Source organism: Amycolatopsis sp. NPDC005961 (assembly GCF_040629235.1).
Lineage (GTDB): Bacteria > Actinomycetota > Actinomycetes > Mycobacteriales > Pseudonocardiaceae > Amycolatopsis > Amycolatopsis camponoti.
Genome location: NZ_JBEXVF010000035.1, coordinates 1 through 55998 on the forward strand (window position 1 = coordinate 1; position 55998 = coordinate 55998).

Genomic DNA, 55998 nt, shown 5'->3' on the forward strand with positions numbered 1-55998 from the left:
AGACAGCGCGTAATTGCGCGGCTTCGTCGCGTAAGAGGAATTTCTCGGCTTTGCCACACGAGGCGCCGGGCCCGCCCGGGTGCCGCCGGCGGCGCGGGCGCGGCCGGGGTCAGCACGGTGGTCATGTCGGCTCCTCAGTCCGTTTGGATGCGCCGGGTCACCAGGTACGACACGCCCGCGACGAGCATCGTGGCCACGGCGAGGATCAGCGCGATCGCCGAGCTGTAGCCGAAGTCGTACTTGGTGAAGCCCTGCTCGTAGAGGTAGAGCGCGGCCGTCTGGAACTGCCGGTCCGAACCCCCGGTGGCCGCGGCCGTGCCGGGGTTGAACAGCAGCGGCTCGGCGAGCAGCCGCATGTTCCCGGTCGTCGCGATCACCGTCGAGAAGATGATCTGCGGCCGCAGCAGCGGCACGGTGATCCGCCAGAACTGCTGCCACCCCCTGGCGCCGTCGAGCGTGGCGGCCTCGTACATGGTCGACGGGATCGCCTGCATCGACGCCAGGAAGATCAGCGCGTGGTAACCGGTCCAGCGCCACACCACCATCGCCGCGATGGCGGTGTGCGAGCTGGCCGTGCCGGCCTGCCAGTCGACGTGCCCGCCGCCGAACCAGCTCAGCGCCCAGTTCACCAGCCCGAAGTCGCGGCCGAAGAGCTGCGCGAAGATGATCGTCACCGCCGCCACCGAGGTGATGTTCGGCAGGATCATCCCCATCCGGAACAGCGTCCGCCCGCGCAGCCCGCGGTTGAGCAGGTGCGCGATGCCGAGCGCGAACAGGATCTGCGGGATGGTGGTCAACAGCCACAGGCTGACCGTGTTCCCCATCGCGTTCCAGAAGTACGGGTCGTGGAACAGCAGCTGCTCGTAGTTGCCGAACCCGATGAACGTCGCGCCCTCGGCGTCGAGCAGGTTGCGCTTCTGCAGCGACACGAAAGCCGTGTACAGCAGCGGGAACAGCCCGAAGACGCCGAAGATCAGGAAGTACGGGCTGATGAAGCCGAACGGCGACAGCTTGACGTCCCACTTGTGCCGCCGGTCGGCCCGGGAGAGCGTCATCACTTGATCTTCGCGACGTCACCGACCAGCTGCTGCCACGCCGCCGCGCCGTCCTGCTTGCCCTGCTCGACGCGCTGCATCGCGTTGCCGAACTCGGTCTGCACGTCGCCGGCCTTCGGGCCCTGGTACTGCGGGTTCAGCTTCTTCGCGGCGTCGGTGAAGAGCTTGCCGACGGGCGCGTTGTTGAAGAACGGGTTGGTGTAGCCGGTGATCTTCGGGTCGGTGTAGAGCGACGGCGTCGAGGGCAGCAGGCCCTGGCTGGTGAAGACCTTCGCCTGCTGCTCGGGCGCGGTCAGCCACGCGGCGAGGTCGGCGGCTTCCTTGGTGTGCTTGCCCTGCTTGGGGATCGTGAGGTACGAGCCGCCCCAGTTGCCACCCCCGCCGGGCACGCTCGCGACGTCCCACTTGCCCGAGGTGTCCGGCGCCTGGTCCTTGATCTTCGTCATCATCCAAGCGGGGCAGGTGACGGTCGCGAACTGGCTCTGCGTGAACCCGGTGTTCCAGGTCGGCGTGCTGTAGAGCAGGCCGGCGGAGAGGTTCGCCTTGACGGCGTCGACGACCTGGTCCCAGCCCGTGCGCAGAGCCGGGTTGCTCGCGACGACGATCTGGTCGCTCTGGTCGTAGTAGCCGACCGGGGCCTGGCCGAAGATCGCGTTGAGCACGGTCGGGCCGCCGTCCATCCACTTGACACCGTTCGGTGCCTTGGCCTGGAAGCGCTTGCCCGCGTCGAAGAACGCCTGCCAGGTGGGCCAGAGCGCGGAGACGGCGTCGCGGTCGGCGGGCAGCTGGGCGGCCTCGAACAGGTCGCGGCGGTAGCAGATGGCCAGGCCGCCGACGTCGGTGCCGTAGCCGATCTGCTGGCCGCCCTTGGCCAGCGAAGCCGACCACTTCCAGCCCAGCCAGCGGTCCTTGAGCTTGTCGCCGCCGACGGTGTTGAGGTCGACGAACTTGTCCGGCGTCGCCTTGAACTGGGCGACGTACCCGGTGTCGATCGCCTCGATGTCCGCGGCGCCGCCACCGGTGGCCAGGTGCGCGGCGAGGCTCTTGTGGTGGTCGGAGTACGACGCGGTCCGCTCGGTGATCTCGATGTCCGGGTGCGCGGCCTGGTACTCCTTGATCAGGTCGGTGTAGCCGAAGTTGCCGAAGAGGCCGAGGCTGAGCTTGACCTTCCCACCGCCGGCGTCACTGCTCCCGCAGGCGCTCAACGCGGTGACCGCGGCCAGGACAGCACCCGCCACGGCGATCAGGCGGGTCCGTCGGATTGTCGTTTTCGGGCGCATGAGATCTCCGTTGTTCTGCGGGCCGGTCGGAAAACGCGGGACCTATGAGAGCGCTCCCAGCGCTCCTTCGTCAAGTAACGAAATAGTAACGCGCTACGGCGTTTACCCAGTCAGAGATCATGTGCTAGGAATGTAACCGGTTACAAGTAGGAGGTCACCATGGTCACGGCCCGCGAGATCGCCCAGCTCTGTGGGGTTTCGGTCGCGACCGTCTCGCGGGTCTTCAACCGCCCCGCCACGGTGAGCGCGACGACGCGCGAAAACGTCGAGCGCGTCGCCCGGGAGCTCGACTTCTCGCCGAACGAGTCGGCGCGGGCGCTGTCACGGCAGCGCTCGGCGATGGTCGGGCTGGTCTGGGACACCGACCACCGGCGGCCCGGCTGGCGGCACCCGTTCCTGCAGGACCTGTTGCTGGGCCTCAAGTCCGCGCTCAGCTCGCACGGCTACCACCTGCTGATGCTCGCGACGAGCGACGACGCCCGCGACCGCAACCCCGGCGTTTCGCTGGCCGACCCGATCGGGTACGTGAGCATGACCCGGCGCCACCACCTGGCCGGGCTGGTGCTGATCGACAGCGGCACCGACGCCGAGGCGTTCACGACGTTCGCCCAGTCCGGGCTGCCGTGCGTCGCGCTCGACGTGCCCCTGTCCGGGCCGCGCGCGACCTACGTGACCTCGGACAACGCCGCGGGCGCCGCGGAAGCCGTCCGGCACCTCGCCGCGCTCGGGCACGACCGGATCGCGACGATCACCGGTCCCCGCGGCAACTCCCCCGCCGCCGCACGCACCGAGGGCTACCGCCGCGGGCTGGCCGAAGCCGGGCTGCCGGCGCGCGAGGACTTCGTGGTCACCGGGGACTTCTACCGCGAAAGCGGGTTCGTCGGGATGCGGCGGCTGCTGGCCCGCAAGGACCCGCCGACGGCGGTGTTCGCGGCCAGCGACGAGATGGCGGTCGGCGCCCTGCTCGCGGCCCGCGCGGCCGGGTTGTCGGTGCCGGCGGACCTGTCGGTGGTCGGCTTCGACGACATCGAGGTGGCGTCCCTGGTCGACCCGGCGCTGACGACGGTGGCCCAGGACAAACCGGGCTTCGGCACCGCGGCGGCGGGTGCGCTGCTGGCGATGATCGACAACGCCGGCGCCCCGGAACCGGTGCGCCTGCCGACGAAACTGGTGGTCCGCGACTCGTGCGGCCCTACGCGGTGATCTTCGCGTCCCAGTCGATGTGGTGCACGTAGACCCAGCCCGGCTTTTCGCCGACGTCCTGCCCCGCGCTCGACGCGACCAGCTTCTCGACGCGCTCGCGGCGAAGTCCTTCGTACGCCGCGAAAGCCGACGCCGGGTCCCGCAGGTCGCGCAGGCACTGCGCGAGCACGACGCTGTCTTCGATCGCCATCGACGCACCCTGCGCGTCGGCCGGGGCCGCGGCGTGCGCGGCGTCGCCGACGAGCACCATGTCCGGCGTCGACCAGATCCGCGTGCTCGGGACGTCGTAGGAGTGACCGCCGAAGACCTCGTCGCCGGTGGCGGCGATGATTTCCGTGCAGGGCAACGGTTCCCCGGCGAACGCCGCGTGCGCGAACTCGCGCCACCCCTCAGGAGTCACCGCCGCGATCGCCTCGCGGGAGCGCTCGGCGTCGGGGATGCGGGCGAACCAGAACGTCGCGCCGTCCGGGGCGGTCGTGAACCCGAAGGCCGCCTTGCTCCCGCGGACCATGCGGTAGATCCCGGCCGCCGACGGCAGCCCGCGCGCCCGCGCGTAACCCCAGACGACGGTCTGGCCGGTGTAGCGCGGGGCGTCGGCGTCCGGGTCGATCAGCTTCCGGACCACCGAGCGCAACCCGTCCGCGCCGACCAACACGTCACCCGTTTCGGTGGTGCCGTCGGCGAACTCGACGGTAACGCCGGTGCCGTCCGGCTTCGCGCCGACCAAGCGCTTGCCGCGTTCGACCGGGACGGCCCGGCGCGCGGCTTCGTCCTGCAGGACGCGGTAGAGCGTCGCGCGGGTCAGCGTGCGCGGTCCGTCGAGGCCTTCGGTGCCGAACTCGCGCCGCCCGACCGTTTCCCCGTTCGGGGCGACGAGCTCGACGCCGTGGGCGGCGAACGAACTGTCGATCACCGGCCGGTCGGCACCGATCGCGCGCAGGGCGTCCATGCCGTTGTGCATGATCGTGAGGAACGCGCCGGCGTCGTCCCCGCCGGCCGGGTAGGCCTCGAAGACCACCGGATCGTGTCCCGCGAGCTTCGCCGCCATCGCCGTGACCGTGCCGGCGATCCCGCCCCCCGCGACCAGTACCCGCACTTCGCATCCCCCCGTGAACTCCGCGTGCCGCCGATCACGACGTTACCGTGACGGCGGCACGCGGCGCTCACTCCTTGGCGCCACTGGTGGCGATGTCGCCGTTGAGGCCGCGCGGGTAGAAACCGCCCGAGGACACCTTGTCCGGGTTGAGGTAGGCGATGTTGAGCACGCGGTCGGCCGAGCGCCCGAACGCGATGCCGTTCGCGTCCGCGGGGACGAGGTTCGCCTTGCCGTCCTTGAGCACGCCTTCGTCGTCGTCGGCCTTGCCGTCCAGGCTGTCGCGGGCGTCGGAGATCTTGTTCGTGATGTCGCCGAGGCCGCGTTCGAACAGCTGCCCGCGCACGATGCCCGCGTGGTAGGCCTCGACCGCGAGGATGCCCGCCGCCGCGTCGAGGAACGTCTTGTTGTTCACCAGCGGCGCCGCGCCCTTGTAGGCGGACACGCCGACGTCCTCGAAGAGGAACGCGGCGAGCAGGAAGTTGTTCTCGCTCGCGAACGGGTCGAAGGTCTGGCCTTCCTTGATGACCCCGGCGGCCTGCATGGCGGCGGTGAAGCTGTTCTGGAAGTCGATCTCCGGCTGCGCGACGGCGGCCTTGTCGAGCGCCTTGCGCAGGAACGTCACGTGGGCGACCTCGTCGCCGGCGATCTCCTGGACGATCTGCTTGGTGTGCTCGCTCTTGAACTTGACCGCGTGCCCACCGGAGACCTTGCCCAGGTTGCCGATGCCGTTGACGTACTTCTCGTTCAGCCCGTAGCCGTAGACGGCGAACGAGTACAGGTTCGCCTCGAGGTACTCCAGGTTGAGCGCGAAGTTCAGCACCGCGGCGTCACTGGCGGCGGCGTCCTGCGCGTTCTTCTCCGGGTACTGCGAAGTCGCGCCCGCCGAGCCGAGGCCCAGCGACAGCGCGGTTCCGAGCGCACCGGCTCCCGCGACGCCGAGCCCCGCTGCTCCCGCAGCCTTGAGGAAGCGGCGGCGGTCGGTCGCGTTCTCCGCGCTGCGCTCGACGAGCTGCTGTGTGTAGCGTTTTCCGAACACCGGGGGACGTCCTCTCGTGACGAGTTCGTCCACCTCACCCAACGGTGATACGTACCTGGACGGCCCCCGGCTCGGTCAAATCGGGAAAAAGTTCTTCCCGATTTCGTTTGCCCAGGTCAGGCGCGTTCGGCCGCGGCGAGCCGGACGCACACGGCGAGGGCGCGGACGGCCTCTTCGACGTCGGCGAGCACCGGGAACGTCGGCGCGATGCGGATGACCGCGTCGGCCGGGTCGTCGCCGTGCGGGTGGGTCGCCCCGGCGGGGGTCAGCGCGACACCGGCTTCCTTCGCCAGCCGCACGACCTCCTTCGCGGTGCCTTCGGGCACGGTCAGCGACACGAAGTACCCGCCGGTCGGCTTGGTCCACGTCGCCAGGCCCGAGTCGCCCAGTTCCTCGGTGAGGATGCGGTCGACGGCCTCGAACTTCGGGCCGATGATCTCGGCGTGCTTGCGCATGTGGGCGCGGACGCCGGCCTCGTCCTTGAGGAAGAGGGCGTGGCGCAGCTGGTTGACCTTGTCCGGGCCGATGGTGCGCTTGCCGATGTTGCCGACCCACCAGGCCAGGTTGGCCTCGGAGGCGCCGAAGAAGCCGACGCCGGCACCGGCGTGGGTGATCTTCGAGGTCGAGCCGAAGACGAACACGCGGTCGGCGTTCCCCGCCTCGGTGGCCAGCGCGAGCAGGTCGGCCAGGGCCGGCTCGGCGTCGGTCAGGTGGTGCACGGCGTAGGCGTTGTCCCAGAAGATCCGGAAGTCGGGCGCCGCGGTGGTCATGGTGGCGAACCGCTTGACGACGTCGTCACTGAACGTGACGCCGGTCGGGTTGCTGTACTTCGGCACGCACCAGATGCCCTTGACGGCGGAGTCCTCGGCGACGAGGCGCTCGACGACGTCCATGTCGGGGCCCTGGTCGGTCATCGGCACCGGGACGAGCTCGATGCCGAAGCGCTCGGTGAGCGCGAAGTGGCGGTCGTAGCCCGGGACGGGGGCGAGGAACTTGAGGATGGGCTCGTCGGCCCAGCGGCGCTCGGCGCCGGGGAGCTTGGAGAGGAGGGCCTGGACGACGGCGTCGTGCATCAGCTCGAGGCTCGAGTTGCCGGCGGCGAGCAGCTGCCCGGCCGGGACCTGCAGCGCGCCCGCGAAGATGCGGCGCAGCTCCGGCAGGCCCTTGAGGCCGCCGTAGTTGCGGACGTCGGTGCCGTCCTCGGCCTTGAAGGTGCCGTCGCCGGGGAGGGTCAGCAGGCCGTTCGCGAGGTCGAGCTGCGCCGGGGACGGCTTGCCGCGGGTGATGTCGAGGGAGAGGCCGCGGTCGACCAGGGCCGCGTAGTCGCGGCGGGCCGTGTCGACGTCGACGGAAGCAGTGGTCATGGCGTCAACGCTAAACCCGGCGTCGGTACCATTTCGGGGCGGGTCCTGGCTAGGGTGGTTGGTGTGCACTTGGTAGTCCACGCCGACCAGCGGCAGTTCTCGTTGCGCGACTCCGGTTCCCGGCTGGACGGCAGCGGCTGGACGGCGCTCGCCGTGGAGTTCCACCGGATAGCGTCCGAGCCGGCCGGCCTGGCGATCTCGACGGCGCGCTCGGACCTGGTGGAGTCGTCGATCACGCTGGTTCCTTCGCCACCCCCGCTGGCGGCGGACGCGGAGCACGTCGTGGAAGCGGATCTTCCGGTTCCGAGCGGGAAAGTCGTGATTTCCGGACCCGCGGACTACCCGTCGCAGGAAAAGTTCTTTTCGGTGTTGCCGGGGTTGTACCGGGCGCGGGTGTCGTACGTGCCGGCCGGGCCACCGGTGGCGGAGTGGAACGACCACGAGTTCGGCGAGCATTACCGGTATGTGGTGGAGATGTGGCCGGTGGTGTCGGAGTCGGGCGTCGAGGTGTTGAGGCAGGGCGCCGCGGTCTGGGACGGCTAAAGGGCCGTCAGAGAAGCCAACTTCCAGCGACCGTCGATCCGCTTCGCCGTCACCGCCAGCTGGGCCACGGACGACGACGGCGCTCCCCCGCCCTGCGTCACCGTCTGCTGGTCGAGAAACAAAAGCAGCGAAGCATCATCACCCACCAGAGTCCGCACCCCCACCGCCCGGACCGTCGTCGTCCGCACCAGCTTCTCCGCCGAAGCCCGCGTACGCGCCGAAGCGAACTGATCGCGGTACTGCCCGACGGCAGCCCCCGTCAAGACCTCCGAAGCCGCCCGCTCGGTGCGCGCGAGGTTCGCGTAGTCGTACGAGAACACCGACTTGACCGCGTCACTCACCTCGGACGAAACCGACGCGGTCGCCGCCTGATCCACCAAAGCCGCATTGTCGCCCGGGGACAGCGAAGCCGTCTCGATGCCGAACCACACCGCGCAGCCCAGCGCCACCACCACGACCGCGGCCAGCACTCTCCTCATGAGCCCGCCGCCTGGACGCCCGAGATCTTCCACCCGTCCGGGGAACGCGTGACGTCCACCGTCAACCGGTTCAGGCGGGGAGAAGCCGCCGAACCGCCCGTCGAGACCCGGACGTCCAGGACCGCCAGCAGACGAGCCGACCCGTCGGAAACCTCCGTCACCGCCGCCTGGACCAGCGAAGCGGACGAAACCGTCCTGGCCGTCGTCGCCCGGTCGATCTGGACCTGGCGATCCCCGCTCAGGTCCTTTTCGTACTGACCCGTCGTCGCCGCGATCCAGCGGTCCACGTCCGCGCCCGCCGAGCGGTAGTCGATCGTGTTCAGCGTGACCAGTTCCGGGCCCGCCGCCGCCAGCACGGCGTCGCGATCGCGGCCCCGGGCGAAAGAGTCGTCGGACGCGGCCCGCCACCACGTATAACCGGTCGCCGAAGCGGCCAGCACCGCGAGCACCGCCGCGACGATCAAAACCCTCACGGCGCGCCCAGCAGCTTGCCCAGCCCGCCCGCCGACGGCCCGGTCAGCAGGCTCAGCATCCCGGGCAGCTGCTGCGGAGCGGGCGCCGCCTTCTGCTGGGGCGCGGCCGGGATCGCCGGTGGCTTTCCCGCGTACGGCGCGTTCTGCGACCCGCGCACCCCCGTCGGGCTGCCCGGCGGCTCCGCGCAGTACGCGTTCATGTTCACCGGTGCCTCGGTCTCGTCGTTCGCCGGACGCTGCTTCGTGCCTTCGTAGCCCTTCGTGCACGAAGCCGGGTCGAAGAAGTTCAGCACCACGCCCAGGTGCCCGGTGCCGTCCGGGGACGTCGACGGCGAGAACGCCGAGATGATCGGGTAGGCCACCAGCAGTTCCTCGATGGCGTCCTTGCGCGACGTCGTGATCTGCGCGGTGGTCAGCAGGTTGGCGAGCAGCACGCCCAGGTCGGTCCCGGACGCCGCGAGCACGTCGCTGATCTGGCGGCTCAGCCGCGGCGCCTCCGCGATGACGCGCCGCAGGTCCGGATCGGACGCCTTCAGCTGCCCGGCGATCGTCTTCAGCCCGGAGGCGAAGTCGGTGATGTTCGCCGCCTGCCGCTCCTGCGTGTCCAGCACGATCCGCGAATTCGCCAGCAGGCCTTGCGTTTCCGGCACGTACCGCGTGGCCACCGCGGTCACCGAGCCGGTGCTGTCGAGCAGCTGCTGCAGTTCCGGGCCCGCGCCGGCGAACGCGTTGTACGTCTCGTCGACGACCGTCCGCAGCGACTCCGGGTGCACGCTCGCGACCAGGTCGTCGAGGTGCGTCAGCACGGTGTCCGGCGACGGCGGCAGCGACGTCCGGTCCACCGTGATCACCGACCCGTCCGCCAGGAACGGCCCGCCGTCGTGCTGCGGGAGCAGGTCGACGAACTGCTCCCCCACCGCCGAGCGGTTCGCCACCTGCGCGTGCGCGTCGGCCGGGATGTCCGGGGCGCCGGCGTCGATGTCGAGCGCGACGTCGACGCCGTGCTCGGTCAGCGTCATCCCGGTCACCCGCCCGACCGTGACCCCGCGGTAGGCGACCTCGGAGTTGACGAAGATGCCGCCGGAGTCGGTCAGCTGCGCGGTGACGACGTAGCCGCGGTTGCCGAAGAGCCGGTCCAGCCCGGCGTAGCGGCCGCCCGCGTAGACGACCGAAACGACCGCGATGACGACGAACGCGACCAGCTGGACGCGGACCTTGCGCGTGGTCACCGGCCACCCCCGATCAGGCCGAGCAGCCCGCCCAGCAGGTCGGGACCCGCGCTCTGCGGACCCGGTCCGAGGTCCGGCAGGGGCAGCGGCGGAGCCACGGCCGACGGCTGACCGCCGATCCCCGAAGGCAGCGCGATCGGCGGCTGCGACGAGTTGGTGAAGTTCTGGATCAGCGTGTCCAGGTCGAGGTTCACGTTCGCCTCGACGTTCGCGTAGTCGCCCTTGATCACGTTGCCCGCGTAGTCCGGGAACGGGTACGTGAGCAGGATCTGCAGCGCGTTCGGCAGGTTCGACCCGGCCTCGCCGAGCTTCGTCAGCGTCGGCTGCAGCGCCTTGAGGTTCGCGACCAGCTGGTCACGGCTCTTCGTGACCGTGTCGGTGGCGACGCCGGAGAGCGTGTTCAGCGCGTTCAGCATGCCGACGAGCTGGTCACGCTGGTCGGTGACGATCTTCAGGCCCGGCGCGAGGTTGTCGAGCGCGTTCGACAGGTTCTGCGTCTGGCCCGCCAAGGTGTGCGACAGCTTCCCGAGCCCGTCGATCGCACGCAGGATCTCGGTCCGGTGCCCGTCGAGCTGGGTCGCCAGTTCGTCCACACGCGACAGCAGCGCGCGGATCTCCGGCTCGTTGCCCGACAGCGCGTCGTTCAGCTCGTGGCTGATCTTCTGGATCTGCTCGACGCCGCCGCCGTTGAGCAGCAGCGAGAGCGCGCCGAGCACCTCCTCGACCTCGGGGTTGCGGTTGGTGCGCCCGAGCGGGATCTGCGCGCCGTCGCTCAGTTTCCCGGTCGCCGGTTCGGCCGTGGGCACGCTCAGCTCGACGAACTTTTCGCCCAGCAGCGAAGACTGCTTCAGCTCGGCGTGGGCGTTGGCGGGCAGCGCGATGTCGCCGTTGACGGTCATCGCGACCAGCGCGGACCGCGTATCCGGCGTCAGGCTGATCTTGTCGACCCGCCCGACCGCGACGTCGTTGACCTTGACGCTGGACTGCGGCACCAGGTCGAGCACGTCGGTGAACAACGCCGTGACGTGGTACGGGTGGTCGCCGACGTCGGCGCCGCCCGGCAGCGGGGTGCCGTAGAGGCCGTTGAACCCGCCGTCGCTGCAGGCCGCCAGCACGAGCACACCGGCGAGCACTCCCGCGAGCCGCTTCACTTCGCACCGCCCGCGAGCTGTTCCATGACGTCGACGAGCGGGAGCGGCAACGGCGGGAGGGTGCCGTTCTGCAGCGAGTTGAGCACCTGCGGGATCGTCGGCAGCTTCAGCACGCCGTCGAGCACCGGCGCGAGCTGCTTGCAGATGTTCCCCAGCGTGTCGGGGACTTCCTTCGGCGTGCCCGCGCTGATCAGCCGGCACACGGTGAGGATCGGCGGGTTGGTCAGCTCGTTCAGGTTGTCGCGGACGGCGATGGTGCCCGACGCGGCGTCGTAGGAGTTGATGAAGTTGGTGGCGCCGGTCGGCGCGATGTCGAGCACCTCGGCGAGCGACGCGCGCTGGTCGACCAGCACCTTCGACAGCGACGCCAGCTTGTCCACATTGGACTCCAGGGCGCCTTTGTTGTCGTTGACGAACTGCTGGACGTCGCCGAGCGCCCCGCCGAGCGACTGCAGCGCGGCCCCGACGTCGGACGAATCCGCGGCGAGGAACTGGCTGACGTCGGCGACGCGGCCGTAGAACTCGTTGAGCTGCTGGTCGCTCTGGGCCAGCGCGCCCGTGAACGAGTTGAGGTTCTGCACGGTCGAGAACAGGTCGTCCTTCGAACCATCAAGGGTCTTGGCGAGGTCGGCGAGCCGCCCGACCGTCGAGTTCAGCGAAGCACCATTGCCCTGCAACGTGTTCGCCGCGGTGTCCAGGACACCGGACAGCGCGCCGTCCTTGTTGGCGCCGTTCGGACCCAGCGCCGTCGACAGCTTGTCCAGGCTGGAGTACAGGTCGTCCAGCTCCACCGGCGTCGCCGTGCGGTCCTTCGCGAGCACCGTGCCGGTGGCCAGGACCGGGCCGCTGTCGTAGGCCGGGGTCAGCTGGACGTAGCGGTCGCTGACCAGGCTCGGCGCGACGACGACCGCGCCGACATCGGCCGGCAGCTGCACGTCGTCGACCCGCATGTCCACGCGCACGGCGTCGCCCTGCGGCGTGACGTCGGTGACCCGCCCGACCGGCACGCCGAGCACGCGCACCGACGAACCCGCGTAGAGCCCGACGGTCTTGCCGAAGTACGCCGAGAGCGTCGTGCCGGTGGAAGCGCGAAACACCAGGAAGAGGCCGGCGGTGAGGAGCAGCGCGAGGACGCAGGCGAAGGCCAGCCACGTCACCAGGCTGCGGCCGCGGTAGGTCCGGATGGTCATCGGCCGCCCACCCCCTGGTTCGGCGCCGCGATCGGCGGGGTGCAGCCCTCGGGGTTGATGCGCAGGCCGGCCGCGGTGATCGTCGGCGGCAGCAGCCCGCACAGGTAGCCCTCGAACCAGCGGCCGTTGCCGGTCGCGTTCGCGCCGACGCGGGCGAACGGCGCCATCAGCTGCAGGCTCTTGTCGAGGTTGCCCTGGTTGCGCTGCAGGATGTCGGTCACCTTGCCCAGTTTGTCCAGCGTCGGCTTGAGCTGCGCGCGGTTGTCCGCGACGAGCCCGGACAGCTGCTGCGAAAGCTGCTGGGTGCCGGTGAGCAGCGCGTGGATCGCCGTCTTGCGGTTCTGCAGCTCGGTGAGCAGCAGGTTGCCGTCGCTGATCACGCGTTGCAGCTGGGTGTTGCGGTCCGACAGCGTCTTGGACACCTGGCTCGTGTTCGCCAGCAGCGTGTGCAGGTCGTTGTCGCGGGACGACACCGTCTTGGCCAGCGAAGACAGCCCGTTGAGGGTGTCCTTGAGGTACTGCGGGCTGTCCTTGAGGCTGTCGGAAAGCGCGTTGAAGCTGTCCGCGAGCTGCTTCGTGTCGATGTCGCCGACCGTCGTCGACAGCTGCTCGAAGGCGTCCTGCAGCTGGAACGGCGTGCGTGTGCGGGCCTGCGGGATCGTCGCGTCCGGCTCCTGCGCGCCGCCGCCCTTCGGGTCGAGCGCGAGGTACTTCTCCCCCAGCAGCGTCTTGATCTCGATGGACGCCGTCGTCGCGTCGCCGACCCGGATGTCCTTGACGCGGAAGCGCACGAGCACCTGCTTGCCGGCCAGGGCCACCGACGACACCGTGCCGACCTTGACGCCGGCGACCTCGACCTCGTTGTCCGGCGCCAGCCCGGCGGACTCGCCGAAGTACGCCGAGTACGTCGTGCCGTTGCCGAAGAACGGGAGCTGGTCGGAGAAGTACGTCGTGGCCGTGACGAGCACGATCAGCACGAGCGCGACCGCGCCGACTCCCGCCTGGTTGCGATCCTTCAGCCGCTTCACGGACCACACCTCTCCGCGCGTTGCGTGCCGGGAATGGGAATGATCGGCAGGGTGATGTCGAGCGAGGAAATGCCGATGGTGCCGGTGATCCCGCACAGGTAGTAGTTGAACCAGCTGCCGTAGCTCAGGGTCCGGGTGAACTTCTCCAGGTTGCCCGGCAGCACTTCGAGCAGGTGGTTGAGCAGCACGCCGGAGTCGCCGAGGTTCTGCGACAGCACGCCGAGCTGCGCGACGTCGTCCTTCAGCGCCGGGCGCGCGTCGGCGAGCAGGCCCGTCGTGGACACCGCGAGGTCGCCGAGCGCGCTGACCGCGTCCCCGATCGGCTTGCGCTGCTCGGCCAGGCCGCTGACGAGCTTCTGCGTCTGCTCGATGAGGTCGCCGAGCTGCGGGCCGTGCGCGTTGACCGTGCCGAGCACGGTGTTGAGGTTCGCGATGACCTGCCCGATCACCTGGTCCTTGCTCGCGATCGCCGTGGTGAGCGACGCGGTGTGCTGCAGCAGGCTGGTGATCGTGCCGCCTTCGCCCTGGAAGACGCTGATGATCTCGGCCGAAAGCTGGTTGACGTCCTTGGGGCTCAGGGCCTTGAACAGCGGCTTGAACCCGTTGAACAGCACGGTGAGGTTCAACGCGGGCTTGGTGCGCTCGGGCGGGATCGTGCCGCCGTCGGCCAGCGCGCGATCGCCCGGGACGTCGGTGCCGAGCGCGAGGTAGCGCTGGCCGACGAGGTTGCGGTACTTGATCGTCGCGGTCACCGTCTCGGGCAGCCGGTAGGCGTGCTCGACGTCGAACCGCACCTCGGCGAGGTTCTGCTCGCCTTCGACCACCCCGATCGTGTCGACCTGGCCGACCTTGACCCCGGCGATGCGGACGTCGTCGCCTTCCTTGAGGCCGGACGCGTCGGTGAACTTCGCCAGGTAACCGGACGTCTCGCCGAAGTTGGTGTTCGCGATGGTGGCCGCGAGGACGCCGGTGAACAGCACCGTGACGACGGCGAACACCACGAGCTTGATCAGGGACGGAACGAAGCTCCTCACTTCAGCTCCACCTCCGCCCCGCGGTACAGCGGCCCCACGAGCAGGCCCGCCCAGCCGGGCACGTCGCCGGGCGACGTCCCGAGCGCGGGCGACGCGAGCAGGGCGATCAGCTCGCTTTCGTAGGCCGAGCCGACGATCGAGCCGTCGCCGCCGACGGCACCGCCCCCGGCGGGCAGCTCCCCGGACGGCGACTTCGGCGGCGCGGGCTTGCTGGAACCGTCCTTGATCGCGCCGTCCGGCGGGTACTGCGGCCAGACGCCCGGCTTCGGGACCTGGGGGTAGCAGCGCGGTCCGCGCTTGTCCTCGTACTTCGGCTCGTCGACGCCGGGCAGGTACTTGCCCCGGCTGGCGGCGAACTCGATGGTGACCCGGCTGACCTCGGGGTGCGCGGTGCCCTTGCCGAACGCCAGCTCGGCCGGCCCGACCTCCCCGGCGAGCTGTTCGAGCAGGCACGGGTACTCCGGCGCGTACTTGGCGAGCACGTCCAGCGTCGGCTGGACCGCCGTGGTGAGCCGGATGAGATTGTCCTTGTTGACCTGCAGGAAGCTCGTCAGGTCGACCGAAGCGGCGGTGACGGTGGCGTAGAGGTCGCTCAGCTGCGCGCGCTGGTCGACGATCGTCCGGCTCGTCGTCGTCAGGTCGGACAGCGCCTGCAGCAGGTCCGGGGCGGCCTTGTCGTAGGTGTTCGCGACGTTCGCGAGCCCGGTGATGTCGGCCTTGACGTCCGGCAGCGACGGGTTGAGCTTGCCGAGGTAGTCGCTCAGCTGCACGAGGGTCTGGCCGAGCTGCTTGCCGCGGCCTTCGAGCGCGGTCGACACCGCGGTCAGCGTGCTCGACAGCTTCTCCGGCTGGACCGCCTGCAGCAGCGGCATGACGTCGTCGAGCACCTTCTGCAGCTCGATCGCGGTGCTGCTGCGGTCCTGCGGGATGACGTCGCCCGCCTTGATCGGGCCCTGTGAGCTCTCGGGCAGCTGCAGCGAGACGTACCGCTCGCCGAAGAGCGTCTTGGGCAGCAGGCGAGCCGAGACGTTCCGCGGGATGACGTGCGTCTTGTCCGGGTCGAGCGCCAGCTCCAGCTCTGCGTGGTCGCCCTTCGCCAGCACCGACCGCACCTCGCCGACGAGCATGCCGCGGACCTTGACGTCGCCGCCGGTGCGCAGCTGGCTGCCGACGTGGTCGGTCTCGAGCTTCACCAGCGTCACCGGCGTGAAGGCCTTGTTGTAGACGGCGAGCGTGAACGCGATGAACAGGGCGGCCACGAGCAGGAAGGCCAGCCCCAGCACCTGGTACCGGAGCCGCTGCCCGAGCTCGCGCCTCATCCGGAGATCCTCACCGTGGTGTTCGCGCCCCAGATGGCGAGGGACAAGAAGAAGTCCAGCACCGAGATCAGCACGATCGACGTCCGCACCGCGCGGCCCACCGCCACGCCGACGCCGGCCGGGCCGCCGCTCGCGGTGAAGCCGTAGTAGCAATGGGAAAGGATCACGAGCACGCTGAACACGATCACCTTCCCGAACGACCACAGGACGTCGCCGGGCGGCAAGAAGAGCGTGAAGTAGTGGTCGTAGGTGCCCGCGGACTGGCCGTAGAGCCAGATGGTGATCTGCCGGGACGCGAGGTAGCTCGAGAGCAGGCCGACCGCGTACAGCGGGATCACCGCGGCGACGCCGGCGAGCACCCGGGTCGTCACCAGGTACGGCATGCTCGGCACGCCCATGACTTCCAGCGCGTCGATCTCCTCGGAGATCCGCATCGCGCCGAGCTGCGCGGTGAAGCCGCAGCCGACGGTCGCGGACAGCGCGAGCCCGGCCGAGAGCGGCGCGACCTCGCGCGTGTTGAAGTAGGCGGAGATGAACCCGGTCAGAGCGGCGGTGCCCAGCTGGTTCAGCGCGGAATAGCCCTGCAAGCCGACGATGAGGCCGGTGAACAGCGTCATCCCGATCATCACGCCGAGCGTGCCGCCGATGACGGCGAGGCCGCCGGTGCCGAAGCAGACTTCGGTGAGCAGCCGCAGCGTTTCCCGGCTGTAGCGGCGGATCGTGCGCGGCGACCAGGCGAGCGCCTTCGCGGCGAAGGCGAGCTGCTTGCCGAGGCCTTCCAGGCTCTGGCCCGGGCGCGCGATGTACTCGAGCGTCCGGTCGGTGGTGTCGAGGGGTTCCGCCGTCATCACATGGCCTTCGGCGGGACGATCCGCAGGTAGATCGCGGTCAGCACGACGTTGATGAGGAACAGCAGCAGGAACGTGATGACGACGGCCTGGTTGACGGCGTCGCCGACGCCCTTGGGCCCGGGCGGCGGGTTCAGCCCGCGGAACGCCGCGACGACCCCGGCGACGAAGCCGTACAGCAGCGCCTTGATCTCGCTGACCCAGAGGTCCGGCACCTGGGCCAGCGCGTTGAAGCTGGCCAGGTACGCGCCGGGCGTACCGCCTTGGAGGACCACGTTGAAGAAGTAGCCGCCGAGCACGCCGACGACGCTGACCAAGCCGTTGAGCAGCACCGAAACGACCATCGCGGCGAGCACGCGCGGCACGATGAGGCGCTGGATCGGGTTGACGCCGAGGACCTCCATGGCGTCGATCTCTTCGCGGATCTTGCGCGCGCCGATGTCCGCGCAGACCGCGCTGCCGCCGGCGCCCGCGACCAGCAACGCCGTGATCAGCGGGCTGGCCTGCTGGACGATGGCGAGCGCGCTGGCCGCGCCGGTGAACGACTGCGCGCCGATCTGCGCGGTCAGCGAGCCGAGCTGCAGCGCGATCACCGCGCCGAACGGGATGGCGACGAGCGCGGTCGGCAGGATCGTGACGCTGGCGAAGAACCAGCACTGCTGGATCCACTCGCGGGTCTGGAAGGGGCGCTTGAAGATCGCGCGCAGGACCTCCCACGAGAGCGTCGCGAGGCGCCCGACCTGGGTCAGGGCCGCGGTGCCCGGGAGCGTGCCCGTGCTCTCGCTCACCACACCTCCCAGTAGGTCGTCGCTGACCTCCGAGTGTTCTCCATACCCGGTGCCCGATTTTCGTTAGCGGTGTTAACTGATCACGTCAGAAACTCAGGTTGAGCGCGTGCGACGCCGTGGCGCCGCCGTCCGCGATGAACTCCGCTCCCGTGCAGTACGCGCTTTCGTCGCTGGCCAGGAACAGCACCAGCTTCGCGACGTCCTCGGGCTGCCCGACGCGGCCGAGCGCGACCTTCTTCCCGACGTACGACATGTCGACTTTCTGCCCGCCCGCGGCGGTCTCGACCATCTGCGTGTCGATCGCGCCGGGGTGGACCGAGTTGACGCGGATGTGCTTCTTCCCGAGCTCCATCGCGGCGACCTTGGTCATCCCGCGGATGGCGAACTTGCTCGCGGTGTACGCGACGAGGTAGGGCATCCCGGCCAGACCCTCCACAGAGGACACGTTGACGATGGAGCCACCGCCGGCGGCGGTCATCGGTTCAACGACCGAGCGCATCCCGAGAAACGCCCCGATCTGGTTCACCCGGATGACGCGTTCGTAATCGGCCAGCTTCGTCTTGCCCAGTTCCGAGAAATGGAGGATGCCCGCGTTGTTGACCAGCACGTTCGGCGCGCCGAACTCCGTGGTCACGCGGTCGAGGGCGGTGACCCAGCCGTCTTCGTCGCCGACGTCGAGGTGCTGGTAGGCGGCCTGCTCCCCCAGTTCGGCGGCGAGCTGCTTGCCCTCGTCGTCCAGGATGTCGGCGATCAGCACCTTCGCGCCCTCGGCGACGAACGCGCGCGCGGCGGCCGCGCCCTGGCCGCGCGCGGCGCCGGTGATCAGGGCGATCTTCCCGTCCAGCCTCATGACTCTCCCAGGATCTCGGTGGCGGCGAACATCCGGCCGGGGTCACGGTCGGCGAAGAAGGAGCTGACCGACGTCTCCAGCTCGTCGAGGGACCAGCGCTGCTCGATCCGCGGCGCCCCGACCAGCGACACCGCGCCGCCGTGGACGATGAACACCTGGCCGTTGACGTGCTCGGCCGCGGGCGAAGCGAGATAGGCGACGAAAGGGGCGACGTGCTCGACCGAGAGCGGGTCGGCGCCCTCGGCGGGAGCCGCGCCGAACACGCCCTCGGTCATCGCCGTCCGGGCACGCGGGCAGATCGCGTTGGCGCGGACGCCGTACTTGGCCAGGCCGCGGGCGGCCGACATGGTGAGCGCGGTGATGCCTGCCTTAGCAGCGGCGTAGTTGGGCTGACCGGGCGAGCCGATGAGGAACGCCTCGGACGCGGTGTTGACCAACCGGCCGTACACCGGCTGTCCGTCCGCTTTGGACTTGTCGCGCCAGTACTTCGTGGCGTTGCGGGACAACAGGAAGTGGCCGCGCAGGTGGACGCGGAGCACGGTGTCCCACTCGTCGTCGGACATCGAGAAGAGCATCTTGTCGCGCAGCACGCCCGCGTTGTTCACGACGATGTCGAGCCCGCCGAAGTCGAGCGCGGCGGCCACGAGCGCGTCCGCGGTGGCCCGCTCCCCCACGTCGCCGGCGACCGCCACGGCCCGGCCACCAGCGGCTTCGATCTCTTCGACGACGTCCTTCGCTTCGGTGACGTCGTTGACGACGACCGTGGCGCCCCGGGCCGCCAGGGCGAGCGCTTCGGCCCGTCCCAGTCCCGCGGCGGCGCCGGTGACGATCGCTGTCCTGCCGGTCAGGCTCACGCGCGGCCTCCTCGTCGAGTCCTGTGACCGGGCCTACACTAGAATCTGTTCTCGCTCTTCGCAAGGGGTTCAGTGAACAGTGCTAACTAGCGATGAACAGGGCGTTCTTTGGGCACCCTTTGACCGCATCTGTAACTCGTTCTACTCGATCGGCAGGCACCGGGCCCGGCTGGATGACGAGTTCTTCGTCGTCGTCGAGGTCGAAGACGTCCGGCGCGAACCCCAAGCACACCGCGTTCGCCTCGCAGAGCGAACGATCGACGCCGATCTCCATGCTTCCTCCGCCGCGTGAGTCCTGGTACAACTAGAACAGGTTCTACTATAACGCCGGATCGAGGTGACGGGTGCGGATCGACTACACACCGGAGCAGCGGGCACTGGCCGCGGAGCTCCGGGAGTACTTCGCCGAGCTGATGACACCGGAGCGTCGGGCCGGCCTCCGCGGCGCCGAGTACGGCGACGGCGTGGCGTACAAGGAGATCGTCCGCCAGCTGGGCAAGGACGGCTGGCTGGCGCTCGGCTGGCCGGAGGAGTACGGCGGGCAGGGCCGGCCGATGCTCGACCAGCTCATCTTCACCGACGAGGCGGCCGTCGCCGGGGTGCCGGTCCCGTTCCTCACGGTGAACACCGTCGGGCCGACCATCATGCGCTACGGCACCGACGAGCAGAAGGCGTTCTACCTGCCGAAGATCGCCGCCGGCGAGCTGCACTTCTCGATCGGCTACTCCGAACCGGAGGCCGGCACCGACCTGGCGTCGCTGCGGACGCGCGCGGTGCGCGACGGCGACGAGTACGTCGTCACCGGGCAGAAGATGTGGACCAGCCTGATCGAGCACGCCGACTACGTGTGGCTCGCGGTCCGGACCGATCCCGAGGCGAAGAAGCACCGCGGGCTGTCGATCCTGATCGTGCCGACGTCGGCTCCCGGGTTTTCGTGGACCAAGGTGCACACCGTCGCGGGCGCGGGCACCAGCGCGACGTACTACGACAACGTGCGCGTGCCCGTGTCCGCGCGCGTCGCCGAGGAGAACGCGGGCTGGCCGCTGATCACCAACCAGCTCAACCACGAGCGCGTCGCGCTGACGTCGTCGGCGCCCGTCCGCAAGGCTCTCGCCGACGTGCTGGCGTGGGCGAAGGAGACCGGCGCCATCGACCAGGAATGGGTGCGGCTGCACCTCGCGCGGGTGCACGCCGGCGCGGAGTACCTGAAGTTGCGGAACTGGCGGATCGCCTGGGCGGCCGCGGCGAGCGAGCTCGGACCGGCCGAGGCGTCGGCGACGAAGGTGTACGGCACGGAGTTCGCGATCGAGGCCTACCGCCTGCTGATGGAGGTGCTGGGCGCGGCCGCCGTCGTCCGCGACGGCTCGCCGGGCGCGCTGCTGGCCGGGCGGATCGAGCGGCTGCACCGGTCGGCGCTGATCCTCACCTTCGGCGGCGGCACCAACGAGATCCAGCGGGACATGATCGCCGCGACCGCCCTCGGCCTGCCCGTCACGCGCTAGGAGCGTCTCATGGACTTCACCCCCTCCGAGGCGTCGGCCGACCTGGCCGCGCTGACCCGGCGGATCGTCACCGACAAGGCCACGCACGACCCGCACGGCACCGGCGGCTTCGACGCTCCACTGTGGACAGCCCTGGGCCAGGCGGGCGTCCTCGACGCGGCGCTGCCGTCGTCGCTCGGCGGCGGCGGGTTCGGCCTGCTGGAGCAGTGCGCGGTGCTCACCGAGATCGGCCGCGCGGTGGCCCCGGTCCCCTACCTGCCGTCGATCACGATGGCGGCGTCGGCGCTGGCGGAGTTCGGTACGCCGGAGCTGGTGGACCGCTGGGTGCTGCCGGTGTTGCGGGGAGAACGCGTTCTAGCGGTGGCGCTGTCCGGTTTCACCGCTTCGGACGGCGTGCTGTCGGGCTCGCAGACCGCGGTGCACTTCGGCGCGTTCGCCCACGGCTTCCTCGTGGCGGCGTCCGGCGAGGTCTTCCTGGTCGACGCGGCGGCGCCGGGCGTCTCGGTCCGGCCCCAGCAGACGGTCGACCACGCGGACGCTTGCCTGCTCGAACTGTCCGATGTTCCGGGGGTTTCGCTGGGCGACATCGGCGAATGGCTGCGCCTGCGCGGGACGGCCGGGGTGTGCGCGCAGCAGCTCGGCGTGGTCGAGCGGGCCCTGGAGCTGACGGCGGCGTACGCGGCGGAGCGGAAGCAGTTCGACCACGTGATCGGCGGGTTCCAGGCGGTCCGCCAGCGCCTCGCGGACGCGTACGTCGACGTCGAGGCGGTCCGGCTGACGTCCCTGCAGGCGGCCTGGCGGCTGGCGTCGGACCTCCCGTCGGCGGAAGCGGTGGCGACGGCCAAGTTCTGGGCGGCGGAGGCGGGCCACCGCGTGGCCCACACGACGGTCCACGTCCACGGCGGCGTCGGCATCGACGTGGACCACGAGGTCCACCGCTACTTCACGGCGGCGAAGCGCCTGGAGTTCCTGCTGGGCCCGGCCACCCCGCAGCTCCAGGCCCTGGGCACCGAACTGGCAGCCGACGCCTGACCGCCAACCCGCGTACCCGGACAGTCGGCCGACCCCTGCCGCGAGCTAGCTCGAAGCCGCGTAGGTCCAGAACTCGCGCATCAGCCGGGTCGGTTCCGGGCTCGTCATCTCGACCTGCGTCAGCAGGATCGTGACCGTGCCCGTCGCCGGGAGCAGGTGCCAGGCCGTTCCCGCGCCGCCGACCCAGCCGTAGCGGCCCGGGACCTCCCACGGCTGCGTCGCCTCGACGTCGACCGAGCCGCCGTACCCCCAGCCTTGGCCGTGCAGGAACACCCGCCCGGCCTCGCGCTGGGCCGGCGTCAGGTGGTCGGCCGTCATCCGGTGCACCGACTCCGCCGTGAGCAGCCGGTGGTCGCCGGCCGTACCCCCGTCCAGCAGGAAACGCGCGAACGCGAGCAGGTCGTCGGCCGTGGACACCAGGCCCCCCGCGCCGGACGGGAACGGCGGCGCCGCGCTCCAGCGCCCCTCCGGCGAGTCGATCAGCCGCAGCCCCGCCCCGCTCGGCCGGTACGCGCTGGTGAACCGGCCCAGCGCCGCGGTCGGCACGGCGAACCCGGTGTCGGCCATGCCCAGCGGCTCGAACAGCCGCTCCGCCAGGAACTCCGGCAGCGGCCGGCCCGACACCCGCGCGATCAGCACGCCCTGCAGGTCCGAACCGGTGTCGTAGAGCCACGCCTCCCCCGGCTGGTGCAGCAGCGGGACCTGCGCCAGCGCGGCCGTCCACTCGTCCGGCGCCAGGGCCCGCGGTGCCGCCGCCGGATAGCCGAGCACCTGCAGCAGCAGGTCGACCGCGGGGAGCGTCATGTCCGCCGCGAGGCCGTACCCGCAGCGGAACGTCAGCAGGTCGGCCACCGTGATCGGGCGGACGGCGGGCACGACGTCGTCGATCGGCCCGGCCGGCGTCCGCACGACCACCGGCGACGCCAGCTCCGGCAGCCACCGCGCGATCGGGTCGTCGAGGGCGAGCTCGCCGTCGTCGACGAGCAGCAGCACCGCCGCGGCGACGATCGGCTTGGTCAGCGACGCGATGCGGAACAGCGAGTCGCGCGCCATCGGCACGGTGCCCTCGGCGTCAGCCGAGCCCACGGCCGCCACTTCGACCAGGTCGCCCTGCGCGACCAGGGCCACCGCGCCGGGCAGGTCCGTGGCGTACTGCTTCAGCAGTTGGGTCAGCAAGGTTCAGTCCAGGGGGTTGATGGCACGCAGGCGCCGCGGGCCGGTGTCGGGCCGCGACGGCGGTGGCCCCAGCACGAGACGGGCGTTGGCGACGAAGGCGCCGTCGGGCGACGCGAGGATCGGGTCCAGCACCAGGGACCGCACCTCCGGGTTGTCCTCGGCGAGCGCGGCGACGCGCAGCACCATGTCCTGCAGGGCGGCGAGGTCGGCGGGCTCGTCACCGCGGTAGCCGGTGAGCAGCGGCGCCGTCCGCGGCTCGCGCAGCAGCGTGGCCGCGTCGACGTCGGTGAGCGGCACCGCCCGGTAGGCGCGGTCGCCCAGCAACGTGCTGACCAGCCCGGACAGCCCGAACGACACGAGCGTGCCGAACGACGGGTCGTCCTGCAGCCCGATCACGCACGACAGGCCCTTCGGCGCCATCCGCTGGACGTACACGTCGTCGTCATCGGAGATCTCGCGCAGCGTTTCGTAGGCGGTGCGCACCGAGTCCGCCGATGCCAGGTCGAGCCGCACCCCGGCCAGGTCGGGCCGGCCGCGCAGCCGCTCGTCGACGGCCTTCAACGTCACCGGGTAGCCCAGCTCGGCCGCCGCCGCGACGGCTTCGTCCACTGTGGACGCGACGCGGAACGGGACGACGTCGATGCCGTAGCAGCCCAGCAACCGCACGACGTCGGTGTCCGACAGCAGCGTCGTCCGGCCGTCCTCGCCTTCGAGGAGTTCGCGGACGATCACCTGCGCCTGTTCGGTGTGGATCCCCGGCGGCGTCACGAGCGTGCCCTGCGGGCGCTGCCGCCAGGCCGCGTACCGGACGATCCGGGCGAGCGCGTTCACCGCGCGTTCCGGGCTCGGGTACGACGGGATCGACCCGCGCGTCGGCACGCCGTCGTCCGTCGACACAGCCAGTTCGCGCGGCACGCCTTCGGCGGCGAGGAACGTCGAGACGATCGGCTTGTGCTGGCCCAGTTCGACCACGGTTTCGCGCAGGGTGCGCGCGTACGCCGTGCCGGGGATGGCCACCGGCGGCGCGAACACCACGACCAGCGCGTCGGCGTCCGGCGAGGTGAGGGCCTCGCCGACCGCCTTGGCGAAGTCGTCCGGCCCGGCTTGCGGGCCGACGTCCACCGGGTCGAACGCCAGCCGCAGGCCCTGCATCCGCGCGGTGTCGGCGGCCAGCAGCCCGATCGCGCTGGAGTTGCCGACGATCCCGATCCGCGGCCCGGCGGGCAGCGGCTGGTGGGCGAACACGAGCGCGGTGTCGAACAGCTGCGCCAGCGAGTCGACCCGGACGACGCCGGCCTGCTCGAACAGGGCCTGGACGCTGGCTTCGTCGATCTCCGTCGACGTCGCGGCCAGCTGCGGGCGCACCGCGTGCCGCCCCGACTTCACCGCGACGATCGGCTTCGTCCGCGCCAGTCGCCTGGCCAGCCGCGCGAACTTGCGCGGGTTGCCGAAGGACTCGAGGTACAGCAGGACGAGGTCGGTGTCCGGGTCGGTTTCCCAGTACTGCAGCAGGTCGTTGCCCGAGACGTCGGCGCGGTTGCCCGCGGAGACGAACGTCGACAGCCCGAGGCCGCGCGACTCGGCGTCGGCGAGGATCGCGGTCCCCAGCGCGCCGGACTGGCAGAAGAATCCGGTGCGCCCGCGGACGGGCAGGCGCGGGGCGAGGGTGGCGTTGAGCCGGACGCCGGGTGCGGTGTTCAGCACGCCGAGCGCGTTCGGGCCGACGACGCGCATGCCGTGCGCCCGCGCCTCGCCGACCAGCCGCAGCTCGGCGTGCAGGCCGTGCGGCCCGGCTTCGGCGAAGCCGCTGGACAGGATCAGCAGCGTCTTGACGCCCTTCGCGAGGCAAGCGTCCAAAACGGACTCGACGGACTCGGCGGGCACCGCGACGACGGCCAGGTCGACCGAGTCCGGGATGTCCAGCACCGACGGGTAGGCGCGGACACCGCGGACCGAGCGGTGCTCCGGGTTGACCGGGTAGACGGTGCCGGTGAACGCGGCGGCGAGGAGGGTCGCGAAGGCGACGTGGCCGACCTTGCCCGGCTCGGCGGACGCGCCGATCACCGCGACCGACGTGGGGTGCAGCAGGTTGTGCACGCTGCGCGCCTCGGCGGCCTGTTCCCGGGAGCGCGCGACCGCGAGGGACTCCTCGGTCGGGTCGATGTCGAACTCCAGGTGCAGCACGCCTTCCTCGAACTCGCGGCTGACCTGGTAGCCGGCGTCACGGAAGACCCGCACCATCGCGGCGTTCTCGGCGAGGACCTCGGCGACGAACCGCCGCAGCCCGCACTCCGCCGCGGCCGCGGCGAGGTGTTCCAGCAGGATCGAACCGAGGCCACGGCCCTGGTGCGCGTCGCTGACGACGAAGGCCACCTCGGCCGACGGCCCGTGGTCGAGCCGTTCGTACCGGCCGACCGCGACGATGTCGTCGCCCAGGAAAGCGGCGAACGCGACCCGGTCGTGGTGGTCGACGGTGGAGAACCGCTTCAGGTCCTTCTCGGGGATCCGCGGGTAGGCGCCGAAGTAGCGGAAGTAGCGGGTGCGCTCGGACAGCTTGCCGTGGAAGGCGACGAGGCCGTCGGCATCGGTGGGGACGACCGGGCGCAGGTGGACGGTGCCGCCGTCGGACAGCACGACGTCGGCTTCCCAGTCGCGGGGGTAGTCGAAGGGGTCCCGGCCGGCCATCGTCAGTCCCTGGGGTCGTCCGGGTCGAGCCCGTGCAAGGGGAAGACGGCCCGGCGGGTGTCCCGGACGGCGACGTCGACCGGGTCGTCCTCGCCGTCGCCCCACGGCTTGAACTCGGTTTCGCGGTCGTCGGTCATCGCTCGCGGCAGCTCGGCGTTCGGAGCGGCCTTGGTGACCGTTTCGACCCAGCCCGGTGGCAGCGGCGTCGCCGGGGCGACATCCCGGTCCAGGACGGTGGCGATCAGGTGCGTCCACGACCGCGGGACGACCCGGATCAGCTGGTACCCGCCCCCGCCGACGGCGATCCACTTGCCGCCCGCGTACGTCTCGGCGAGGTCGCGGAGGGTGGCGTAGATGGTGCGGTGCCCGTCGACGGACAGCGAGAGGTCGGCCAGCGGATCTTCCTCGTGCGAGTCGACACCGCACTGGGTGAACAGCAGCTGCGGCTCGAAGTCGGCGAGCAGGGAGGGGACGACGGCGTTGAAGGCACGCAGCCAGCCGGGATCCCGGGTCCGCGGCGGCAGCGGCACGTTGACCGAGGTCCCGTCGGCCTTCCCGCGGCCGGTTTCGGCGGAGTAGCCGGTGCCCGGCCAGAGCGTGAAGGGGTGCTGGTGCATGGAGATGGTGAGGACGCGGGGGTCGTCGTAGAAGGCGGCCTGGACGCCGTCGCCGTGGTGGACGTCGGTGTCGATGTAGGCGATGCGCTCGAAGCCGTGGTCGAGCAGCCACGAGATGGCGACGGCGCAGTCGTTGTAGACGCAGAACCCGGACGCCTGGTCGCGCATGGCGTGGTGCAGGCCACCGGCGATGTTGACGGCCCGGGTGGCCTCGCCTTCGGCGATCTTCCGGGCGGCGAGCAGCGTCGAGCCGACGACGAGGGCGGAGGCGTCGTGCATGTCGGAGAAGACGGGGTTGTCGGAGGTCCCGAGCCCATGCCCCACATCCCACCCGACGAGCGGCGCCTCCCGCACGGCGGCGATGTATTCGGGGGCGTGGATCCGGAGCAGCTCCTCGTCCCCGGCCCCGGAGGGGATGAGGAGCGGAACGTCGTCGAGCACGCCGAGCTCGGTGGCCAGCCGGACGGTCAGCTCCAGCCGGACGGGGTTGAACGGATGGTCCCCGCCCAGGTCATAACCGAGAAGGGCGGAGTCCCAAACAACAGCCGGCGACATGCGGTCGACTGTAGTGCCGATCGCGCCGGTCCGTGGACTCGGAAGTGCCGTGGCCCGGTTCGCGCGCTTCGCCAGACCCGCCGGGCGCGAACAGGCGATGCCGGAGTCGCGGTCGCGGGTGACACCCCGCCGCGCCCTGGCCGCTCTCACCCCTGTGTGGGTCGCGCACAGTGCCCCCGCCAGCGCCGGCGGGGGCTCGTCGCAGCAGAGTGCCTGTCGCCGTCGGCCAGGTCAGCCCGGGAGGGGGCCCGTCGCGGCGGGGCGTTCGGGGTCTCGGGACCAGTGGGACCACGAGCCCGCGTAGAGCCCCGCGCCCGGGTGGCCGGCCAGCTCCAGTGCCAGCACCACCGAACTCGCCGTCACGCCCGAGCCGCAGTACGCGCCGACCGGCTCGCCCGGGCGCAGGCCCAGGTCCGCGAACCGGGCGGCCAGCTGGTCGGGCGCGCGCCAGTGGCCGGCGTCGTCCGTGTGGGCCGCGAACGGTGCGTTCACCGCTCCCGGGATGTGGCCGGCGCGCGGGTCGACCGGCTCGGTCTCGCCCGTGTAGCGGGGCGTGGCGCGGGCGTCGAGCAGCAGGCCGTCCCGGGCCAGCGCCGCCGCTTCGTCCGCGTCGAGCACCGGCATGCCGCCCGGACGGACCGTGAGGTCGCCCGGCTCCGGCCGCGGCTCCTCCGTGCTCACCGGGTGGCCGCCGGCGGTCCACGCAGCGTAACCACCGTCGAGCACCGCCACCTCGTCGTGGCCGGCCCAGCGCAGCAGCCACCACGCCCGCGCGGCGACCGAGCCGTCGGCGTCGTCGTAGACCACCACCGGCGCGCCCGTCCGCACCCCGGCCGCGCGCAGGTCGCGCTGCAGGGCGGCCGGGTCGGGCAGCGGGTGCCGGCCGCCCTCGCCCGGCTCGCCCGCGAGCACGTTGTCGAGGTCGGTGAACACCGCGCCCGGCACGTGGCCTTCGCGGTGGGAATCGGCGCCGGGCGGGCCGGCGAGCCGCCAGCGGACGTCGAGGACGACGGGCCGGTCCCCGGCCGGGCCGGCCAGCGCGGCGGCGAGGTCGGTGGTGCTGATCAGCGGACGCATGCCTCCCATCTTCCAGCGGCCGCCCACCCGGCCGCGCCGGGGTGCGGACATATCCGTCACGGGCGAGTCGTTATCTCCAAGGCCCGCCGCTGCTGTCGGGGTCAACGACTACGATGAGCAACGCGGACGAAGGGGACAGCGTGAACGATCTCATCGACACCACCGAGATGTACTTGCGTACGATCTACGAACTCGAAGAAGAAGGTGTCGTCCCGCTGCGCGCCCGCATCGCCGAGCGCCTGCAGCAGAGCGGCCCGACCGTGAGCCAGACCGTCGCCCGCATGGAGCGCGACGGGCTGGTCGTGGTGGCCGACGACCGGCACCTCCAGCTGACCGACCACGGCCGCGAACTGGCCATCGCCGTCATGCGCAAGCACCGCCTGGCCGAGCGCCTCCTCGTCGACGTCATCGGGCTCGAGTGGGAACACGTGCACAACGAGGCGTGCCGGTGGGAGCACGTGATGAGCGAGGCCGTCGAGCGCAAGCTGGTCAAGCTGCTCGACCACCCGACCACCTCCCCCTACGGCAACCCGATCCCCGGTCTGGACAAGCTGGGCGACGGCGACCCGGCCCCGCCCGCCGAGGCCGACCTCGTCCGGCTCGACGAGTTCGCCCGCACCGGCGGCGGCCGCGTCGAGATCCGGCGCATCGCCGAGCACGTCCAGCTGGACGAGTCGCTGATGACCGAGCTCAAGTCCGTCGGCATCGTGCCGGGCGGCACGGTCACCATCGGCCGGGCCAACGGCGGCACCGTCGAGGTCACCGGCGGGGACACCACCGCCCAGGTCGCCAGCTCCGCGCTGCACGCCGTCCTGGCGCTGGCCAGGTGAGCCCGGCCTCGGAGGCCGCGGCGGCGTTCCGCACGGTGCACGGCGGCGAGCCCGCCGGCGTGTGGTCCGCGCCGGGGCGCGTCAACCTGATCGGCGAGCACACCGACTACAACGACGGCTTCGTCCTGCCGTTCGCCCTGCCGCACCGCCTGGCCGCGGCGGCGTCCCCCCGCGAGGACGGCGTCCTGTCCGTGGCCACCCTGGGCGACGACGGCCAGCTCCAGCGCTCCGGCGACCTCAAGATCACCGACCTGGCGCCGGGCACCGTCGACGGGTGGGCCGCGTACCCGGCGGGGGTCGCCTGGGTACTGCGCGACCAGGGCTTTTCGGCCGGCGCGGACGTCGTCATCGCCGGGGACGTGCCTTCGGGGGCGGGGCTGTCCTCCTCCCACGCGCTCGAGTGCGCGGTGTCCCTGGCGTTGCTGGGCCTGGCCGGGCTGGAGCTGGGCGCGCCCGGCGACCGCGTCCCGACGCGGCCCGAGGTCGCGCGGTGGGTCCAGCGTTCGGAGAACGACTTCGTCGGCGCGCCCACCGGCCTGCTCGACCAGACGGCCTCCCTCTGCTGCACCGAGTCCCACGTGCTGTTCCTCGACGTCCGGTCGGGTGAGCAGGAGCAGGTGCCGTTCGGCCTGGCCGACGCCGGGCTGCAGGTGCTGATCATGGACACCCGCACGAAGCACTCGCACGCCGAGGGCGGGTACGGCGAGCGCCGCCGCGGCACCGAGCGGGCCGCCGAGCTGCTCGGCGTCAAGGCGCTGCGCGACATCACCGTCGAGGGGCTCTCCGCGGCCCTCGACCGGCTGCCCGAAGACCTGGTGCCGCTCGTCCGGCACGTCGTCACCGAGAACCAGCGGGTCCTCGAAGTGGTCGAGCTGCTGCGCGCGGGCCGGCTGGCCGACATCGGCCCGTACCTGGACGCCTCGCACGTCAGCATGCGCGACGACTACCGGATCTCCACGGCCGAGCTGGACCTCGCGGTCGACTCGGCGCGGGCGGCCGGCGCCCTCGGATCGCGGATGACCGGCGGCGGTTTCGGCGGCTCGGCGATCGCGCTGGTCCGCGACGCCGACCTGGACGGGGTCAAGGCGGCCGTCGAAGCGGCGTACGAGAAGGCCGGCTACCGGCGGCCGCGGATGTTCACCGCGGTGCCCTCCCGCGGCGCCGGGCGCGACGAGCTCTGAGGCCGCGCGGGTCCGTGCGGGGCAACCCCCGCGCGGACCCGCGCGTCGCCATGGGGGAAGACTGAGGCTTGTTCGGGCCGGCCCGTCGCGCCCCGCGTGCGGAGCGCCGGTCGGCACGAATGGCAGGCGACGGGCGACGGCTGGACAAGCCTCACCGTGGCGGACAGTCACCCTCGGCAGGAAGGCCTGGAAGTGTCGGAGCAGAGCAACGCCCTGAAGCTGGTCGTCACGGGCGGAGCCGGGTATGTCGGCAGTGTCTGCGCCGCCCGGCTGATCGAGGCCGGGCACCAGGTCACGGTCGTCGACGACCTGTCCACCGGGCACGCCGACGCCGTCCACCCGGACGCGCGGTTCGTCGAGGGCGACGCGGCGGAGGTGGCGGGCAGCCTGCTGCGCGAGGGCTTCGACGGCGTGCTGCACTTCGCGGCCAAGTCGCTGGTCGGCGAGTCGATGACAGAGCCGGCGAAGTACTGGGAAGGCAACGTCGTCACGTCGCTGCGGCTGCTCGAGGCCATGCGCGAGCACGGCACGCCGCGCCTGGTGTTCTCCTCGACCGCGGCGACCTACGGCGAGCCGGAGCAGTCGCCGATCCCGGAGTCCGCGCCGGCCCGGCCGACCAACACCTACGGCGCGACGAAGCTGGCCATCGACCACGCGATCACCAGCTTCGCCGTCGCGCACGGGCTGGCGGCGGTGAGCCTGCGGTACTTCAACGTCGCGGGCGCGTACGGCGCGTACGGGGAGCGCCACACCACGGAAACCCATCTGATTCCCCTCGTCCTCCAGGTCGCCACGGGCGACCGCGAACAGATCAAGATCTTCGGCGACGACTACCCGACGCCGGACCACACAGCGATCCGCGACTACATCCACGTCGCCGACCTCGCCGACGCGCACCTGCTGGCGCTGAAGCACGCCACGGCGGGTGCGCACCGCATCTACAACCTGGGCAGTGGCACGGGGTTCTCCGTTCTCGAGGTGATCGAGGCGTGCCGCGAGGTGACGGGCCACCCGATCCCGGCCGAGGTGGCACCGCGGCGGGCGGGCGATCCGTCGGTCCTCGTGGCGGCCAGTGACCGGGCACGGGAAGAGCTGGGCTGGAAGCCGGAGCGGACCGAGCTGACCGGGATCGTGCGGGACGCCTGGGAGTTCACTCAGGCTCGGTAGGGCTGAGGTTGGCGGGGCTTGGTCGGCTGCGCGCTTGTGCAGTGGCCGGCAAGCCCTGAGCGATCCCGCGGGCGAGCCCGGGCAATGCCGGACCGGAAGCCTTCGCGCCGACCGGGATCGTGCGCGACGCTTGAAAGCTCACCCAAGCCCGGCACAGCTAAGGCGGCCTGGGCACTTGGCGACCGCCGCCCCACGCAGCGGCCAGCGAACCCGACCGATCCCCCGGGCCAGCACCGGCATCGCCCGACAGGAAACCGCAATCCGCCCAAGCTGACCGGAAGTGCGCCCAACACCTGGAGTTCACCCGGTCCAAAGGGCTGAGGCGACCGGGACGCTTGGAAGGCCGCCCCCACCACGCAGCGGTCGACAAGCTTGAGCAATCCCGCGCGCGAACGCGGGACCGGAAGCCTTCGCCCGCCCGAACCGACCAGGATCGAGCGCGATGCCCAGCACGTCACCCTGGCCCGGCACCCAAGCGGAACCCACGCCGACCTTCACCCCGGCTCCGGCGCCGCTCAAGGCATTGCTCGTGAGTCCTCCGGACCTCCGCACGCGGCCCCCAGTGGCAGACACACGCCGGGCTCGGTGAAGTCCGTGGGATCCAAGCCAAAGCCGGACAACCCGGTCGGGTCCGCCGCCAGTGCCAGGCCCAGCAGCTGTTGCGGCGACATGCCGTGGTTCAGCACCGTCCACAACAGCCTGGCCAGTACGTGGTTCGGTCTCGCCTCCAGCGCGTTCTCCAAGGCCATGCCCGCGAACGTGCCGTCGCCGCGCATGAAGGCCGTGTAGCCCAGCAGGGCCGCCGCTTCCGCGCGTTCCGGCGCTGGGAGCTCCTGGACGAGCGTCAGCCACAGGCGTTCCGCCTCGCGCGCGGCCGGGGCGTGGGGTGGGACCGCCATCGCCAGGCACACGTCCCGGATTTCCGAGACCTTCAGTGCGTTCGCCAGCAGGACCGCTTCCTCGTCCGTCGGCGGCTCCGAGCCGCGCCGCTGACGCTCGAACGCCGCTCGGATCACCGAGGCCGCGTCGGACACGCACGTCGCGTCGGGCCAGGGCAAGGACGGCGTCATCGCCCTGGCCCGACGCGCGAGGGCTTCCGGGGAACGCGGAGCCAGCAACGCCTCCAGCTCGTGGCGGCTGTCGAACGCCACCGAGCCGCTTTCCGTCGCCATCGCCGCCATCACGGTCGCTCGGGGGTCCGGCAGCTTGCCGCCGCAGTCCGGGTCCGTGTAGCAGCCCCACGGCGCGCCTTCGGCGATGTCCGCCACCCACATCGCGTGCAGCACCGGGAGGCCGACCTCGCCGAGGGCGTCCGCCAGCAGCTCGACGAAGCCTGCGTGGGGTGGTGGGCTGCCGGGTCTTCGGCGGCCGCCGAGCACCACCACTGTCACGCCCGTGTGCTGGACGAGGGCGAACCGGGGGGCGAGGGCCCGGGCCTGCCGGGCGTCGTCCTCCGGGTGGGGGAGGTCGCCGCGCAGCACCAGGCCGAGGCGGTCGCCCCGGTGCCCGAGCAGGACGACGGAGTTCGCGGGCCGGAAACCGACCAGGTAAGGGAGCGCGGCCAGCAGCTGCGCGGAGCTTCGGAGGTCGACCGGCGGGCGGCCGGTCGGGGTGGCAGTGGTCATGCCTCCACTTTGGGGCCGGCCGGGGCCGGTGGGGGCGGTGGCGGCAAATCTGTGGATGGGCGGGGCCGATGTGGACGGAACCGGCCGGGAGCCGGCCGGGCGGCGGGTTCTTGTCGGTGGGGCGGGCTATGCTGCCCGGCCCCACCGACCGGTCCGGCTCAGCCGCAGTGCTCGAACCCGCTTTCGTAGGTGTTGCTGCCGACCGAGCCGCCCCACTTCACGCAGGTGGCTCCGGCCGCCTTCTTCACCGGCCCGGCGTAGTAGGTGAAGCTGCCGGAGTCGGTCACCCGCGCCGAACCCTGGACCTCGAGGAACGCCGAGACCGGGCTCGCCGTGCCGAGCGACGTCGCCTTCAGCGTCGTCACGCAGTTCGCCGCGGTCGAGGCGTTGTACAGCAGGTACGTCGTGCCGGACGAACCCGCCAGCGCCTGCTGGTCGACGACGGAGAAGCCCGAACCGCAGACCTCTTCGGCCGAGTACGGGTTGCCGCCGCAGTTGTTCTTGCTCGTGAAGTCCGTGTGCCCGTAGTACGGCACGGCGACGCCGTTCAGCTTCGCCTTCTGCACGACACCGTTCAGCCGCTCTTCGAAGTGCAGGTGCGGTCCGGTGACCCCGCCGGTCGCGCCCGCCTTGCCCAGCTCCTTGCCGCCGGCGACCGACTGCCCGACCGAGACCTCCTGGGCCGACAGGTGCGCGTACCGGGTGCGCCAGCCGCTGCCGTGGTCGACCTCGACCCACTTGCCGTAGCTCGTGCTGCCCTCGTCGGCCACCCGCGTCACCGTGCCGGACGCCGCGGCGAGCACCGGCATGCCCGTGATGCCCGACTTCTGGAAGTCGACCGAGTACTCCGGGCTGTGGCCGCTGAACGTCGCCGCGGTCACCGTGACCCCGCACTTGAAGGGCACCTGGAAGTTCGGCGCGGCGGACGCGGTCGCCTGCCCGGCGAGGGTGAGGCCGAGCGCGGGCAGCGCCGCGGCGGCGGCGAACACGGCGAGCCGTCGCAACCTGGACATGGGGGAACCTCCTGACGAACGGGACATCTCGACACCACACAGCGAAGCTCCTGTCGGTACATTTTCCGTACAAGCACCCGCGGAGGACACCCGGATGACGCCCCGACGAGCCAAGTTCCCCTCAGCACAGGGCTGGCTGCGCTGGGCGCTCATCGCGGTGCCGATGGTCACCGCGATGCCTCGCGCGCACGCGCTCGCCTGGGTGCTGATCGTGGTCACCCTCGCCCTGTCGATCCCGATGCCGTGGATCCAGGACCTCGGCGCCCGGACACCGTCGGCGGTCTTGGCGCTCGCCGTGATCGCGTCCGCGGGTGCGCTGTGGGTGGTCCTGCCCGGCAGCTGGGCGTCGGTGGCGATGTTCAGCACGACGTTCTTCGTGGTGCTGCGGCAGTCCCCGGTGCCGATCGTGCTGGCGGTCGCGCTGAACGCCGCGCTGATCACCGCGGTCTGGGTGATCCGCCAGGATCCCTGGGAAAGTGCCTTGTCGACGTACGCGGTCCTCGCCGTGATCACGCTGATGGGGCTGAACCGGCGGACCCGGCTGGCCCGGATCGAGCAGACCGAGCTGGCACTGGCCCGCGCGCAGACGGCGACCGAGGAGCACGCCCGCGCGGCGGCGCTGGCCGAACGCGCCCGCATCGCCCGCGAGCTGCACGACGTCCTCGCGCACTCGCTGGCCGGCCTGTCCCTCAACCTGCAGGGCGCGCGGCTCATGCTGGTGCGCGACGGGGCGAGCCCGGACGCCGTCGCCCAGGTCGAACGGGCCCAGAAGCTGGCGTCGGAAGGCCTCGCCGAGGCACGCAAGGCCGTCGCGGCCCTGCGGGAGGACGCCGTCCCGGTCGAACGCACGATCGCGGACCTGCTCGCCGCCTACCGGCTCGACAGCGGGGCCCGCGCGGACCTGACGGTCGAGGGCGAGCCGCGCGAGCTCGACCCGGCGGTCGGTACCGCCCTGGTCCGCGCGGTGCAGGAAGCGCTGGTCAACACCCGCAAGCACGCGACGAAGGCCGAGGTCGACGTCACCCTGGACTACAGCGCGGGCAGCGTCGCGCTGACCGTCGCCGACCGGCAGGGCAGGCGTCCGCCGGACGCACCGGCGGCAGGCTACGGTTTGCGCGGGATGAGCGAACGGGTCGCGCTGCTCGACGGGCGGCTCGAGAGCGGGCCGGGGGAGGACGGATGGCGGATTCACCTGACGGTGCCGGCGTGACGCTGCGCGTCGTGCTGGCCGACGACCAGGCGGTCGTCCGGGAAGGCCTGGTCACGCTGCTCGGGCTGCTCCCGGGCGTCGAGGTGGTCGGCGCCGCCGCCGACGGCCTGGCCGCCCTCGAGCTGGTGGCCGAGCACCACCCCGACGTCGTGCTCGTGGACCTGCGGATGCCGCGCTGCGACGGCGTCGAGACCACCGAGCGGATCCGCGCCGAGCACCCGGGCACCGAGGTCGTCGTGCTGACCACGTACGCCGACGACGAGTCGCTGCTGGCCGCGTTGCGCGCCGGCGCCCGCGGTTTCCTCACGAAGGACGCCGACGCCGAGGCGATCGCCAGGGCGCTGCGCTCGGCGGCCGCCGGACAGTCCACAGTGGATGGCGAGCTGCAGCGGCGGCTCGTCGAGGCCGCCACCCGCAGCACACCCACGCGGGTCAAGGAGATCGAAGGCCTGACCGCCCGCGAGATCGAGGTGCTGCGGCTGATCGCGGCGGGCCTGTCGAACACGGAGATCGCGCGCACGCTCGTGGTGAGCGAAGCGACCGTGAAGACCCACGTGAACCACCTGTTCACCAAGGCGCGGCTGCGGGACCGCGCGCAGGCCGTCGCCTTCGCCTACCGGACGGGCATCGCGGACTGACTCACCTCGCGGGCGGGATGTTCGCGTTGTGGTGGAACACGTTCCGCGGGTCGTAGTCCGCCTTGATCCGGGCGAGCCGTTCGTACTCCCCAGAACTCGCGCACCCACGCGCGGTCCGCGGCGAACGGCTCCGGTTCGGTCGCGAGCGAGTCGATGTTGATCAGGATGCTCTCCCGCCGCGGGCCGCCGAACGCCGTCGCGTCGTCGTCGACCTCCGTGAAGGCGCCGCGCATCGAGAAGGTCGGCATGATCGACATCGGTGAGGTCTTGCGCGGCAGGGCGTAGCCGGGCCGGAAGTGGTGACGCTCGGGGACGAACGGCGCCGGCGGCGCGTTGAGCCCGGCGACGAGCGCGCCCATCTCGCCGGGCAACGTCGCGAGGGTGCAGCCGGAACTCGAACTCGGTGACGACCCCGAAGTTGCCCCCACCTCCGCACAGCGCCCAGAACAGGTCGGGGTGCTCCTCGGCGGACGCGCGCAGGACGTCGCCGCCGGCCGTGACGACCTCGGCCGAGAGCAGGTTGTCGCAGGACAGGCCGTGCTTCCCGGTGAGCCGGCCGAAGCCGCCGCCGAGGGTCAGGCCGTCGACGCCGGTGTGGCTGATCGTGCCGCCCGGCACCGCGAGCGCGTGCTCCTGCGTGGCGGCGTCGAGCTGGGCCCACGTCGCGCCGCCGCCGCAGCGCGCGGTGCGGCCGGCGGGGTCGACGCTGATCGCGTCGAGGGAGCTCAGGTCGAGCACGAGGCCGCCGTCCACGACGGCCGGACCGCCGTGGTTGTGCCCGGCGGTCGAGGTCATGGCGAGTCCTCTCACAGCGGATCGAACGCACACAAGTCGCCTGACCTGCGAAGATCGTTACCGTCAGCGATCGTCACCACGGTCGGTGAGCAGCAGTCGCTGGGTGAATCCCGCCGCCGCGAGCCGGCCGAATGCCCGCTCGACCACGGGCGGGACGACCTGCGGGACCACGAAGCCGCGCGCGGCGTACTCGGTGATCCGCTGCGTCTCGCCGACGAGCATGCTGATCACGCGGTCGGCGTCCTCCTCGCCGCTGAGGTGGTCTTCGAACGACGCCGCTTTCGACGCGCACACGATGTCGATGCCGGGCCAGAGCCGCTTCGCCGTGGCGTAGGCCCGTCGCTGCTGGTACGGCCGCGTCACCAGCGTCACCGACCGGATCTCCCGCTCGGCGAGCAGCTTGCGGGTGAACACGATGTTCTCCCCCGTGTTGCGCGCCGCGGGTTCGACCAGGATCGCCTCGTCGGGCACGCCGAGCTCCAGCGCGATCTCGCGGTAGTGGACCGCTTCGCCGCGCGGGAAGCGCTCCACCGTCGTCGGCGCGTTGGCCCCGGTGAACACCACGAGCGGGAACCGTCCGGCGTGGAACAGCTCCGCCGCGTGGACGGCGACGCCGGGATCGCGGCTGCCCAGCCCGATCCCGGCGTCGGACCGCCGGGGCTCGTGCCGCAGGTCGTGGTAGTCCCACAACGTGCGGACGTCGGCGTCCAGGTACTCCGGCAGCATCAGCCGAACGCGGCTCGCAGGGCCGGCTTCCCGCCCGTGACCGGGAGCGTCACCGACGTCTTGGTCAGGTCGAGCGCCAGTCCCGCGCCCGGCTTCGGCCGCAGCGTGTAGTCGTGGTCGCTGGACGCCAGCAGGAACTCCAGCCGGTGGCCCGCCGCGAGGATGTAGTCCTTCGGCATCAGCTCGACGCCGATCCGGTAGGTCTGCCCGGGCGTGATCGGCTCGGTCCGGGCCGGCGACGTGCGGTTCTGCGGGTCGGTCCAGCCGCGGCTGATGATGTGGGATGTGCCGTCGGCGGCGCGGTCGAGCAGGATCACCGAAACGTTCGCCGCGGGCCGGTCGAACGCCAGCGCCAGGTCGGCCCGGACGGTGCCCGAGAGACGTACGGACTGCTTCGCCGCCGAAGTGGCGTACAGCAGCCGGTTGCCCGACGACGCCAGGCCAGCCAGCTGCTCGACCGTCTTCGACGAGTCGTCGGCGAGCGTTTCGACGGCCGCCGTGCCCGGCACCGGGTTGCGCGTGTCGATGGCGCCCTTCGACCGGCCGCCCGGCCACGGGTACACGCGGACGTCGGCGGTGCCCGGCGCCGGCCAGTCGGCCTCGTCGGTCCACGACAGGTCTTCGCGCTGGATCGTCGCCTTCGGCTCGTTCTGGATGCCGTTGTCGATCCCGTAGAGGTAGTGCGACATCCACTTGTTCAGCGTCGTGAGCCAGACGTCGCGCCGCAGCGAGTACGGGTCGGCGTGGCCGGACTGGTGCAGCCAGATCTTGTGCTCGACCCCGTGCGCCTTCAGCGCTTCGTACCACTCGGCGACCTGGTCGGTCTTGACGTTCCAGTCGTTGAGGCCGTGCACCGCGAGGACCGACGCGTGGACCTTCGCGACGTCGTTGCGGTAGTTGCGGACGTCCCAGAACGGCGTGTAGTCGCCGGTGACGCGGTCCTGGTCGCGGGTGAGCCCGTCGATCACCGCGCGGCAGACCTGCCGGTCCGCGCGGGTGTAGACGTACTCGGCGAGCACGTCGGCGTCCTCGCCCTGGTAGCCGCCGGCGGCCACGACGGCGCCGTCGTTGCGGTAGTACTGGTACCAGCTGGAGATGGCGGCGATCGGCACGATCGTCTCGAGGCCTTCGACGCCGGTGCTCGCGACGGCGTTGGGCAGCGTCCCGTTGTAGGACACGCCCATCATGCCGGTCTTGCCGGTGCTCCAGTCCGCCTTCGCCGCGGCGCCGGCGGCGTCACGGGCGGGTGTGCGGCCGTTGAGCCAGTCGACGACCGAGCGGGCGCCGATCGTCTCGTTGACGTCACCCGTGGTCGGGCAGCCGGTCGAGAGGCCGCTGCCGAGCGATTCGCCGTACACGACGGCGAAGCCGCGCGCGGTGAAGTAGTCCTGGTAGCGCCAGGTGATCGGGGCGGCCGGGCCGACCCCGTGCGCGGCGACGCGCGGGCCTTCGGCTTCGCGGGCGTACCCGGGCGCGGACAGTTCGACGTCGACGTCGTGGTTGGCGACGTCGTTGCCGCCGGCGTAGTACGGGCTCGCCTGGTAGACGACGGGGACCTTCAGGCCCTGCTGCGTCGCGCGCGGGCGCACGACCTGGGCGTGGACGAGGTCGTCCGTCCCGTCGTGGTCGCTGTCGACGGGCGCGGTGACCCAGACGTCCTCGCGGACGACGTCGGCCGGGTCGAACACGGGCTGCGCCTGGCCGCCGGTGAAGACCGGGCCGGGTGGATCGGCGGCTTCGGCGGTGACCGCCGTGAGCGGCAGGGTGGCCAGTGCGAGGAGCAGGACTGCGGTTCGTGCGGCTTTCACTCAAACCCCCAAGCCGGGCGAAGCGGACGACTGTCGAGACTTCCGCCCCGGCCTCGGGAGTGTCAAGAGACTAACGTCGGGGGCATGCCGACCGTGGAAGCGCCGATCGCCGCCGTGACCGTCTACCCGCAGCAGGCCCGGATCACCCGCCGGGGCAAGGCACCGCTCGACGGCGGGCCGCGCCTGACCTTCGCCGGGCTGCCGCCGGGCCTCGACCCGGCGTCCGTGCGCGTCACCGGCACCGGTCCCGCGCTGATCACCGGCGTCGACGTGCGCACCGAACAGCACGCGACGCCGGCCGACGCCGCGTTGCGCGCTTTGGTGGAGCAGCGGCGCGCGGACCAGGCGACGCTCGACGGCGTCGTGGACGACGAAGCGGCCGAAACCATGAAGGTGGATTTGCTGACTTCGCTCGCGAAGCGCAGCGGCGGCAGCTTCGCGAAGGCGCTGGCGGCCGGAACCGCCGAGCCGTCGCGCGTCGCCGAGGTGACCGACGCGCTGAGTGCGCGGCTGGCGTCGGCGTTGAAGGCCCGGCGGGTGTTGAGCGAGCGGATCACCCGGCTGCGGGAAGACCTCGCCGCCTTGGATCGGCGGATCGAGTCCCACCGCGCCCAGTCCTATCAGGACAGTACGACGGTCGTCGTGGAGCTGGAGATCGCGGATCCGTCGGGGTCGGCCGAGCTGGAACTGTCCTATGTGGTCCACGGTGCGAGCTGGCAGCCGGGCTACGACGTCCGCGTCCGCGACACTTCCGTCACCGTGGTGTCGTACGGCTTGGTCAGCCAGTACACGGGCGAGGACTGGCCGGAGTGCGAACTGGCCCTGTCGACGGCGCGGCCGGCGATTTCGGTGGTCGTGCCGGAACTTTCGCCGTGGTACCTGGACCGCGTCCACCCGGTCCCGGCGACCCCCGCGGCGGCGTACGGCGGTTCGGGCGGCGGGATCCCGGAGGGTTCGCGAATGCGGTTCGCGGCGGCTTCCGCTGCTCCGATGGCGCCGAAGTTCGCCGCGGTCGAGCAGGGGACGACGGCGGTGACGTACCGGCCGTCGCGTCCGGTGGCGGTGCCTTCCGGGGCCGAGGGGCATCGGACGACGTTGGCCGAGCTTTCGCTGACGGCGGTTTTGGGTTACGTGACGGCACCGCTGTTGGCCGAAGAGGCTTATCTGCGGGCAACGGTCGTCAATACGTCTTCGTTCGCGTTGCGGCCCGGGCGCGCTTCGGTTTTCCACGACACCGAGTTCGTCGGGACGACGACGTTGGACGCGTGGGCGCCCGGGGAGGAACTGGAGCTGGCGTTGGGGGTGGACGACCGGATCCGGGTCGAGCGGGAGCTGGTTCGGCGAACGGCGTCGAAGGCGACTTTGTCGGGGCAGAAGCGGCGTGAGGCGGAGTACCGGATTTCCGTCACGAACCACGGGCCGCGCTCGGCCGAGGTCACGGTGCTTGATCAGGCACCGGTTTCCCGGGACGACACGATCACGGTGCGGGATGTGAAGACTTCGCCGGAGCCGGTGGAGACGTCGGCGCTGGGTGAGCTCACGTGGAAGCTGACGCTGGGGGCGGGCGAGAGCAAGACGGTGACGTTGTCCTACCGGGTGGATGTCGCGAAGGGCGTGGAACTCTCCGGCTGGCGCGAGTAGCCCGGACCGATCCCGATTCCCGGAAAGCCGAAACAACGGGCCGGAAAACGCTACGATGCGCGACGCCGGGAGAGCGGCGGAATCGACGATCGGAGTCAGGGTGAAAACGGGGGCGGACGCCGCGCGAGCGGAGATCGTCGAGTTCTGGCGCACCGTGGAAATGTTCAGCCCGCAGACGGTGGACAAAGTCAACCGGGAGAAGGCGGTGTTCGGCCTCCGTCCGGGCCAGCCGTTGCCGTGGGACCCCGAGCACGACCTCGCACGCCGGAAACTGCTCCCGCACCAGGCCTGGCGACACGTCGTCTATCTGGGTGTCTACCGCCTCGACGAGGTGTTCGAGGCATTGGCGCGCGTCTTCGAACCGGACAAGGACAGCTACGACGAGCGCCCCACGGGGGACAGCGCGCTCGCCGCCTTCGTCGTGAACGAAGACGGATGTGCCCTGCTCGACTCCGAAGTCCTGTCCTGCTGCGCGTGGGCGACCGGTCAGGTCGTACGCGATCACCGCTGCGAGCCGGACTGGCCGGCGCTCTTCCAGGACGACCTGCTCCGCTTCTCCGGCGCGTGGCGGGATCTGGTGACCGACGAGCTGCACGTGGAGGGCGAAGCCCTGCAGTACGTCCCGCAGGTGCTCGACCACGAAGCGCTCACCGAATGCCTGGCCGCCGCGGTCGCCGCCGCCGGAACGGCCGGGACGCTGTCCAGCCCGGAGATCCGGATCAGCAGCCAGATCGTCGCCCGGCGCAAGGCGGACGACGTGGCCGGTCACGACTTCCTCAACAGCTTCATCTTGGACGACCTCGACCACGTCTCCCGCCGCGTGGCCGAAGGCCACTTCGGCGCCGCGCTGCACGATTACCTGCTGCCGCACGCCGCATTGCGCACGGCCGAGCGCGTCGACGTGCGCACCAATCCCGACGTCGTGCTGGCCGCGACGGCCCCCGACGCCGTGCCGGACGGCCGCTGGCCGAGCAAACCGGAGCACGCGCTCGCGCTCAACCAGCAGCTGGCGGTGAGCACGGCGCTGCGGACGGCGGACGAGGGTGGCGTGATGGGCGTCAACGGCCCACCCGGCACCGGCAAGACCACGATGCTGCGCGACCTCATCGCGGGTCTGGTGGTGCGACGCGCCCACGAGCTGGCCGCGCTGCCCGAGCCCGGCGACGCCTTCACCGGCCGGAAATCGACGTGGCGCACCGGGGACCGCAAACGGGCGCTGTCCCACTGGCGTCCGGAACTCACCGGCTTCGAGATCGTCGTCGCCTCGGCGAACAACGGCGCCGTGCAGAACGTCACCGACGAGATCCCGGCCGCGTCCGCCATCGACGAGAACTGGGCGGACCGGGCGGCCGCCGTCGACTACTTCCCCGCCATCGCCACCGCGTTGCTCGCACCGGACCCCGAGGCCGACCCGCGGAAGCCGCACGACGCGCCGTCCGACCACCCGGCTTGGGCGCTGATGGCGGCTCGGCTGGGGAACAAGGGCAACCGCGGCCGGTTCGTCAGCACGTTCTGGTACCACACTCCGGACGACCCCGAAGCGGACGACGCGTGGTACGGCCTGCTGTCCGTGCTCAAGGGTTACGAGCAGGAAATACCCGAGCAGTCCTGGTCCGCGGCCGTCCGCGAGTTCCGGGCCGTCGAAGCCCGCGTCGCCGCCGGCCGGGCCGAACGCGCGGAGTTCCACCAAGCCGGGCAACGCCTTCCGCGGTTGCGGAAGAGCGTGGTCCGCCGGCAGGAAGACGTGTCGGCCGCGGACACGCGAGTGGCGAAAGCGGAAGCCCGGCGCACAGCAGCCATCGGCGAGGAGAAAACCCGGGCCACCGAGGCACTCGGCATTGCTCGAACCCGCCAAGCCGAGCTCGAGGAACTGGCCCGTGACCGCGTCGTCCACGCGGAACGGTTCGTCGAGGCGCGCCGATCGGACCTCGAGCGCATCGGCACGGCCGGTCTCGCCGAAGCCGAACGGACCGTGCGGACACGACGAGCCGAGCTGGACGGCCGGGAGCGGGCCCTCGTCGCCCACCGGTCGGCCCTGCCCGGGACCTGGGACCAGCTGCGGACACTGGGGCGTGCGCGCAAGCGATGGTCCTGGCACCACGACCGGCTGGTCAACCAGGAAGACGCGGCCAGGCAGGAGCTGGCGGCGGCGCAGCGGAGTCGCGAGGCCGTCCAGTGGGAGGTCACCACCGCTCAGCGCGCGTTCGACGACGCGGTTCGCGAGCTGAGCGAGGCGCGCGCCACGCTGACCGCCGGCATCCCCCTGCCGGACGTCGACCACCGACCGCTGGTCGCGGCCCGCCGGGAGGTGGCGCTCGCCGATCAGGAGCTGTCCGCCGGGCTCCAGGCCCGGGCTGAGGCACAGCAGCGCCTGCAGGCCGACGAGCGCGAGCTTTCCGCGAGCACCGATCTGATCGAGAAAGCGAAGATCGCGCTCGGTCCGCACTTCCCCGATGACACCTGGTGGGAGGATCGCGAACGCCGGGAGTCGAGCGCACTGTGGACCGACGCCGGCTGGAACACCACGCGAAGCGAGCTGCTGTTCGCCGCTTTGGCACTGCACAAGGCATTCATGCGGCACGCGGCCACCAAGGTGCGGCAAAACCTCCAGGCCGCCATGGACGTTCTCAGCGGCGACGCACCTCGTGACGCGCCGGCCGAGGCGATCCGGGTCGCGTGGCAGAGTCTGTTCTTCGTGGTCCCGGTCGTTTCGACGACCTTCGCGTCCTACGCGCGCCTGTTCGGCCGTCTCGGCAAGGAGGCCTTGGGCTGGCTCCTCATCGACGAAGCCGGACAGGCGACGCCGCAGAACGCGGTCGGCGCCCTGTGGCGGACGCGCCGCGCACTCGTCGTCGGCGACCCCCTCCAGCTGGAGCCGATCACCACGTTGCCCTTCCGCGCCGAGCAGGCGATCCGCACCGAACTGGGCGTCGACGAGCAGTGGCTGACCAGCCAGACGTCGGTCCAGCGCCTGGCCGACCGGCTCACCAGGCTGGGCACCCCGCTGCGTGACGACGAGGGCGAGACGTGGGTCGGGGTCCCGTTGACCGTGCACCGGCGGTGCGACCAGCCGATGTTCCACATCGTCAACACGGTCGCCTACGACGGTCTCATGATCGACGGTACCTCGCCGGCCTTGGGCCGGAAGTTCGCCGAATCCTATCCGGATCTCCCGGCGTCGAAGTGGATCGACGTGACCGGCGACAGTGCGCGGGGACACTGGATCCCCGACGAGGGCCGTCAGCTCGATCGCATCCTCGAAACGTTGACGCGGCTGGACTTCGACATGTCCGAGGTCATGGTGATCGGCCCGTTCCGGGACATCGCCCGCCAGGTCGCCATGCGCGCCGGCCGTCACCGGGGGCTGGTGGCCGGAACGGTGCACACCGCCCAGGGCAAGCAGGCCGACATCGTGATCCTGGTTCTCGGCAGTGCGCCCGACCGGCCGGGCGCCCGCAACTGGGCTTCGAGCAAACCCAACCTGCTCAACGTCGCCGTGAGCCGCGCCAAGCGACGGCTCTACGTGATCGGCGATCACCGGGAATGGGCGCGGTGGCGGTATTTCAAGACGCTGGCCGCGCACTTGCCCCATTCCGCACCGGTCGGGCGGTAACGTCCGGTCCGCGACGCACCGCGGGCGCTCACCCGGCATCGGGTGAGCGCCCGCGTTCGTCCGTCGTGACCGGACGTCAGCCCTGGGAGATGTAGGCCTCCAGTTGTTCCTGGCTCTGCTCCAGCTGCTCCATCCGGTTCTTCACCACGTCCCCGATGGAAATGATCCCCGCGAGGCGGCCGTCGGCCAGTACCGGGACGTGGCGGATGCGGCGCTGGGTCATCAGGACCGACAGCTGGTCCACCGAATCATCCGGCGAACAACTCGCCACCAGCTTCGTCATGATCTCCGACACCGGCCCGTCCAGCAGGCCCGGACCATGCTCGTTCAGGCGCCGGACCACGTCTCGTTCCGACACGATCCCCGCTATCGATCCGTCCGGGGCGACGACCACCATCGCGCCCACGTTGTTTTCGGCCAGGCCGGCCAGCAGCGCGGTCACCGTGGTCTCCGGGGTGACCGTTGCGACCGCCGACCCCTTCTTGCGCAGCAGATCCGCAATCCGCATGGCGATCCTTCCCGTCGGTGAGCTGGATCACCACAGGGTAAGGGCACCGGGACGTGCGCGAAAGTCCGGCAAACGGGGCGAATTCGTGGTATGAAAAAGTTTCAGCCGAGACGTTCGGCCAGGCCGTCCAAGGCCAGGCGGATGCCGGCCGCGTAGTCGTCGTCGCACAGGGCGTCCAGCCGGCGCCGGGCCAGTTCCAGCTGCTCGCGCGCCGCCGCGAGATCACCCAGTTTGCGGTAGTCCTCGCCCAGGTTGAGGTGCAGCGACGGGTAGAACCCGCGCACGGCCAGCGACGAGTGGTATTCCTGGGCCCGCGAGTCGGTCAGCGAGTCCGCCGCCGCCAGCGCGCGCAGGTCCCACTCCAGCTCCTCCGCCGGGTCGTCGCAGACGTCGGCCAGGTGGTGTGCCAGCGCGACGCGGTGCAGCGGGTCGCCGTCCGGCCCGATCGACGCCCACAGCTCCGTGAAGGTCGCGTACGCGCCCGCGCGGTCGCCGCCGATGTGCTGCCGCAGGCCGGCGTCGATCGCCACCATCACGTCGTCGGTCATGCCGCTCCCTCGTCCGCCAGCGCCCGCAGCCGGGCCAGCCCCGGGCCGATCCGCTCGGCCGCGACCGCACCGTAGCCGAACACGAGCCCGTGCCGCCGCTCCCCCACGGCGAAGTCCCCCAGCGAATACAGCCGGACGCCGTCGCGGCGCGCGCGACGGACCAAAGGCGACAGATCCACCGGAGCGGACGCACTCAGGTGCAAACCCGCGGAAGACGGCAGCGGCGTCAGGAAATCGAAGTCCCGGAGGAACGACGACAGCAGCTCGTGCCGTTCGCGGTAGACCTTCCGCATCCGCCGGACGTGCCGCGCGAAGCCGCCCTCGGCCATGAACGCCGCCAGCGCCGCCTGCTCGACGTTCGGCGCGTGCCAGTCGGTCAGGTACCGGGCCTTCACCAGCGACGGCACGAGCGACGGCGGCGCGACCAGGAAGCCCAGCCGCAGCGCCGGGGAAAGCACCTTCGAAAACGAACCGACGTACACGACCCGGCCACGGGAATCCAAGCTGTGCAACGGTTCCAGCGGCCGGCCGGTGTAGCGGAACTCGGTGTCGTAGTCGTCCTCGACGAGCACGGCGTCGTTCCGCTCGGCCCAGTCCAGCAGCTCGAGCCGCCGCTCCAGCGACATCGACAACCCCAGCGGGTACTGGTGCGACGGCGTCACGTACACCAGCCGCGTCCCGGCCGGGATGGCGCGGACGACGATCCCGGACGCGTCCACCGGCACCGGCGCGACCCGCACGCCGCGCGCGGCCAGCACCAGCCGCGGCGGCGGGTAACCGGGATCCTCGACGGCGGCCACGTCCCCGGCGCGCAGCAGCACGCGCCCGACCAGGTCGGTCGTCTGCTGGGCCCCGGCGGTGACGACGACCTGGGCCGCGCTCGCGCGCACGTCGCGCGACACCCCGATGTGCCGCGCGATCTCGGCGCGCAACGCGAGGAGACCCTGCGGGTCGCCGTAGGTCATCAGGTCGGCCTGGCCCGCGCGCAGCCGCTGCGTGACGAGCCGCCGCCACGTGTCGAACGGGAACCGCGTCAGGTCCGGGACGCCGGGCCGGAAGTCGAACTCCGGCGCCGGGGCGAACGGCGCGGGCGGCGACGGCACCGCGTCCCACTCCGGCAGCGGCCGCACCCCCGAAACCGAGGACGGCGCGGGCCGGGTCAGCGACGAGGCCGTGACGAACGTGCCCGCGCCGACGCGCCCGGCGAGGAACCCCTCGGCGGTGAGCCGGTCGTACGCCGCGCTGACCGTCGTCCGGGAGACCGCCAGCCGCTGCGCCAGCTCCCGCGTCGGCGGCAGCGCCTCGCCGGACCGGATCCGGCCGTCCAGGATCGCCGCGCGCAGCTGCCGGTAGATCGCGTCGCGGTGCCCGCGCGTCCCGGACAGGTCGATGTGGACGTCCATCGCTCCAGATTGGCACACCGGAAGTGGCCGGGCTTTGGCACTGTTCGTGGTCCGCTCCCCCCGCCTAGCGTGCGAAGCATGGATCTCCGCGAACTCGACCGCCGCAGCCTGCTCGTGCTCGACAAGCTCGTCGCCACCGTCACGCCCGCCGACCTCGCGCGCCCGACCCCGTGCGCCGGCTGGACCCTGGCCGACCTCCTCCGCCACCAGGTCAGCGAGAACCACGCGTTCGCGACCGCGGCCCGCGATGGCTCGGCCCCGGACTGGGACGCCGGCGACCTGGGCGACGACGCCCCCGCCGCGTACCGGGCTTCCGTCGACGACTTCCTCGCCGCCATGGCCGACGACGCCGTGCTCGACCGGCAGCTCACGATCAACCACTTCGGCACGTTCCCCGGGACGGTCGCCGCGCACATGCACCTCGTCGACACCGTCGCGCACGGCTGGGACCTGGCCCGCGCGCTCGGCCTGCCCTACGAGCCGGACGCCGAAGCCGTGCACGTCGCGCTGAAACTGGCCGAGCGCATCCCCGACGAAGGCCGCGAGAAGAACGGCTCGTTCGCGCACCGCGTCGAGCCCGAAGCGGACGCGAGCGAACTCGACCGGTTCCTCGCCCTCCTCGGTCGCGACCCGGCGTGGACGGTCAGCTGACGTCGCCGGGCCCGGCGCTCCACGTGTCGCACGCCTTCGTCGTCTTGACGTCGTAGCCGGCCTTCGCCCAGGACAGCTGGTGGGCACGCGAGCCGTGGGTGTCGCTGTCGTTGGCGCGGCCGTAGTCGGCGACGGCGGCGTTCGCCAGCGAGCGGCTCACCGAGCCCGAGCCGGCGACCGCGGCCAGGAACAGCGCGCCGAAGCAGTTCGCCTGCAGCTCGATCCGGCGGACGACCTCCTTGTCGGCCGCGCTGTCCTCGTTCGGCGAGGTCATCTTGTCCGCCGCCGCGGACAGGATGCCGCTCTCGCGCTGCACGTGGTGGCCGTACTCGTGGGCGATCGTCGCGATGTGCCGCGCCTTGTTGAGCCCGGCGTCCGACAGCATCCAGTCGGTCGGGGCGTAGATCGTGGTGTCGCCGCCGCAGTAGTAGGCGACGGCTTCGTTCTTCGTCGGCGCTTCGCCGCACGCGCTGTGCTCGGGCAAGGTCACCGAGACGGTCGCGGTCAGCGTCGGCTCGTTCGCCTTCCGCAGGGCCGGGCGCCACGACTGCTCCAGGCAGTCGACGAGCGCCCCGTAGTAGGCCTTGAGCTGGTCGGCGGCCCGGCCGAGATCGGGCAGCGAGCACGTGGCGGGCCCGGGCGTGATGCCGTCGGAGAGCAGCGGGTTGCGGGCCAGCTCGGGCACGGCCTTCGCGGGCTTCCCGTCCGAGCCGCCGCTGTACGCGCGGCCGGTGTCGACGCCCTGCGCCACGAACGCATGCCCGTCGACCCGGTGCGGGATGGTGGCCGCGATCAGCGAGATCGCCAGCACGACGATCATGACGCCGGCGACCGCGCCCCAGAGCCGGTTGCGCGGCGGGGCGATCGGGACCGGGGGTGCGGCGGCCCAGTTCGGTGCCCAGGGGTTCGGTTCGGGCACCCACGCGGGCTCGGGAGACCGGGCCACCATCGGCGGCGGTGGTGGCGGCCCGGACTCGCCCGGACGTCCCGAGCCGTCGGTGTCGGTCACGTTCTCCCCCTGCTCGATGGCACCAGCATACGGACACCCGAAGAGGGGAGGATCACGAAACGAAAACACCGCCCGGTGGCCAGTGGGACCGCCAGCAGGCGAAACTGAACCTTGTTCTGGTCAGAACGGCGCTACGGGCCGAAACTTCGCTCACCTGCGTGACCGTTGCGCCGGGCGACGGCTGAATAAGGTTCACTGTCGGCATGAGTGTCGAGGATCCCCACCTGTGGCTGGAAGACGTGACCGGCGAGGAAGCGCTGGACTGGGTGCGCGCCCGCAACGGCGAGACGCTGGCCGAGCTCACCGAAAGCCCCCGGTTCGCCGAGCTGCGTGACGAGCTGCGCGAGGTGCTCGACGCCGACGACCGGATCCCGTACGTGCGCCGCCGCGGGGAGCTCCTCTACAACTTCTGGCAGGACGCGAGCCACCCGCGCGGCCTGTGGCGGCGCACGACGCTCGAGTCCTACCGGCGGCCCGAGCCCGAGTGGGAGCTGCTGCTCGACGTCGACGCGCTGGCCGAGGCCGAGGGCGAGAACTGGGTCTGGCAGGGCGCGACCGTGCTGCGGCCGGACTACCGCCGCGGCCTGGTCGAGCTGTCCCGCGGCGGCGCGGACGCCACGGTCGTGCGCGAGTTCGACCTGGACGCGCACGAGTTCGTCGAGGGCGGCTTCACCGTGCCGGAGGCGAAGACGCGGATCGGCTGGATCGACGAGGACCGCGTCTACATCGGCACCGACTTCGGTGAAGGCACGCTGACCAGCTCCGGCTACCCGCGGCTGGCCAAGGAGTGGCGCCGCGGCACGCCGCTCGAGGCGGCGACGACGGTCTACGAGGGCAAGCCCGAAGACGTCTCGATCGGCGCGTCCCACGACCCGACCGAAAGCTTCGAACGCGACTTCGTCAGCCGCTCCGTCGACTTCTACCGTTCCGAGCTGTACCTGCGGACGCCCGAAGCGCTGGTCAAGATCGACGTGCCGGACGACGCGAGCGCGTCCGTCCACCGCGAGTGGCTGCTGGTCCGGCCGCGCACGGCGTGGACGACCGGCGGCACCGAGTACCCGGCGGGGTCGCTGATCGGCATCCGGTTCGACGACTTCATGGCCGGCGACCGCGCCTTCACGACGCTCTTCACCCCCGACGACCACACCTCGCTCGACTACTGGGCCTGGACGCGCCACCACCTGCTGCTCGGCACGCTGCGCGACGTCCGCACCGAGCTGCGCACGCTGACGCCGGGCCCGGACGGCTGGGCCGAGGAACCGCTGTCCGGCGGGCCGGAGTTCGGCAGCGCGGACATCTTCGACACCGACCCCGACGTCAGCGACGAGTACCTGATCAACTCCAGCGGCTTCCTCCAGCCGTCGACGTTGAGCTACGGCCATGTCGGCGAAGAGGTCGAAGTGCTGAAGCAGGCTCCGGCGTTCTTCGACGCTTCGGGCATGGAGGTCGCGCAGTACTTCGCGACGTCGGAAGACGGCACGAAGATCCCGTACTTCGTCGTCCGGCCGTCCGGCGCGGAAGGCGGGCCGACGCTGCTGACCGGCTACGGCGGCTTCGAGGTCTCGCTGACGCCGTCCTACAGCGGGATGATCGGCCGCGGCTGGCTCGCGCGCGGCGGCACGTACGTCGTCGCGAACATCCGCGGCGGCGGCGAGTACGGGCCGAGCTGGCACACCCAGGGGATCAAGGCGCACCGCCACCGCGTCTACGAGGACTTCGCCGCGGTGGCCACGGATCTCGCCGAGCGCGGCATCACGACGCCGGAGCAGCTCGGTATCCAGGGCGGCAGCAACGGCGGCCTGCTGATGGGCGTCATGCTGACGCGCTACCCGGAGCGGTTCGGCGCGATCGTCAGCCAGGTGCCGCTGCTGGACATGCGCCGCTACCACTTGCTGCTGGCCGGCGCGTCGTGGATGGCCGAGTACGGCGACCCCGACGAAGCGGCCGAGTGGGAGTTCATCGCGAAGTACTCGCCGTACCAGAACGTCCACAGTGGACGCGCGTACCCGCCTTCGCTGTTCGTGACGTCCACGCGCGACGACCGCGTGCACCCCGCCCACGCCCGCAAGATGGTGGCGCGCATGCGTGAGCAGGGGCACGACGTCCGCTATCACGAGAACATCGAAGGCGGCCACGGCGCCGCGGCCGACAACGAGCAGCTGGCGTTCAAGTGGGCGCTGGTGTTCGAGTTCCTGTGGGAGCAGCTCACGAAGTACTGAGCCGTTGGTTACTAATCCGGCCACAGTCACGGCCGGATGGCTTTCGCGGCAACGGTTGCCTGCCGCTCAGGGGCCGGCCTACTTTTGGTCGGATCAGTAACGTGCGCGAGCACGACGCCACCGACGATCAGGGCCAGCGCGGCCACCCGGCCGACGCTGAGCGGGTCCTTGGTCACGACGACGCCGAGCACGATCGCGCCGACGGCGCCGATCCCGGTGAACACCGCGTAGGCGGTGCCCACCGGGACGGTGTCCATCGCGCGCGAGAGCAGGTACACCGCGGCGGCGCCGAGCACGAAGCACAGCAGCGTCGGCCACGGCTTCGTGAAGCTCTCCGTCGGCTTGATGCTCTGCGACCAGGCGATCTCGACGAGCCCGGCGCAGACGAGCGTCACCCAGCCCATGAGACGCCTTCGAGAGCCTGACGACGGGAAGCCACGCGGTCGGCTTCGCGCGCGGCGAGGTGCGGGTCGACGAGGGCGTTGGTCAGCTCGGCGTGCACGAACCGGACGTCGTCGACGTCGTAGTGCCCGGCGAAGAAGTCGCGCAGGTAGCGCTCGTGGTGGTCGAACGGGGCTCTCGGCGTCCCGGGCGCATACGTCCCGCCGCGGGCGCCGGCGACGACGAACGCCTTGCCCCGCAAGGACATCCGCGGGAACGTCACCTGGTCGATCCACGTCTTGAGCGCGGCCGGGATCGAGAAGTTGTACATCGGCGCGCCGATGAGGACGACGTCGGCTTCGAGCAGCTCGGCCAGCAGCGGTTCGACGATCGCCCAAGCCTGCTTCTGTGACGGCGTCTCGACGACGTCGGCGTAGCGCTCCGGGTCGGTGATGCCCGCGGTCAGGAGTGCGTCGCAGATCTCGGTCCACGCCTCGCCGATCACGGGGACCGGGTCGGCGGCGAGGTCGCGGTAGGTGCGGGTGCCCGCCCAAGTGGCGGCGTAGCGCGCGGACAGCTCGCGCGAGAACGACGCGCGGCGGGCGCTGGAGTCGAGGTGCAGCAGGTGGCTCACGATTTCCTCCTCAAGTGGACACGGCGTCCAGTTGAGGCCAACTGGACGTCCCGTCCGCTTATTCCCTAGGCTCGCGCCATGCCCGAACGCGCCGACGCGGCCCGCAACCGCGCGAAGATCCTCGCGGCGGCCGACGAGCTGTTCACCGCCCACGGCGCGGCCGACGTGACGATGGAGGACATCGCCCGCGCGGCCGGCGTCGGCCGCGGAACGCTCTACCGCCGCTACCCGGACCGCGCGTCGATCGCCGTCGCCCTCCTGGACGAGCACGAACGCCGGTTGCAGGAGTCGCTGCTGCGCGGTGACCCGCCACTCGGCCCGGGCGCACCGCCGGCCGAGCGACTGGCGGCGTTCTACGCGGCGATGGTGGACCTGCTGGAGCGGCACGCGCACCTGGTGCTGGGCACGGAGGTGGGCCACTCCCGCTTCACGACGGGCGCGTACGGCTTCTGGCGCACGCACGTCCGGGTCCTGGCGGCGGGAGCCCCCGACCCCGACGTCCTGGCCGACATCCTGCTGGCGCCGCTCGCGCCGGAGCTGTACCTGCACCAGCGCGCGCGGGGCGTGTCGCCGGAGCGGATCACGGCGTCGCTTTCGGAATTGGCCCGTCTACTTTAGATGAGGCCCCGTGGCCGGGCGCGCTTCGGGATGTACCGCGGCTTCGGTTTCGACTCCTCACCCCGGATTCGCGCGAGGGCGACTTCGAAGGCGGTGAGCACATCGGCGACGAAGACGAGCCGTCCGACGCCGAGCCGGTGCAGCGCCGGGCCGTGATCGATCGCGACGGTGACCGCGACGCCGAGCAGCAGCACCCGCCAGGCCCCGAACACCGCGGCACGCACCGGTTTCGCCACGCCCGCGAACCCGATCCGCAGCCGGTGGCAGTGGAAGGGCACGTGCCGTTCTTCGTCGGCGAGGATCCGGGCGGCGACCTGCGTGACGAGCGGGTCGCCGGCGCCGTCGCGCAGGGCGCGGTAGTACCGCAGCGCGACGACCTCGGCGATGAGCAGCACCATCAGCTCCAGCCGCAGCCCGAGTGCCTGTCGCAACCACACGAACACGGTGTCGGACCAGTGCGTCGAGATGGTGGGCACCCCGGCGGCGCCGAGGAGCGCGGCGAGCATCCGCGCGTGGTTCTGCTCTTCGGCGACGAAGAGCCGAACGGCGGCGAGGTAGTCGCCGTCGCCGGCCTTGGCGATGAGGTTGGCGCCGTCCCCGGCTTCGCCAACTTGGAACCGTTGGATGCTGCGCGCGACGTCGGGGTGCAGCCGGGCCCCGCGCGCCCAGGGCGGATCCTCGCGACGGCGTCGGCGCTCGGCTTCCGCTTCGAATTCCCGCAACCAGTTCATCGAGCCCGATGATGCCGCCCGGCCGTGGATTTTCCGAGCGGCTCCGGTGGAGATCCCGTGAAGGTCGACGGCTACCAAGTTAGAATGCTAGCATCCTGTCATGACGGACAAGGACGTCAAGCAGTTCAACGTGTACCTCCCCGTCGACCTGATCCGGGAGGTCAAGCACTACGCCGTCGACACCGGGCAGTCACTGTCGGCGCTCGTCACCGAGGCGCTTCGCCAGTACCTCGCCACCGAAGGAGAACAGCGATGACCACCACCGGGATCACGGCCGTGTACCTCGAGACGCACAACTGGGGGAAGGCGGCGAAGTTCTTCCAGGCCCTCGGCTACGAAATCGACTTCGCGACCGACCACAACTCGGGGTTGCTGCGCAACGGCGACGGGCCCTACCTGTTCATCGCCGAAGTACCCGAAAGCCGGCCGATCGGGACGCAGCTCGTCCTGAAGACCGACAGCGACGTGCCACCCGACGTCGAGGTCGTGTCACCGTTCGAGGACACCCACTTCGGGACGCGCGAGATGACCGTCCGCGACCCCGACGGGCGCGAGTGGATCCTCCAGGCCGGGAACTGAAGCAAGAACCGGGCTGCCGTCCACAGCCGCCGTTGTCCGGCGGCCGTCCCGGGAGGATGGGACGCCGGAACGGCCCGGCTGCTCGCCGGCCTCGGCTTCGAAGCGCTGGCCACGACGAGCCTCGGCGTGGCCAACGTGGTGGGCCGGACCCGGGCGCGCCGATCTACGACTTCGGCCTGGCCGTCGACCGCGTCGGCGCGGCCGTGGAGACGGCGCGCGCCCGATCGGTGGTGCTCACGGCTCGCACCGAGAACCAGCCCTGGGGCGCGAACGACTTCGCCGACACGATCAAGCGCCTGCAGGCGTTCGAGGAAAGCGGGCGCCGACGTCCTGTACGCGCCGGGCCGATCTCCGAGCTGTGGCAGGCGTTCGACTGAGTCGGACGCCTGCCACAGCTCGACGGTCAGCTACAACCCGAAGTCGCGCCGCAGCCTTCGCAGGCGTAGCACGAGCCTGCCGGGCGCATCTTCGTTCCGCACGTCATGCACAGCGGGGCGTCCGCCGCCTTGCCGAGGCGCAGCTCCATCAGCTCCGTCGTCGTCTGGGCCTCGCGGTGGGGGTGCTCCGGCTCCGCCACGTGCGGCTCCGGCGTGGAGTCCACTGTGGACTGAAGGGATTCGAGGTCGACCTTCGGGGCGCCGTAGGTGGCCTCCACCTCCGCCGATCGCTCGTCCGCCGACAGGATGCCCAGCTGCGCACGCTTCTCCTGCGGCAGGTAGTCCAGCGCCAGGCGGCGGAACAGGTAGTCCATCACGCTCGTCGCGATGCGGATGTCCGGGTCGTCGGTCATGCCCGCCGGCTCGAAGCGCAGGTTCGAGAACTTCGAGACGTAGAACTCGAGCGGGATGCCGTGCTGCAGGCCCACCGAGATCGACATCGAGAACGCGTCCATCACGCCGGCCAGGGTCGACCCCTGCTTGCCCAGCTTGACGAAGATCTCGCCGAGGCCGTCGTCCGGGTACGAACCCGCCGTCAGGTAGCCCTCCGCGCCGCCGACGGTGAACGACACCGTCTGGCTCGGGCGCTTCTTCGGCAGGCGCTTGCGCACCGGCCGGTACTCGACGACCTTCTCCGGCTCCGCGGCCGCCTTCTCCTTCTTGGCCGTCGACAGCGGCTGGCCGACCTTGCAGTTGTCGCGGTAGATCGCGAGGGCCTTGAGACCGAGCTTCCAGCCCTGGAAGTAGATCTCCTCGACCTCTTCGACCGTCGCCGACTCCGGCATGTTGACCGTCTTCGAGATGGCGCCCGAGAGGAACGGCTGCACCGCGGCCATCATCCGGACGTGGCCCATCGGCGCAATCGAGCGCTCGCCGACCGCGCAGTCGAACACCTCGTAGTGCTCGGGACGCAGCCCCGGCGCGTCGACGACGTGGCCGTTCTGCGCCACGAACTCGACGATCGCCTCGACCTGCTCGTCCTGGTAGCCGAGCGCGGTGAGCGCGCGCGGCACCGTCTGGTTGACGATCTGCATCGAGCCGCCGCCGACGAGCTTCTTGAACTTCACCAGCGAGAAGTCCGGCTCGATCCCGGTGGTGTCGCAGTCCATCATGAAGCCGATGGTGCCGGTGGGCGCGAGCACCGATGCCTGCGCGTTGCGCCAGCCGTGCTTCGTGCCAATGTCGAGACCCTTCTTCCACTCCTCCGTCGCCAGCGCGCGGACCGCGGCGTCGTTGGCGTGGTAGGTGCGGACGAGCTCGTTCGCCGCCGCGTGCTTGCGCATCACGCGCTGGTGCGACTCGGCGTTGCGCGCATAGCCCTCGTACGCGCCGACCGCCTGGGCCATCTCGGCCGAGCGCCGGTACGACACGCCGGTCATCAGCGACGTGATCGCCGCCGCCAGCGCGCGGCCGCCGTCGGAGTCGTACGCGTGGCCCAGCGCCATGAGCAACGCGCCCAGGTTCGCGTAGCCGATGCCGAGCTGGCGGAACTTCCGCGTGGTGTCGGCGATCGGCTCGGTCGGGAAGTCCGCGAAGCAGATCGAGACGTCCATCGCCGTGATGACGAACTCGACGGCGCGCGCGAACAGCGGCGCGTCGAACGTGCCCTCGGGCGTGACGAACTTGAGCAGGTTCAGCGAGGCGAGGTTGCAGCTCGAGTTGTCGAGGTGCATGTACTCGCTGCACGGGTTGGACGCGGTGATCCGGCCCGACTCCGGGCAGGTGTGCCAGTCGTTGATCGTGCCGTCGTACTGGATGCCGGGATCGGCGCACTCCCAGGCCGCCTGCGCGACGTCGCGGAACAGCTTCTTCGCGTCGGTCCGTTCGATGACCTCGCCGGTGAGCCGGGCACGCAGGCCGAAGTCGGTGCCGTTCTCGACCGCCTGCATGAACTCGTCGGACACGCGGACCGAGTTGTTCGCGTTCTGGTACTGCACCGAGGAGATGTCCGCGCCGGAGAGGTCCATGTCGAACCCGGCGTCGCGCAGGACCTTGATCTTCTCCTCTTCGCGCGCCTTCGTCCGCACGAACTCCTCGATGTCCGGGTGGTCGATGTCGAGCACGACCATCTTCGCCGCGCGCCGGGTGGCGCCGCCGGACTTGATGGTGCCCGCGGACGCGTCGGCGCCGCGCATGAACGAGACCGGGCCGGACGCGGTGCCGCCGGAGGTCAGCAGCTCCTTCGAGGAGCGGATGCGGGAGAGGTTCAGGCCGGCGCCGGAGCCGCCCTTGAAGATCAGGCCCTCCTCGCGGTACCAGTTGAGGATCGACTCCATCGTGTCGTCGACGGCGAGGATGAAGCACGCGCTGACCTGCTGCTTCGACGACGTGCCGACGTTGAACCAGACCGGGGAGTTGAAGCTGAAGACCTGGTGCAGCAGCATCCAGGTAAGCTCGTGCTCGAAGATTTCGAGGTCCTGCGGCGCGGCGAAGTAGCCGTGGTCGCGCGCCGCCTTGACGTACGTCTTCACGACGCGGTCGATGAGCTGTTTGAGGCTGCGCTCGCGCTGCGGGCTGCCGACCGCGCCGCGGAAGTACTTGCTGGTGACGATGTTGGTGGCGTTGACCG

Annotated in this window: 52 protein-coding genes and 1 pseudogene (1 of these 53 only partly in view); 17 read left to right on the forward strand and 36 right to left on the reverse strand. The window is 71.2% G+C overall.

All coding sequences use genetic code 11. From position 1 onward, the window contains the following. Positions 1 to 134 precede the first annotated feature (134 nt). Positions 135 to 1055, reverse strand: a complete 921-nt coding sequence (locus tag ABZ342_RS27700; protein ID WP_360478727.1) for a sugar ABC transporter permease — start codon at positions 1053 to 1055, stop codon at positions 135 to 137. Then, entirely contained in the window at positions 1055 to 2293 is a 1239-nt protein-coding gene (locus tag ABZ342_RS27705) for an extracellular solute-binding protein (protein ID WP_360478730.1), read from the reverse strand. The genes ABZ342_RS27700 and ABZ342_RS27705 overlap by 1 nt, the downstream gene beginning before the upstream one ends. 201 nt (positions 2294 to 2494) lie before the next feature. Between ABZ342_RS27705 and ABZ342_RS27710 the strand changes: the two genes are divergently transcribed. Then, entirely contained in the window at positions 2495 to 3538 is a 1044-nt protein-coding gene (locus tag ABZ342_RS27710) for a LacI family DNA-binding transcriptional regulator (RefSeq protein WP_155542124.1), read from the forward strand. On the opposite strand, the gene ABZ342_RS27715 is transcribed toward ABZ342_RS27710, so the two are convergent. The 3 genes from ABZ342_RS27715 to ABZ342_RS27725 all read right to left on the reverse strand — a co-directional run bounded on the left by ABZ342_RS27715 (position 3528) and on the right by ABZ342_RS27725 (position 7034). After that, positions 3528 to 4634: an FAD-dependent monooxygenase gene (locus ABZ342_RS27715; protein WP_360478733.1), complete on the reverse strand. Its 1107-nt coding sequence runs from the start codon at positions 4632 to 4634 to the stop codon at positions 3528 to 3530. The two genes, ABZ342_RS27710 and ABZ342_RS27715, sit on opposite strands and share 11 nt — an antisense overlap. Positions 4635 to 4701: 67 nt before the next feature. Then, positions 4702 to 5670: a ferritin-like domain-containing protein gene (locus ABZ342_RS27720; RefSeq protein WP_360478922.1), complete on the reverse strand. Its 969-nt coding sequence runs from the start codon at positions 5668 to 5670 to the stop codon at positions 4702 to 4704. Between the two features lie 116 nt (positions 5671 to 5786). Beyond that, entirely contained in the window at positions 5787 to 7034 is a 1248-nt protein-coding gene (locus ABZ342_RS27725; protein WP_360478736.1) for an aminotransferase class I/II-fold pyridoxal phosphate-dependent enzyme, read from the reverse strand. Between the two features lie 63 nt (positions 7035 to 7097). Here ABZ342_RS27725 and ABZ342_RS27730 point away from each other — a divergent pair, with 63 nt between their 5' ends. Beyond that, on the forward strand, positions 7098 to 7577 hold the full coding sequence (locus ABZ342_RS27730; RefSeq protein WP_360478739.1) for a hypothetical protein: 480 nt from the start codon (positions 7098 to 7100) through the stop codon (positions 7575 to 7577). On the opposite strand, the gene ABZ342_RS27735 is transcribed toward ABZ342_RS27730, so the two are convergent. The 13 genes from ABZ342_RS27735 to ABZ342_RS27795 form a co-directional block, all read right to left on the reverse strand. Then, entirely contained in the window at positions 7574 to 8056 is a 483-nt protein-coding gene (locus ABZ342_RS27735; RefSeq protein WP_360478742.1) for a hypothetical protein, read from the reverse strand. The genes ABZ342_RS27730 and ABZ342_RS27735 overlap by 4 nt on opposite strands. Next, positions 8053 to 8529, reverse strand: a complete 477-nt coding sequence (locus tag ABZ342_RS27740; RefSeq protein WP_360478745.1) for a hypothetical protein — start codon at positions 8527 to 8529, stop codon at positions 8053 to 8055. The genes ABZ342_RS27735 and ABZ342_RS27740 overlap by 4 nt, the downstream gene beginning before the upstream one ends. Continuing rightward, entirely contained in the window at positions 8526 to 9758 is a 1233-nt protein-coding gene (locus ABZ342_RS27745) for an MCE family protein (protein WP_360478748.1), read from the reverse strand. Before ABZ342_RS27745 ends, ABZ342_RS27740 begins: the two co-directional genes overlap by 4 nt. Beyond that, positions 9755 to 10909, reverse strand: a complete 1155-nt coding sequence (locus tag ABZ342_RS27750; RefSeq protein WP_360478751.1) for an MCE family protein — start codon at positions 10907 to 10909, stop codon at positions 9755 to 9757. Before ABZ342_RS27750 ends, ABZ342_RS27745 begins: the two co-directional genes overlap by 4 nt. After that, the gene (locus tag ABZ342_RS27755; protein ID WP_360478754.1) at positions 10906 to 12099 is read right to left on the reverse strand and encodes an MCE family protein; all 1194 of its coding nucleotides are present in this window, start codon (positions 12097 to 12099) and stop codon (positions 10906 to 10908) included. Before ABZ342_RS27755 ends, ABZ342_RS27750 begins: the two co-directional genes overlap by 4 nt. Next, positions 12096 to 13127 (reverse strand): MCE family protein, encoded by a 1032-nt coding sequence (locus tag ABZ342_RS27760; RefSeq protein WP_360478757.1) that lies wholly within the window; start codon positions 13125 to 13127, stop codon positions 12096 to 12098. Before ABZ342_RS27760 ends, ABZ342_RS27755 begins: the two co-directional genes overlap by 4 nt. Further along, positions 13124 to 14161: an MlaD family protein gene (locus tag ABZ342_RS27765; RefSeq protein WP_360478760.1), complete on the reverse strand. Its 1038-nt coding sequence runs from the start codon at positions 14159 to 14161 to the stop codon at positions 13124 to 13126. The genes ABZ342_RS27760 and ABZ342_RS27765 overlap by 4 nt, the downstream gene beginning before the upstream one ends. Further along, positions 14158 to 15480 (reverse strand): MCE family protein, encoded by a 1323-nt coding sequence (locus ABZ342_RS27770; protein WP_360478763.1) that lies wholly within the window; start codon positions 15478 to 15480, stop codon positions 14158 to 14160. The genes ABZ342_RS27765 and ABZ342_RS27770 overlap by 4 nt, the downstream gene beginning before the upstream one ends. Further along, complete coding sequence (locus ABZ342_RS27775; RefSeq protein ID WP_003090754.1) at positions 15477 to 16328, reverse strand: ABC transporter permease; 852 nt, start codon at positions 16326 to 16328, stop codon at positions 15477 to 15479. The genes ABZ342_RS27770 and ABZ342_RS27775 overlap by 4 nt, the downstream gene beginning before the upstream one ends. Beyond that, complete coding sequence (locus ABZ342_RS27780; protein ID WP_155542112.1) at positions 16328 to 17116, reverse strand: ABC transporter permease; 789 nt, start codon at positions 17114 to 17116, stop codon at positions 16328 to 16330. The genes ABZ342_RS27775 and ABZ342_RS27780 overlap by 1 nt, the downstream gene beginning before the upstream one ends. Before the next feature lie 85 nt (positions 17117 to 17201). Continuing rightward, the gene (locus ABZ342_RS27785) at positions 17202 to 17966 is read right to left on the reverse strand and encodes a glucose 1-dehydrogenase (RefSeq protein WP_360478767.1); all 765 of its coding nucleotides are present in this window, start codon (positions 17964 to 17966) and stop codon (positions 17202 to 17204) included. Next, positions 17963 to 18820, reverse strand: coding sequence for a 3-oxoacyl-ACP reductase (locus tag ABZ342_RS27790; protein ID WP_360478771.1), 858 nt, complete (start codon positions 18818 to 18820; stop codon positions 17963 to 17965). The genes ABZ342_RS27785 and ABZ342_RS27790 overlap by 4 nt, the downstream gene beginning before the upstream one ends. 82 nt (positions 18821 to 18902) lie before the next feature. Beyond that, on the reverse strand, positions 18903 to 19094 hold the full coding sequence (locus ABZ342_RS27795) for a ferredoxin (protein ID WP_360478774.1): 192 nt from the start codon (positions 19092 to 19094) through the stop codon (positions 18903 to 18905). Between the two features lie 70 nt (positions 19095 to 19164). Between ABZ342_RS27795 and ABZ342_RS27800 the strand changes: the two genes are divergently transcribed. Together ABZ342_RS27800 and ABZ342_RS27805 are read left to right on the forward strand one after the other, a co-directional pair. Then, the gene (locus ABZ342_RS27800; RefSeq protein ID WP_360478777.1) at positions 19165 to 20322 is read left to right on the forward strand and encodes an acyl-CoA dehydrogenase family protein; all 1158 of its coding nucleotides are present in this window, start codon (positions 19165 to 19167) and stop codon (positions 20320 to 20322) included. Between the two features lie 9 nt (positions 20323 to 20331). Further along, positions 20332 to 21354 (forward strand): acyl-CoA dehydrogenase family protein, encoded by a 1023-nt coding sequence (locus tag ABZ342_RS27805; protein ID WP_360478780.1) that lies wholly within the window; start codon positions 20332 to 20334, stop codon positions 21352 to 21354. Positions 21355 to 21399: 45 nt separating this feature from the next. Here ABZ342_RS27805 and ABZ342_RS27810 read toward each other — a convergent pair whose 3' ends face one another. The 4 genes from ABZ342_RS27810 to ABZ342_RS27825 form a co-directional block, all read right to left on the reverse strand. Continuing rightward, entirely contained in the window at positions 21400 to 22530 is a 1131-nt protein-coding gene (locus ABZ342_RS27810; RefSeq protein WP_360478783.1) for a serine hydrolase domain-containing protein, read from the reverse strand. A gap of 3 nt (positions 22531 to 22533) precedes the next feature. Further along, positions 22534 to 25215, reverse strand: a complete 2682-nt coding sequence (locus tag ABZ342_RS27815) for a GNAT family N-acetyltransferase (RefSeq protein WP_360478786.1) — start codon at positions 25213 to 25215, stop codon at positions 22534 to 22536. Positions 25216 to 25217: 2 nt separating this feature from the next. Continuing rightward, positions 25218 to 26387 carry an acetoin utilization protein AcuC gene (locus ABZ342_RS27820; RefSeq protein WP_155542104.1) on the reverse strand — a complete coding sequence of 390 codons (1170 nt, stop codon included), beginning with the start codon at positions 26385 to 26387 and terminating at the stop codon, positions 25218 to 25220. A 231-nt stretch (positions 26388 to 26618) separates the two neighbouring features. After that, positions 26619 to 27464, reverse strand: a complete 846-nt coding sequence (locus ABZ342_RS27825) for a sulfurtransferase (protein ID WP_360478789.1) — start codon at positions 27462 to 27464, stop codon at positions 26619 to 26621. 113 nt (positions 27465 to 27577) lie between these two features. Here ABZ342_RS27825 and ABZ342_RS27830 point away from each other — a divergent pair, with 113 nt between their 5' ends. From ABZ342_RS27830 to galE, 3 genes are all read left to right on the forward strand, one after another. Then, positions 27578 to 28294 (forward strand): metal-dependent transcriptional regulator, encoded by a 717-nt coding sequence (locus tag ABZ342_RS27830; protein WP_284741136.1) that lies wholly within the window; start codon positions 27578 to 27580, stop codon positions 28292 to 28294. Next, positions 28291 to 29475: a galactokinase gene (gene galK / locus ABZ342_RS27835; RefSeq protein ID WP_360478792.1), complete on the forward strand. Its 1185-nt coding sequence runs from the start codon at positions 28291 to 28293 to the stop codon at positions 29473 to 29475. The genes ABZ342_RS27830 and galK overlap by 4 nt, the downstream gene beginning before the upstream one ends. A 192-nt stretch (positions 29476 to 29667) precedes the next feature. Continuing rightward, entirely contained in the window at positions 29668 to 30642 is a 975-nt protein-coding gene (gene galE / locus ABZ342_RS27840; RefSeq protein WP_360478795.1) for a UDP-glucose 4-epimerase GalE, read from the forward strand. Positions 30643 to 31157: 515 nt separating this feature from the next. Here the strand turns inward: galE and ABZ342_RS27845 are convergent. Continuing rightward, complete coding sequence (locus ABZ342_RS27845) at positions 31158 to 32267, reverse strand: DUF4192 domain-containing protein (protein ID WP_360478798.1); 1110 nt, start codon at positions 32265 to 32267, stop codon at positions 31158 to 31160. 158 nt (positions 32268 to 32425) lie between these two features. Beyond that, positions 32426 to 33280 (reverse strand): M23 family metallopeptidase, encoded by an 855-nt coding sequence (locus ABZ342_RS27850; RefSeq protein WP_155542098.1) that lies wholly within the window; start codon positions 33278 to 33280, stop codon positions 32426 to 32428. 94 nt (positions 33281 to 33374) lie between these two features. Between ABZ342_RS27850 and ABZ342_RS27855 the strand changes: the two genes are divergently transcribed. Both ABZ342_RS27855 and ABZ342_RS27860 read left to right on the forward strand, forming a co-directional pair. After that, positions 33375 to 34490 (forward strand): histidine kinase, encoded by a 1116-nt coding sequence (locus ABZ342_RS27855; protein ID WP_360478801.1) that lies wholly within the window; start codon positions 33375 to 33377, stop codon positions 34488 to 34490. Continuing rightward, positions 34487 to 35128 (forward strand): response regulator transcription factor, encoded by a 642-nt coding sequence (locus tag ABZ342_RS27860; protein ID WP_360478925.1) that lies wholly within the window; start codon positions 34487 to 34489, stop codon positions 35126 to 35128. Before ABZ342_RS27855 ends, ABZ342_RS27860 begins: the two co-directional genes overlap by 4 nt. 1 nt (position 35129) lies before the next feature. Here ABZ342_RS27860 and ABZ342_RS27865 read toward each other — a convergent pair whose 3' ends face one another. The 4 genes and pseudogenes from ABZ342_RS27865 to ABZ342_RS27880 all read right to left on the reverse strand — a co-directional run bounded on the left by ABZ342_RS27865 (position 35130) and on the right by ABZ342_RS27880 (position 38457). Further along, a complete protein-coding gene (locus ABZ342_RS27865; RefSeq protein ID WP_360478928.1) occupies positions 35130 to 35195 on the reverse strand; it encodes a BBE domain-containing protein in 66 nt (21 codons plus the stop codon). A 464-nt stretch (positions 35196 to 35659) separates the two neighbouring features. Then, positions 35660 to 35923 (reverse strand): annotated as a pseudogene (locus tag ABZ342_RS27870) (FAD-binding protein); the annotation flags it as partial. 63 nt (positions 35924 to 35986) lie between these two features. Beyond that, entirely contained in the window at positions 35987 to 36649 is a 663-nt protein-coding gene (locus tag ABZ342_RS27875; RefSeq protein WP_155542095.1) for a YdcF family protein, read from the reverse strand. Next, positions 36649 to 38457, reverse strand: a complete 1809-nt coding sequence (locus ABZ342_RS27880) for a Xaa-Pro dipeptidyl-peptidase (RefSeq protein WP_360478805.1) — start codon at positions 38455 to 38457, stop codon at positions 36649 to 36651. The genes ABZ342_RS27875 and ABZ342_RS27880 overlap by 1 nt, the downstream gene beginning before the upstream one ends. A gap of 84 nt (positions 38458 to 38541) precedes the next feature. On the opposite strand from ABZ342_RS27880, the gene ABZ342_RS27885 reads away from it, so the two are divergent. Both ABZ342_RS27885 and ABZ342_RS27890 read left to right on the forward strand, forming a co-directional pair. Beyond that, on the forward strand, positions 38542 to 40098 hold the full coding sequence (locus ABZ342_RS27885; RefSeq protein ID WP_360478808.1) for a DUF4139 domain-containing protein: 1557 nt from the start codon (positions 38542 to 38544) through the stop codon (positions 40096 to 40098). A gap of 100 nt (positions 40099 to 40198) precedes the next feature. After that, positions 40199 to 43711: an AAA domain-containing protein gene (locus ABZ342_RS27890; protein ID WP_360478811.1), complete on the forward strand. Its 3513-nt coding sequence runs from the start codon at positions 40199 to 40201 to the stop codon at positions 43709 to 43711. Between the two features lie 76 nt (positions 43712 to 43787). Here ABZ342_RS27890 and ABZ342_RS27895 read toward each other — a convergent pair whose 3' ends face one another. The 3 genes from ABZ342_RS27895 to ABZ342_RS27905 form a co-directional block, all read right to left on the reverse strand. After that, positions 43788 to 44219 carry a CBS domain-containing protein gene (locus ABZ342_RS27895; protein ID WP_360478814.1) on the reverse strand — a complete coding sequence of 144 codons (432 nt, stop codon included), beginning with the start codon at positions 44217 to 44219 and terminating at the stop codon, positions 43788 to 43790. Between the two features lie 101 nt (positions 44220 to 44320). Further along, positions 44321 to 44767, reverse strand: coding sequence for a hypothetical protein (locus ABZ342_RS27900; protein ID WP_155542091.1), 447 nt, complete (start codon positions 44765 to 44767; stop codon positions 44321 to 44323). Next, on the reverse strand, positions 44764 to 46170 hold the full coding sequence (locus ABZ342_RS27905; RefSeq protein WP_360478817.1) for a PLP-dependent aminotransferase family protein: 1407 nt from the start codon (positions 46168 to 46170) through the stop codon (positions 44764 to 44766). Before ABZ342_RS27905 ends, ABZ342_RS27900 begins: the two co-directional genes overlap by 4 nt. 78 nt (positions 46171 to 46248) lie before the next feature. Between ABZ342_RS27905 and ABZ342_RS27910 the strand changes: the two genes are divergently transcribed. Next, the gene (locus ABZ342_RS27910) at positions 46249 to 46821 is read left to right on the forward strand and encodes a TIGR03086 family metal-binding protein (RefSeq protein WP_360478820.1); all 573 of its coding nucleotides are present in this window, start codon (positions 46249 to 46251) and stop codon (positions 46819 to 46821) included. Here the strand turns inward: ABZ342_RS27910 and ABZ342_RS27915 are convergent. Then, the gene (locus ABZ342_RS27915) at positions 46814 to 47770 is read right to left on the reverse strand and encodes a neutral zinc metallopeptidase (protein WP_155544332.1); all 957 of its coding nucleotides are present in this window, start codon (positions 47768 to 47770) and stop codon (positions 46814 to 46816) included. The two genes, ABZ342_RS27910 and ABZ342_RS27915, sit on opposite strands and share 8 nt — an antisense overlap. A 263-nt stretch (positions 47771 to 48033) precedes the next feature. Between ABZ342_RS27915 and ABZ342_RS27920 the strand changes: the two genes are divergently transcribed. Then, the gene (locus ABZ342_RS27920; protein WP_360478823.1) at positions 48034 to 50049 is read left to right on the forward strand and encodes a prolyl oligopeptidase family serine peptidase; all 2016 of its coding nucleotides are present in this window, start codon (positions 48034 to 48036) and stop codon (positions 50047 to 50049) included. A 26-nt stretch (positions 50050 to 50075) separates the two neighbouring features. Here the strand turns inward: ABZ342_RS27920 and ABZ342_RS27925 are convergent, their stop codons facing one another. Both ABZ342_RS27925 and ABZ342_RS27930 read right to left on the reverse strand, forming a co-directional pair. Continuing rightward, the gene (locus tag ABZ342_RS27925; RefSeq protein ID WP_360478825.1) at positions 50076 to 50453 is read right to left on the reverse strand and encodes a multidrug efflux SMR transporter; all 378 of its coding nucleotides are present in this window, start codon (positions 50451 to 50453) and stop codon (positions 50076 to 50078) included. Further along, positions 50441 to 51064, reverse strand: a complete 624-nt coding sequence (locus tag ABZ342_RS27930; RefSeq protein ID WP_360478828.1) for an NAD(P)H-dependent oxidoreductase — start codon at positions 51062 to 51064, stop codon at positions 50441 to 50443. Before ABZ342_RS27930 ends, ABZ342_RS27925 begins: the two co-directional genes overlap by 13 nt. Before the next feature lie 78 nt (positions 51065 to 51142). Here ABZ342_RS27930 and ABZ342_RS27935 point away from each other — a divergent pair, with 78 nt between their 5' ends. Continuing rightward, the gene (locus ABZ342_RS27935; protein ID WP_360478831.1) at positions 51143 to 51682 is read left to right on the forward strand and encodes a helix-turn-helix domain-containing protein; all 540 of its coding nucleotides are present in this window, start codon (positions 51143 to 51145) and stop codon (positions 51680 to 51682) included. Here the strand turns inward: ABZ342_RS27935 and ABZ342_RS27940 are convergent. After that, positions 51679 to 52413: a ferritin-like domain-containing protein gene (locus ABZ342_RS27940; protein WP_360478833.1), complete on the reverse strand. Its 735-nt coding sequence runs from the start codon at positions 52411 to 52413 to the stop codon at positions 51679 to 51681. The two genes, ABZ342_RS27935 and ABZ342_RS27940, sit on opposite strands and share 4 nt — an antisense overlap. A gap of 100 nt (positions 52414 to 52513) precedes the next feature. On the opposite strand from ABZ342_RS27940, the gene ABZ342_RS27945 reads away from it, so the two are divergent. The 3 genes from ABZ342_RS27945 (at position 52514) to ABZ342_RS27955 (ending at position 53369) form a co-directional block, all read left to right on the forward strand. Continuing rightward, the gene (locus ABZ342_RS27945) at positions 52514 to 52669 is read left to right on the forward strand and encodes a CopG family transcriptional regulator (protein ID WP_360478835.1); all 156 of its coding nucleotides are present in this window, start codon (positions 52514 to 52516) and stop codon (positions 52667 to 52669) included. After that, a complete protein-coding gene (locus ABZ342_RS27950; protein WP_360478837.1) occupies positions 52666 to 52992 on the forward strand; it encodes a VOC family protein in 327 nt (108 codons plus the stop codon). Before ABZ342_RS27945 ends, ABZ342_RS27950 begins: the two co-directional genes overlap by 4 nt. A gap of 203 nt (positions 52993 to 53195) precedes the next feature. Then, positions 53196 to 53369 carry a hypothetical protein gene (locus ABZ342_RS27955; RefSeq protein WP_360478840.1) on the forward strand — a complete coding sequence of 58 codons (174 nt, stop codon included), beginning with the start codon at positions 53196 to 53198 and terminating at the stop codon, positions 53367 to 53369. A 26-nt stretch (positions 53370 to 53395) separates the two neighbouring features. Here ABZ342_RS27955 and ABZ342_RS27960 read toward each other — a convergent pair whose 3' ends face one another. Beyond that, on the reverse strand, positions 53396 to 55998 hold the 3' portion of the coding sequence (locus tag ABZ342_RS27960) for a vitamin B12-dependent ribonucleotide reductase (protein WP_360478843.1). It continues 211 nt past the right edge of the window; only the last 2603 of its 2814 coding nucleotides appear in the window; the start codon falls outside the window, past its right edge; the stop codon is at positions 53396 to 53398.

What these genes read in the sequence shown, in the direction of transcription:
- ABZ342_RS27850 (WP_155542098.1), bottom strand. Translation starts at nt 33,280, where the DNA reads ATGTCCAGGTTGCGACGGCTCGCCGTGTTCGCCGCCGCCGCGGCGCTG.
- ABZ342_RS27735 (WP_360478742.1), bottom strand. Translation starts at nt 8,056, where the DNA reads ATGAGGAGAGTGCTGGCCGCGGTCGTGGTGGTGGCGCTGGGCTGCGCG.
- ABZ342_RS27855 (WP_360478801.1), top strand. Translation starts at nt 33,375, where the DNA reads ATGACGCCCCGACGAGCCAAGTTCCCCTCAGCACAGGGCTGGCTGCGC.
- ABZ342_RS27920 (WP_360478823.1), top strand. Translation starts at nt 48,034, where the DNA reads ATGAGTGTCGAGGATCCCCACCTGTGGCTGGAAGACGTGACCGGCGAG.
- ABZ342_RS27935 (WP_360478831.1), top strand. Translation starts at nt 51,143, where the DNA reads ATGCCCGAACGCGCCGACGCGGCCCGCAACCGCGCGAAGATCCTCGCG.
- ABZ342_RS27910 (WP_360478820.1), top strand. Translation starts at nt 46,249, where the DNA reads ATGGATCTCCGCGAACTCGACCGCCGCAGCCTGCTCGTGCTCGACAAG.
- ABZ342_RS27905 (WP_360478817.1), bottom strand. Translation starts at nt 46,170, where the DNA reads ATGGACGTCCACATCGACCTGTCCGGGACGCGCGGGCACCGCGACGCG.
- ABZ342_RS27700 (WP_360478727.1), bottom strand. Translation starts at nt 1,055, where the DNA reads ATGACGCTCTCCCGGGCCGACCGGCGGCACAAGTGGGACGTCAAGCTG.
- ABZ342_RS27820 (WP_155542104.1), bottom strand. Translation starts at nt 26,387, where the DNA reads ATGTCGCCGGCTGTTGTTTGGGACTCCGCCCTTCTCGGTTATGACCTG.
- ABZ342_RS27925 (WP_360478825.1), bottom strand. Translation starts at nt 50,453, where the DNA reads ATGGGCTGGGTGACGCTCGTCTGCGCCGGGCTCGTCGAGATCGCCTGG.
- ABZ342_RS27895 (WP_360478814.1), bottom strand. Translation starts at nt 44,219, where the DNA reads ATGCGGATTGCGGATCTGCTGCGCAAGAAGGGGTCGGCGGTCGCAACG.
- ABZ342_RS27785 (WP_360478767.1), bottom strand. Translation starts at nt 17,966, where the DNA reads ATGAGGCTGGACGGGAAGATCGCCCTGATCACCGGCGCCGCGCGCGGC.
- ABZ342_RS27885 (WP_360478808.1), top strand. Translation starts at nt 38,542, where the DNA reads ATGCCGACCGTGGAAGCGCCGATCGCCGCCGTGACCGTCTACCCGCAG.
- ABZ342_RS27940 (WP_360478833.1), bottom strand. Translation starts at nt 52,413, where the DNA reads ATGAACTGGTTGCGGGAATTCGAAGCGGAAGCCGAGCGCCGACGCCGT.
- ABZ342_RS27725 (WP_360478736.1), bottom strand. Translation starts at nt 7,034, where the DNA reads ATGACCACTGCTTCCGTCGACGTCGACACGGCCCGCCGCGACTACGCG.
- ABZ342_RS27775 (WP_003090754.1), bottom strand. Translation starts at nt 16,328, where the DNA reads ATGACGGCGGAACCCCTCGACACCACCGACCGGACGCTCGAGTACATC.
- ABZ342_RS27755 (WP_360478754.1), bottom strand. Translation starts at nt 12,099, where the DNA reads ATGACCATCCGGACCTACCGCGGCCGCAGCCTGGTGACGTGGCTGGCC.
- ABZ342_RS27815 (WP_360478786.1), bottom strand. Translation starts at nt 25,215, where the DNA reads ATGGCCGGCCGGGACCCCTTCGACTACCCCCGCGACTGGGAAGCCGAC.
- ABZ342_RS27830 (WP_284741136.1), top strand. Translation starts at nt 27,578, where the DNA reads ATGAGCAACGCGGACGAAGGGGACAGCGTGAACGATCTCATCGACACC.
- ABZ342_RS27875 (WP_155542095.1), bottom strand. Translation starts at nt 36,649, where the DNA reads ATGCTGCCGGAGTACCTGGACGCCGACGTCCGCACGTTGTGGGACTAC.
- ABZ342_RS27950 (WP_360478837.1), top strand. Translation starts at nt 52,666, where the DNA reads ATGACCACCACCGGGATCACGGCCGTGTACCTCGAGACGCACAACTGG.
- ABZ342_RS27915 (WP_155544332.1), bottom strand. Translation starts at nt 47,770, where the DNA reads ATGGTGGCCCGGTCTCCCGAGCCCGCGTGGGTGCCCGAACCGAACCCC.
- ABZ342_RS27845 (WP_360478798.1), bottom strand. Translation starts at nt 32,267, where the DNA reads ATGACCACTGCCACCCCGACCGGCCGCCCGCCGGTCGACCTCCGAAGC.
- ABZ342_RS27805 (WP_360478780.1), top strand. Translation starts at nt 20,332, where the DNA reads ATGGACTTCACCCCCTCCGAGGCGTCGGCCGACCTGGCCGCGCTGACC.
- ABZ342_RS27945 (WP_360478835.1), top strand. Translation starts at nt 52,514, where the DNA reads ATGACGGACAAGGACGTCAAGCAGTTCAACGTGTACCTCCCCGTCGAC.
- ABZ342_RS27770 (WP_360478763.1), bottom strand. Translation starts at nt 15,480, where the DNA reads ATGAGGCGCGAGCTCGGGCAGCGGCTCCGGTACCAGGTGCTGGGGCTG.
- ABZ342_RS27825 (WP_360478789.1), bottom strand. Translation starts at nt 27,464, where the DNA reads ATGCGTCCGCTGATCAGCACCACCGACCTCGCCGCCGCGCTGGCCGGC.
- ABZ342_RS27900 (WP_155542091.1), bottom strand. Translation starts at nt 44,767, where the DNA reads ATGACCGACGACGTGATGGTGGCGATCGACGCCGGCCTGCGGCAGCAC.
- ABZ342_RS27710 (WP_155542124.1), top strand. Translation starts at nt 2,495, where the DNA reads ATGGTCACGGCCCGCGAGATCGCCCAGCTCTGTGGGGTTTCGGTCGCG.
- ABZ342_RS27795 (WP_360478774.1), bottom strand. Translation starts at nt 19,094, where the DNA reads ATGGAGATCGGCGTCGATCGTTCGCTCTGCGAGGCGAACGCGGTGTGC.